The organism is Bradyrhizobium sp., assembly GCF_004799405.1.
Classification (GTDB): Bacteria; Pseudomonadota; Alphaproteobacteria; order Rhizobiales; family Xanthobacteraceae; genus Bradyrhizobium.
In genome coordinates this window covers 57,672-99,677 of the sequence record NZ_SSMW01000121.1, presented here as the reverse complement: position 1 = coordinate 99,677, position 42,006 = coordinate 57,672, and the positions used below count along the sequence as shown (strand labels likewise).

Below are 42,006 nucleotides of genomic sequence, written 5' to 3'. Positions count from 1 at the left end.
GACGAAGCCGCCGACGATATAAAGCAGCGTCGATTTTCCGCAGCCGGAGGGCCCGAGAATGGAAACGAAAGCGCCATCCTCGATCGCCAGCGAGATCTCCGACAGGGCCAGATGGCTTTGACGCCCGGAAGTCTGGAAGATCTGCGAAACCCGGTCGATCTCGATCATGGCGGCAGCGGTCCCGCGCGCCGGCGCGGGCTTTGCCTGAACATCCGGCCGCGATGGCACTACCTTCATTCCCGCTTCTTTTCCCGACATAGCTCCGTCAGGCCCGAACATAGCGGAAACCGGCAGGGCTTGGCGATGCTGTTTCGCAAGGCGGCCAGCGGTCACCGACCGGTATTGGCGGGAAATGGTACGACAAGCCTATCCTTGCGCGAGTGCTCTGGCCCAACTGAAATCATAGTGGGCGCTCATCGCCTTCATCACGATCATCACCGTCAGGACGACGATGATTTGTACCAGCGTTCTGGTCGCGAAAACCCTGCTCAACAGCGCCATGATGCTCCCCGATATGAACGGCCATTCCTGTTCCCGGAATTTCCGGCAAACCAGTTAGACCATCCGGAGCCAATATACAAAGGGTTCATCACCGCTCGTCGAACCATGGCCATTCCGCCGCTCCATCATGCGTGACGGCGCCGCCGGGCGCCTGCCCCACCAGACGCGCATATTTGGCGAGCGCGCCTGCGCGATGCCGCGGCGGCCGCGGCTTCCAGGCCTGCCGCCGCTTTGCGAATTCACTGTCGTCGATCAAGAGGTCCATGCGGCGCGCGCCGGCGTCGATCCGGATGCGGTCGCCGTCGCGCACCAGCGCCAGCGGACCGCCGATGAAGGATTCCGGCGAGACGTAGCCGACGCAAATGCCGCGGGTCGCGCCGGAAAAGCGGCCGTCGGTGATGAGCGCCACCTTCTCACCCATCCCCTGCCCGTAAATCAGCGCGGTGACGCCCAGCATCTCGCGCATGCCGGGACCGCCGACCGGGCCTTCATTGCGGATCACCAATATTTCGCCTTCGGCATAGTTGCGGTTGCGGACGGCATCGACGCAATGTTCCTCGTCCTCGAACACCCGCGCGGTGCCTTCGAACACCAGTTTCTTCAGGCCGGCGACCTTGATGACGGCGCCATCGGGACAAAGATTGCCCTTGAGCACCGCGACCCCGCCATCCGGCATGATCGGCTTGTTGGTGCCGAAAATGATCTCGCCATCGGGCGCATTGGCGCCGCCATATTCCTCCGCAATCGTCCGCCCGGTGATGGTCAGACACGAACCGTCGATGTGACCGCTTTCGACCAGCGCGCGAACGATGACCGCCGTGCCGCCGATATCGTAAACGTCCTTGGCGGTGTACTTGCCGCCCGGACGCAGATTGCCGATCAAAGGCGTGCGGGCAAACACCGCGCCAACATCGTCGATCGTAAAGGCAATACCGGCTTCGTTGGCGAGCGCCGGCAGATGCAGCGCGGCGTTGGTCGAGCCGCCGGTTGCCGCGACGATCGCCGCGCCGTTTTCCAGCGCTTTTCGCGTCACGATTTCACGCGGCAATGGCCCGCCGCGCTCGAGCATCTGCATCACCAGCCGGCCAGCCCGGCGTGCGGCCTGCGCGCGCTCGGCATAGACGCCGGGGATCATCGAGACGTTGGGGATCGTCAGCCCCATCGCCTCCGACACCATCGCCATGGTGTTGGCGGTGAATTGTCCGGCGCAGGCGCCGATGGTCGGCAGGCAGCTACGCTCGATGCCTTCCAGCGTCGCCGCGTCGATTTCGCCGGTCATGAAGCTGCCGACGGCCTCGTAGGAATCCAGCACCGTGAGCGTGCGTCCCTCGAACTTGCCGGGAAGCGCGCTGCCGCCATAGATGAAGATCGACGGCACGTTGCAGCGGATCATGCCCATCATCACGCCGGGCAGCGTCTTGTCGCAGCCGCCGAACCCGATCAGCGCGTCATAGGCAAGGCCGTGGACCACCGCCTCGATTGAATCGGCAATCAGCTCGCGCGACAGCAGCGAGAACTTCATGCCCTCGTGATTCATGCTGATGCCGTCGGAGACCGAGATGGTGGTGAATTCCCGCGGCGTACCGCCGGCCTCGGCGATGCCGGCCTTGGCGGCATCGACCTGGAAATCGTGCGTCATGTTGCAGGGCGTCTGCTCGCCCTTCATGCTGACCACGCCGATCATCGGCCTGGCGAGTGCGGCGTCGTCCAGCCCCATCGCCCGCATGAAGGCGCGATGCGGCGCACGGTCGAGACCATCCGTCGTCACGCGCGATCGCCATTTTTTCATGCTTGTGGTCCCGGCGAACGCCGGGACCCATAATCCCGGGCGTCAGTTGTTGCAGAAGGCGTCAACCACATCGCCTTAACGTTACATCACGCGGTATGGGTCCCGGCTCAAGGCCGGGACGACGGGAAACTGCTACCACTACTGCAGCGGTGCCACGATGGTCGGATGCTTGAACTGCGCGACATCCATCTTGGGCAGCATTCCGGTCTCGGCATAGATGTCGAGCATCTTCTGGATCGCGGGGAAATTCGGCGCAGCACCCGGATCCCTGCCGAAATCATTGTCCTTGAGCAGGTAGGTATCCAGCACCGGGACCGGCGCCTTCAGCACTTCGGAGACGACCTTGAGGGTCTCCTCGCGATTGGCCAGCGCCTTTTTCATGCCGGAGGTGATGTCGCGCACATAGGCCTTGGCCAGTTCCGGATTCTTGTCGACGAATTCGGCGCGGCAGGCTTCCAGGATGTGGACGATGTTCGGCATCGCCTGGTTGAGCGAAAACAGCTTGCGGATGCCGCCCTTGGCTTCGGCGCGCGCGGCGAACGGCTGGTTCATGTTGACCGCATCGACGCGGCCCTGGCGCAAGGCGTCTTCGGAGACCGCAAAGCCGACCTCGACCAGCTTGATGTCCTTTGCCGGGTCGATGCCGTTCTGCTTCAAGAGCATGTTGAGCGGCCCCTGGGTGCCGCCGCCGATCACCGAGATGCCGATGGTCTTGCCCTTGAGGTCGGCGATGGTCTTGATCGGGGAATCGTCCTTGACCGCCCAATAGACCGAGAAGCCGCCCGGCTTTTCGAACACGTGCTGGGCGACGATGTAGGCTTTCAGGTTGCCGCCGACCACGCCGTTCGCCAGCGACAATGGCGCCTGGGTCGCGCAATCGAGCGCGCCCGCGGCCAGCGCCTGCGTCATCGGCGCGGTGCCCTGAAACTGGGTCCATTCGATATTGTAGGTCTTGCCAAGATCGGGAAATTCGGCCGGCCTGCGCATCATCCAGTATTTCGATTCCTCGGCCGGAATGGTCCAGCCGACGCGGATCGTCTGTTGCGCGCAAGACGAACTCACGCCGGCCAAAATCGCGGCCGCGGCCCCCGCCGCCACGATCCAGTTCGAAGATATCCGCATCATCCCTGCTCCACTTTTGCGCTGCCCGAAACGCCGGTACGACATAAACATGCCGATAAGCCTTTCATGGTTCAAACAATGAGGCAAGCCATCGGACGAGGCTCCGGATAGTGCATCCGGCATGGCCCAGGAATGTGCTAAGGCCACGGGGCGAAGCGACTAAAGTAGGAGAAACACAATGGCGGGCGCTGGCGGAGCCGACCGAACGGGCGCGGAGAAGCTCGGCTATCTCGGGCTCGGGATGATGGGATTTCCCATGACCCGGCGCCTGATCAATGCAGGCTATGACGTCACGGTCTGGAACCGGTCTGCCGGCAACGCCATCGCATTGGTCGAGGCTGGCGCGAAACTCGCAGCGCAACCGCGCGAGGTCGCCGCCGCCGCCGACATCATCTTCATGTGCCTCACCGATGCCGCCGCCGTCGAAGAGGTGGCGTTCGGCCCCGACGGCCTCGCCACCGCGGCGGGCCAGGGCAAGCTCGTGGTCGACTTCTCGTCGATCCACCCGGATGCGGCGCGCGCCATCGCCGCGCGGCTGACGACGGCCAACGGGATGGGATGGATCGATGCGCCGGTCTCGGGCGGCACCAAGGGCGCGGAGGAAGGCACGCTGGCGGTGATGGCCGGCGGCGATGCCGCCGATATCGAGAAGGTCAGGCCCTATGTTCTGGCGATGGCGCGCAGGCTCACGCATATGGGCCCGACCGGCGCGGGCCAGACCACCAAGCTCTGCAACCAGGTGATCGTCGGATGCGCCATGGCGGTGCTGGCGGAGGCGGCGCGGCTGGCGGTCAATGCCGGGATCGACGCCAACCGGTTGCCGGAAGCGCTGGCCGGCGGCTTTGCCGATTCGATCCCGCTGCAATTGTTCGTGCCGCGCATGGTGCAGGGCATTCATTCGCCCCCCGCAGGCCATATCGCAACCATGCTGAAGGACCTCGACACCGTGATCGACGTCGCCCGCGACACTTCGAGCCCGGTGCCGATGTCGGCGCTGGCCGCCCAACTGTTCAGATTGGCCAAGGCCGCGCTCGGCGCCGATGCCGACGCGCTCGAAATCTACAAGCTGTCGGCCTCTCAAACCGGTTGAAGCAATTTCACCTGCCGATGATTTCCGCTAGAGTTTCCGCGCCACGAGGGATCATCCGCCATGTACGCGCCCGCCGGTGTCAGACTATCAGCCGACCTTCCCGTGCCGGCGCAAATGAAAGCCTGGGTGCTGGGTAATCCGGACGAGCTTTTCCTGCGCGACAAGCCTGTGCCCGTTCCCGGGCGCGCCGAAGTGCTGGTCCGCATCGACGCGGTCGCGATCTGCGCGACCGACCTTGAGGTCATCCACGGCGGATCGCCGGCGAGCATTCAGGGCGGCCTGCCCTTCAACAAGAACTTCACGCCCGGTCATGAATATATGGGCACGGTCGCAGCGCTGGGACCCGAGGTCGACGAGTTCGGGATCGGCGAGCGCGTCAGCGTGGAGATCCATGCCGGCTGCGGACAGTGCAAGCGATGCCGCCAGGGCATGTACACCTCGTGCCTCAACTACGGAAACGCCGCCAAGGGCCATCGCGCCAACGGGTTCACCACCGACGGCGGCTTTGCCGAATACGCGATCAACCACATCAACACGCTGGCGCGGGTGCCCGCCACCATGGGCGATGCCGAAGCGACGCTGGTCGTCACCGCCGGAACCTCGATGTACGGACTGACCGAACTGGGCGGGCTCGTCGCCGGCGAAAGCGTGGTGGTGATCGGTCCCGGCCCGATCGGGCTGCTCGCGGTGGCCGTCGCCAAGGCGCTGGGCGCAAGCCCCGTCATCCTGACCGGCACCCGCAACAAGCGGCTCGCCATCGGCCGCGAACTGGGCGCGGACCGCGTCATCAACATCGCCGACGAGAACGCGGTCGATGTCGTGAAACAACTCACCGGCGGAATCGGCGCGGATTATGTCGTCGAATGCGCCGGCACCGAGGCCACCGTCAATCAGGCCATCCACATGACCAATCGCGGCGGGAAAATCTGCCTGGCGGCATTCCCGCACGCCCCGGTGACGATCGATCTGGCGCATCTGGTGAAGAACAATATCTACGTCTACGGCATCCGCGGCGAAGGCCGCAGCGCCACCCGCCGCGCGATGGCCCTGATGGCGGAAAAGCGTTTCGACGCCACCAAAATCCACACCCATACTTTCGCGCTGGCCGATCTGCCGACGGCGCTGCGATACGCCCGCGAACGGGTCGACGACGCCATCAAGGTCGTGGTTACCAACCGGCAGGCGGGAATCGCCAGCGCGGCGGCGGAGTAGCGTCAAGGACTACATTCGGTGATGCCGTAGCCCGCGAATTCCCCGGCGATATTCGGATCCATCGATTTCGCTTTGCCCAGATCCAGCGACCCGTCGGTTCCGCTGCGCGCCTTCGCGATGCCGCGTCCGAACAGCGACGATACCGAAAGCGAATTTTTCTCGAGCGCTTCGGAATAGTCCCTGATCGACTCGGCGTTTTTGCCCAGTTTCAGATTGACCAGGCCCCGGCTATCCAGCGCATCGGCCCGTCCCGGATCGAGCCGAAGCGCCTCGTTGCAATCCTTCAGCGCCGGTTGCAAATCGCCGATCGCGGCCAATGTCCAGCAACGGTTGTTGTAGGCCTCGACATCCTTCGGATCGAGCCGGATGGCTGCATTGAAATCCTGCAATGCCAGCCGGTATGCGTGCTTCATCGCATAGATTTGCCCGCGCTTGTAATGCAGCACCTGGTCATTGGGATCGGCCGCGAGCCGGCGGCTCAGTTCCGCGATCACCGGATCCCTGGCCAGATCCTCCGGGCCTGGCGCGCTTGCCGGTTTTGCGGCTTCGCACGCCGGGGTTTTCTCCACCCCCTTGGCGACATCCGGTTTACGGTCGGAGTCGGGATTGAACGAAAACTCAGTCGCCAGCGACGACGAGAACCAGGGCACCTGTTCGCTTTTCGACGCGCTTATGACCCCCGCCTGCGTGTTCCTGAGCGCCTGTTCGGCATTGACGCCGGGAGCGCGAACCTCCCGCAGCAGTTCGGTAACGAAAAGGCTGTGGTCGTTCTGAGTTTCATTGGCCACCGAACCGAGGGCGGTGGAATACAGCACCAGGGTGTTGCCCGGTGTGACCGCCGGGGCCAATCCGGCCGAATAGCGGCGAAAGCGGCGCTCGAACGGATTGCGCCGCGAGGCATTCAGTAGCGCAATCTTGACCAGCGCGCCCCGGTTGTTCATCTCGCCGAGGATGGTCTCCAGGTTAAAGCCATCCCGCAGGACATCGGGTTCCGTCCAGATCTGAGCGTCGACCGGAATCAGGTAACTCTGGCGGCCCGATTGAATGCCGAAGCCGTCGAAGAAAATCAGCGCAACGGACCCTTGCGAAATCTTCCCGTACAGACGATCGAGCGCCTGCTGCATGGCGTCGCCCGTCAGGTTGACGCCGGTCTCCACATCGAAGCCGTCATGCTTGAGTTCGTCGGCGATGTCCTGGGTATCGTTGGCGGCATCGGTCAGGACCAGGTCATTGTCCGGATATCTCGCATTGCCGATTACCAGCGCTACCCTGCCCGGCCCGTCGGCTGCAAACGCGTCAACACCGATCGGGATCGCCATGACACCGGCAAGCAGCAGCGCGCAAAAAACCCGCATGAATTTTCCGTCGGCATTCGGCGTGGCAAAATCAACTGGCAGAGTACCCGACACCGGCAACATATCAATCGAGAATTGTTCACGATCCGGTTGTAGTTCCTAGGCTTTTTGGTTCAATCATTGCTTTAGCCGACGACCGCAATCGCACAGGCGTTGCTACCCGGAAGCCGCCATCCGGCTATGCCTCGAACCGTAGAAAAAATAGATCGCCAGACCGATCGCGAGCCACACCGCCAACCTGATCCAGGTGTCGATCGGCAGGCCGAACATCAGGAATATCGAGGTTGCAGCACCGCACGGCGCGACGATCCAGATCGCAGGCGACCGGAACGGCCTCGCCAATCCGGGTTCGGTGATCCGTAACGCCAGCGTTCCGAGCGAAACGACTGTAAACGCGAACAAAGTCCCGATGCTGACGAGTTCTCCGACCAGTTCGATCGGCAGCAGTCCGGCGAAGACCGCCACCACGACGCCCGTTCCGATCGTGGAGACATAAGGGGTGCGAAAACGGGGATGGATCTTCGCCGCTGCCCGCGGCAGCAGCCCGTCATGCGCCATGGCGCGAAAGATTCGCGGTTGTGCCAGCAGCATCACCAGGATGACCGAGTTCAGTCCGAAGACGATCCCGAGTTTTACGAACGGAGAAAGCCAGCCGACGCCGGCCGCATCGATACCGACCGCAATCGGATCGGGAACGTTGAGCCGGTCGAACGGCACGATCCCGGTCAGCACAAGGCCGACCGCGACATACAGCGCCGCGCAAATCGCCAGCGAACCCAAGATGCCGATCGGCATGTCCCGCATCGGCGTCCTGGCTTCCTGCGCCGTGGTGGAGACGGCGTCGAATCCGATATAGGCAAAAAACACCACGGCCGCGCCGCGAAGCACGCCCGACCAGCCGTAGATGCCGACACCGGCATTGGGAGGCATGAACGCCCCGGCGGGATTGCTCGGCGTAACCCAGTTCGCGGTAGAGAACGCGGGCGCGGCACAGATCAAAAACAGCGCGATGACGATCAGCTTCACGGCCACGATGAAATTGTTGAACCAGGCCGACTCCCGGATGCCGATCACCAGCAGCGTCGTGATGAGGACGATCACCGCGACGGCAGGAATGTTCAGGATGGCTCCGGTCGATGACCAGACATGTTGGGTGGCGTCAAAGCTGAATGGCGGCGAGACGAACCGCGCCGGAAAGACCAGGCCAAAATCCCTGGCGAAACTGACGACATAACCGGACCAGCCGATCGCAACCGCGATGGCGCCGACCGCATATTCCAGGATCAGGTCCCAGCCGATGATCCATGCGATCAACTCGCCCAATGTGGCGTAGGCATAGGTATAGGCGCTGCCGCTGATCGGGACCGTCGATGACATCTCGGCGTAGCACAGGCCGGCAAACGCGGAGGCGACGGCTCCGAGGATAAAAGAGAGCGTGACCGCGGGCCCGGCGTTCGCGGCGGCGGCGTGCCCGGTGAGCACAAATATCCCCGCGCCGATGATGCCGCCGACCCCGAGCCCGACGAGATTGAGCGCGGACAGCGACCGCTTCGGCAAATGGCCGGCCCCGTCGCCCTCGCCTTGGGCTGCCTCATCGGCGAGTTGCGCGGTCGATTTCCGGGCCCAGAGACTTGCCAACAGACCACCCCTTGATGAGTCCCGGGCATTATAGTCGTCAAACAACGGTTTGGATGATCGCTGCAAAAAATATCGGATCAGGATCGCGGGTAATCGCGTCACCCTTGTCCACCGCACCGGCTTGATGCATCCTGTCTTGGAACTGGAAGGCAATCATGACCGCATATTATATCGGCGAACACCGAATCACCAACGCAGCAGTGTTCGAAGAGTATCTTGTCAAGGTCATCCCGATGATCGAGCGCTGTGGCGGACGCTACCTTACCAAAACAGGCACCCACGACGTTCTCGAAGGCGACTGGCGGCCCAATCGCGTGGTCATCGTCGAATTTCCCGACATGGCATCGATCAGACGATGGTACGACGCGCCCGACTACCAGCCGCTGATCGCCCTGCGCCAGACCGCGGCGACCGACGTGATGATTGCGCTCGAAGGTTTGTGAATCGGTGCAGCGGATGTGCGCTAAGACCTCGCAACCCGCCCATCACGCGATCCCGCCGAGATAGAGCCGCTTGACGATGTCGTTGCCTCTCAATTCATCGACCGAGTCGGCCGCGACGACGATTTCACCATGGACGATGATGTAGCCGCGATCGGCGATACGGATCGCCTGATTGAAGTTTTGCTCCGCCATCAGCACTGTCAGGCCGAGATGCGCATTGAGTTCGCCGATCTTGGCGATGGTCTGCGAGACCAAAAGCGGCGACAGGCCGACCGAAGGCTCGTCGATCAGCAACAGCCGCGGCGACGACATCAGCGTGCGGGCGATGGCGAGCATCTGTTGCTGCCCGCCTGACATGGTGCCGGCGATCTGGCCCTGCAGCCCCTTGAGGGCCGGGAACGTCTCGAAGGCGAGCGCCAGGTTGCGATCGATGTTGCGCCGGGCGGCCTTGCGGAAGGCGCCGAGCATCAGGTTTTCCAGCACCGTCAGCTTGGGAAACAGCCGCCGCCCCTCAGGCACCAGCGCCACGCCGAGATCGACGATCGCCTCGGTCGACAGCCTGGCCAGATCGTGCGCCTTCCCGTCGATCGTGAGCAGCATGCTGCCGCGCGTCGGCCGAACCAGGCCCGCGACGCACTTCATCAGCGTGCTCTTGCCGTTGCCGTTGGTGCCAAGCAATGCGACGGTTTCGCCGCCCTCGACATGGAGGGTGACGCCGCGCAGCGCCTTCACAGCGCCGTAACCGGCATCGAGGCCGTCGATGGCGAGGCTAAGTGCCAAGATAGGCCTCCTGCACCCGCTGGTTGGCCATCACTTCGGCCGGCGAGCCGATCGCGATGATCCTGCCGGTTTCGAGACACATCACGCGCTGCGAAAAACGCATCACCGCCTGCATGATGTGCTCGATCATGATGATGGTGATGTCCTGATCCGCAAGGCTCATGAGGAGATCGAGCACCTCATCGACTTCCGAGCTGGAAAGACCGGCCATGGCCTCGTCGGAAATCAGCAGTTTCGGGTGAGTCGCCATCGCGCGGGCGAGTTCCATCTTGCGCAATTCCACCTGGCTGAGCCTGGTGGCCGGCACATTGGCCTTCGACGCAAGCCCCATCCGCGTCAGGATCGACATCATGGTGTCGCGGCGTTGCGCGGCCGAGGCGTGTTGGTCGGTGACAACGGCGAAATCGAGCGCCACCATGAGGTTTTCGGCGACCGTCATGCTTTTGAACGGCCGCGGGATCTGGAAGCTGCGTGCAATGCCGCGGCGCGTGCGCAGATGCGGCGGCAACTGCGTGATGTCCTCGTCACGGAATACCACGGTGCCGGCCTCGGTGCGGAACGCGCCGGAAATGCAGTTGATCAGCGTGGTTTTCCCCGAGCCATTCGGGCCGATCAGGCCGAAGCGCTCTCCCGGACGAATCTCGACGCTGACATTGTCGAGCGCGACAAAGCCGCCGAAGCGTTTTGTGAGCGCGGATATCCGCAACAAGGGCGGCTGGTTTTCCGGGGGCATCATGCTTCGCCCTCGCTGCGATGGCGGCGAACCTTGCGGATCAGGCCGATGATCCCCTGCGGCGCCGCCACCACGAACAGCACCAGCATCACGCCGAGCACCAGCACGTTCACTTCCGACGAGATGGTAACGGTCAGCAATTGTTGCGTCGCGCCGAGCAGGATCGCCCCGATGATCGGGCCGGCCCAATGCGCGGTTCCGCCAATCAGCGACATCGCCAGTACCGACACCGAGTAATTGAGATTGAACGCGGACGACGGGTCGGCATATTGCAGGTACATCGCGGCGGGCGCGCCGGCCGCACACATCAGCGCCCCGGAGATGACGCAGGCCACCAGCTTCAACCGCAACGTAGGCACGCCCGTGCATTCCGCGGCAAGCTCGTCATCCCTAAGCGCCTTCAGACCGTGGCCGATCCATGAATTTTGAATGTAACGCGAGATCGCCACCGCCAGCACCACGAGCAGCGCCTGGACGAAAAACAGCATCTGCACATAATTATCGAACGGCGCCGTCACCATCGGCCGCTGCAACTGAATGCCGGCGGCGCCGCCGACATATCGCCAATTTGTGACCGTCGTTTCGATCACGATAGTCGCCGCTATGGTCGCGATCGAGAAGAAGATGCCCTGCATGCGCAAGGTCAGCAGGCCGAGCACGAATCCCATCAGCGCGCCGATGGCGGCTGCGGTCGCGATCTGCACCGCGAGCGGCGCGCCAAACGCCTTGGCCAGGAACACGGCGGTGTAGACGCCGACGCCGAAAAAAGCGCTGGTGCCGAAATTCACGTAGCCTGCATAACCGCCGAGGATGCTCCAGGCGACGGCGAGTACTACGAACTGCAGGATCACGTAGCCGGCAAAGAACGGATACTGGTTGCCGATGACCTGTGTCATCAGCAGGGCCGCGGCGAGAAACAGCGTCGCGCCGATCCAGAAAAGGATGCCGTTGCGGTTCATGATCGCCTGCCGAACAGGCCCTGCGGCCGGACCGCGAGAACGGCAAGCAGCATGCCGAACGAGACCGCCGGCGCCCAGGACGCGCCGAACAGGGTCAGGACGATGGTTTCGGCGACGCCGAGGATGATGGCGGCGACCAGTGTGCCGGCCATGCTGCCGAGCCCGGCCATCACCACGACGCAGAAGGTGCGCCCGATATAGGAGCGGTCGAGCGTCGGCTCGACGGGAGCGACGATGATCAACAGGGCGCCGGCGATGCCGAGCACGGCGGTTGCAATGCCGAACGCCCATTGCTTGATCCGGATCGGATTGGCGCCCATCAGCCGCAGCGCTTCCTGGTCCTGCGCGACCGCGCGGATCGCGCGCCCCATGAAGGTTCGCGACAGATAGAGCGTCAGCAGGATCGTCAGCGCGGCGGCAACCGCGAACGCGACCAGCAGCCGGAACGGAATCCGCATGTCGCCGATCCGCCAGGCCTTGCCGATATAGGATGCGGTGACCGAGCGCTGGTCCACACCGAACTGCAGAATGAGCAGCACTTCGATGATGAAGGCGACGCCGAAGAAAAACGCGATGCCGCGCACGCCGGCATCGCTGCCGCGCTTTTCGAAGGTCTCGTAATAGATGCGGTAGGCGACCAGACCGAACACAAACAATAGCGGCGTAATCAACAGCCCCGCCAGCAGCGGATCGATCCCGTAATTTTCGTTGAGGAAATACACCCCGTAGGACGCCATCACTAGAAACGCCGGATGCGCGACGTGGGGAACGTCGAGCAGGCCGAACGAGAGCGACAATCCAAGACTGACCGCCGCATAGAAGCAGCCGAGCAGCACGCCGATCGCCACCGCATCGAGCAGCAGGTCAAATGAAAACAAGCGAGAGTCCCCACGTTGAGTTGGTCACCTCGCCCCGCTTGCGGGGAAAGGTCGAATCGCATCTTAAGATGCGATCCGGGTGAGGGGGACTCTCCGCGAATCCGATTGCGTGGAGAGTCCCCCTCACCCCGACCCTCTCCCCGCAAGCGGGGAGAGGCGAAAACGCCGTCTACTTCCGGGCCGCCTCGAACGGAGTGATGAGATCGCCGGATTTCAGTTTCTCCGGGAACAGGATCACCTGCTTTCCCGGGCTGCGGAACTGCTCGATGTTCTTGTCCACGATACCGCGGAATTGGGCCTGCAGCACCGCGTTTTCCTTGCGCTCGCCGTCGGGCCCGAAGCTCATCGGGCCGACGATAGTCTGCATCTCATGCTCATGCAGATATTTTGCGATCGCCTTCTGGTCGAACGACCCAACCGCCTTGACCGCCGCCTCGACAAGCTGACCGCTGGCGTAGCCGAACGGCGCGAGATAGTAGCCCAGCGGATCGACCTTGGCTTCCACCGCGCGCTTTGTATATTTGTCGAAGAACTCCTTGGTCCCCTCATAATACATTTTTGGTTCCGGAAGCCATGAGTTGTAATTGACGACGCCGTTGAGCAGCGAGCCCATATTCTCCATCACCGCACCGAATTGCAGGCCGACCATGCCGCCGCCAAAAACCTTGACGTTGTCGCCGATCCCGATCTCGTTGACGGCGCGCAGGATGCCAGCCGAATCCGGCGGGTACGACGAAACATAAACCACGTCGGGCTTTGCCGCCTTCAGCGCGCGAACGATGCTTGAGAATTCCACCGTACTGGGCGGGTAGGCCTGATCGAAGACGACCGGCATATTGCGCTTCTTTGCGACTTCCCGCGCGATCACCACCAGATTCTGGGCGAATTCCTGGTCGGCTGACAGAAACGCAACACTCTTCGCGCCGGCCTTTTGCGCGATTTCGAGGAACGAATCCGGCCAGCTGTCGGGCGGGCCCCACGGCGCATTGTTGAACCACATGTCGTGCTGGACCTTGCTGTTGACCTGGAACGAGAAGTTCCCCATCAGCAGCAGACCGCGCTGCTTGACCAGCGGCATGATCGGCGCCGTTGGTACGGTCGCGTAAGGCGCGAACAGGAGGTCGACCTTATCGACATCCAGCAGCTTCGAATAGATCGCCGGCGTTTCCGAAGCACTCGACTTGTCGTCATAAACGACCAGTTCGACCTTGCGGCCGAGCAGGCCGCCCTTGGCGTTGACATCGTCGCGCCAGATCTCGATGCCTAGCAGCGAAGCCTTGCCGCCGCCTGCAAGACCGCCGGTCTGCGGCATGCTCATGCCGATCTTGATCGGCGGCTGTTGAGCGTCGACGCGTGAGGCGAGCCCAAGCGTGGTGACGGCGATCGTGCCGCCAAGAAATGTCCTGCGTTTCATCTGATGATCCTCCCCGTATGTTTTGTTTTTCGGCCGCACATTGGATGAACAAGACGGACATCACAACATACTAAATTGCCTTGAACACGTTGCATTCGACTTTATTGCCGTCCTCTTTCAAATTCGTCCCAGCGCCGTCAGGATAACCTGCGGCGTCAACGGAATCTCGGTAATCACGGCCCCGAACGGCCTGAGCGCGTCATTCACGGCGTTCGCGACCGCGGCGGCCGCCCCTGCGGTGCCGGCCTCTCCCGCGCCCTTGGCGCCCAGTTCGGTCTCCGAAGTCGGCGACACCACGTGCCCGACGTCGATATCGGGCATTTCGCCGGACATCGGGACCAGATAGTCAGCCATATTGGCGTTGGTCAATTGACCCCGCTCGTCATAGACGCACTTTTCGAACAGCGCGGCCCCGAGCCCCTGCACCACCCCGCCCCGGATTTGCTCGTCGACCAGTTGCGGATTGATGAGGGTGCCGCAATCCTCGACCACCCAATGTTTGAGCAGCCTGACAATGCCGGTGTCGGGATCGACCTCAAGCCAGGAAGCCTGAACGCCATTGGTGAAGGCGAACGGGTATTCGCGCGGCACGAAATGACGCGTTGCCATCAGCTCGGGCTGGATGCCCGGCGGCAGCGTATCGGGGCGGAAATAGACCACCCGGGCCAGTTCATTCAGCTCGATGCGCGGCGCGCCGTCGCCGGCGTTGACGACCGCATTGCCCGCGAGATCGAGTTCGCCCGGTGACGTCTGCAGGATCGCGGCAGCGACATCCAGGATGTTCCTGCGCAAGATCTTCGCCGCCTGCAACGCCGCCTCGCCGCCGATGCCGGCGCCGCGCGAGGCCCAGGTGCCGCCGCCATAGGGCGTGTTGTCGGTATCGCCAAGGATGACGCGCACGCGCTCCATCGAAACCCCGAGCACGCTGCCGACGATCTGCGCGGTCAGCGATTCCGAGCCCTGCCCCTGCTCGGTGATGCTGGTCTGGCAGATCACCGCGCCTTGCGCGTCCAGCCGCACCGCAACACCGTCCTGCGACGAGATGCGGGCGCCGCCGACGCCGTAGAATGCCGCGCTCGGGTTGGTGACCTCGATGAAACTGGCGATGCCGATGCCGCGATGGATGTTTTTTTTGCGCAACGCCGCCTGCTCGGCGCGCAAGCTCTCATAATCCATCATCGCCATCAGCCTGTTCATGGCGGCGTGGTGCGACAGCAGTTCAAAGCGCAGGCCCGAGGGCGACGCGCAGGGGTAAGCATCATCGGCAATCAGATTACGGCGGCGGATTTTCACCGGATCCATGCCGATTTTTGCCGCCGCAAGATCGACCAGCCCTTCCGTCACCGAGCAGGCGATGGGATGGCCGACGGCGCGGTACTGGCACATGACATTTTTATTCTGGAACACGACGCGGGCCCGCGCGCGGTAGTTCTTCGTCGTATAGGGACCGCCGACGAGATTGACGACCTGGTTGGCTTCGATGGCGCTGGTGCGCGGATACATCGAATAGGGACCGATGCCGGTGAGATCGTCGATCTCGAACGCGGTGATGGTGCCATCGCGCTTGACGCCGATCTTGCCCTTGCAGCGATGATCGCGGGCATGGATATCGGTGTTGAAGCTTTCGACCCGGTCGGCAACGAATTTTATGGGCCGGCGCAACAGCTTTGACAGCGCATAAACCGCCATTTCGTCGGCGTAGATGTGGACCTTGATCCCGAAGGAGCCGCCGACATCCTTGCAGACCACCCGAACTTGCGACTCCCGCAAGCCCAGATGCAGTGCCGCGATATTCTGCACCATGTGCGGCGCTTGCGTACCCTGGTAGATCGTCAGCCGTGCCTCGGCCGCATTCCAGTCGGCCACGACGGCGCGCGGCTCCAGCGTCACGCCGGTGTGCCGGCCGAAGATGAATTCTGCTTCCGCCACTTCGTCGGCATCGGCAAACGCGGCATTGACCGCACCGGCATCGAGGTTCCGCTCGAAGGCGAGGTTGTCGCCGAGTGCCGGATGAATCACCGGGGTCGCAGAATCCAGCGCGGTGCGCATATCCGTCACGGCCTCCAGTTCCTGGTATTCGACCCTGACTGCTTCGGCTGCGTCCTCCGCAACGTCCCGGCTGGTCGCCACAATGGCGGCGACGGCCTCGCCCTGCCAGCAGACGCGATCGATTGCGATGGCGTGCTGTGGCGCTGATTTCAGTCCCTTCAAATGCGTGAGCACGCCAACCCAGGGCGTGATGACTGCAGCAAGTTCCTTGCCTGTCACCACAGCGATGATGCCGGGCATCCGTTTGGCCGCGGCGGCATCGATGCTCACGATTTTGGCATGGGCATGGGGCGAGCGCAGGAACACCACATGCGCCATGCGCGGCAGCTCGATGTCGCTGACATAGAGCCCGCGCCCCTGCATCAGCCGATCGAGATTGGGCCGCGGCACCGTCTTGCCGATATAGGAGTTCGGCCGATCGAGTTCCGAGAGTGCTTGCGGACTGGCAGTGGCGATGGTCATGGCCGACCACCCATGCGGACGCGCGCCGTGGTCTCGATTGCATCGACAATGGCCTGGTAGCCGGTGCAGCGGCAGTAATTGCCGGAGAGATGCTGGCGAATCTGCTCCCGGTCCGGCTCAGGTTGCTGTTTCAGCAAATCCTGTGCCGCCATCAGCATGCCCGGCGTACAGAAGCCGCATTGCAAGGCATTGCGATCGCGGAATGCTGTCTGCAGATCGGCGATCTCGCCGCTGTCGGATAATCCTTCGATGGTTTGAACCGATGCGTTGTGCGTCTGCACCGCCAGCATCAGGCAGGAACGAACGATGTCGCCATCGACGCGCACCGTGCAGGCGCCGCAAACCCCATGCTCGCAACCGACGTGCGTTCCGGTTAGCTGCAGGTGCTCGCGGAGGAAATCCGCAAGATTAAGCCGCGGCAACACCTGCGCGTCGACGCGCTCGCCGTTGACTTCGACCGTAATGGATATCCGGGCGGTCAAGCCGATCCCCCGGCATTGAGATCGGGGCGATCGAGCAGCGCGGACACGCATCGGCCCAGCAGCACTTTTGCCAGATGCCGGCGCATCGAAACGGATGCCTGCTGATCCTGCTGCGGATCGAGTTCCTTGCTCAAGGCGGTCGACGCTTCGGACAATATCGCTGGCGTGACGACAGCGCCGACCAGTCTTGCAGCCGCCTTGGCCAGCGTCGGCCGATCGCCGACAGCAAAGAACGCCAGCCGGAGATCGGCGAAGATTCCGTCTTTCACAATCGCCTGCGCCGCCAGGCCGACGATGGCGTAGTCGCCGTGCCGCCGCGCGAATTCGTCGAAGAAATATCCGGAGCTTTTTCGCGCAACCGGCAGTTCAACCGCGACCAGCAATTCCTGCGCCGACAGCGCCGTCTCATAGATGCCGGTGAAGAAATCTTCCGCCGCCATTCGCCGTTCGCCGGAGGGGCCGCTAATGACGACGGTCGCATTCAAGGCCAGCATGCAGGCCGGCAATTCCGCCGCGGGATCGGCATGCGCGAGGCTGCCGCCGAGGGTGCCGCGGTTGCGGATCGCGGGATGCGCGACATGGGCGACCGCTTCCGCCAGCAACGGCGCATGCGCGGCAATTTCAGGCGATCGCAACAGCTCGGCATGGCGCGTCAGCGCGCCGATCTTGAGGACATCGCCGCTTACCGCAACGCCGCGGAGTTCGGCCAATCCACCGATATCGACGATCAGTTCGGGCGAGATCAGCCGCAGGTTCATCGCCGGCATCAGGCTCTGGCCGCCCGAAAGCACCTTCGCTCCGTCGCCATGCGCCGCCAGCAACGCCAACGCGTCAGCGACGCTGGTTGCGCGGGCGTAAGCGAAAGCCGAGGCTTTCATTGGCGTGACCTCCCCGGCCGGATTCTGATGTATTTTGCTGGAATTAGACGGCGGCGACCCCTAAAGGTCAAGTTTGTTTATCGAGCGATTATTTCTGATGACTCGACTTTCGGACTAGTCATAATAACGGGATCAAAGACGCGGCCGTTCGATGCGCAACGTATCGGCCCCGGGGAGGAGATGGATGAACCTGGGATTCTTTACGATGCCGATCCATCCGCTCGACAAGGACTGGCGGCAATCGCTCCGGGAAGACCGTGAAGCCTTCGTGCTGGCCGACGAACTCGGATTCACCGAAGCCTATGTTGGCGAGCACTCCACCGACAAGGCCGAGAACATCACGTCCTGCATCGCGTTCCTCGCCTGGATTGCGGCGGCCACCAGAAACATCAAGCTCGGCACCGGCACCGTCAACATGCCGAATACCCACCCCGCCGCGGTAGCCGCTTCGCTGGCGATGCTCGATCACATGCTCGACGGCCGCCTGATCTTCGGAATCAGTCCGGGCGGACTTTTGTCGGATGCGGAACTGTTCGGCAATCTCGACGCCAACCGCAATGAAATGTTTCTCGAAGCCATCAACCAGGTGCTGGAAATCTGGGCCGGCGAGCCGCCTTACAATATCGAGGGAAAATACTGGAACATTACGACGCAAAGGACCCTGATCCGGGACATCGGCCAGGGCTTCATTGCGCGCCCGATGCAACGGCCGCATCCGCCGATCGTGGTCACGGCTGTCGCCCCCTTCTCGAAAGGCGTCACAGAGGCCGCAGCGCGCGGCTGGGATCCGATCTCGGCCAACTTCCTGATGCCGGCCTGGGTGAAAAGCCACTGGCCGAAATACGTCGAGGGCTGCGAGCGCGGCGGGCGCGCGGCGGAGCCTGCGAACTGGCGCGTCGCCAAGAGCGTCTTTGTCGCCAAGGACGCCGCAACCGCGAAAGCCTACGCCACCGACCCAGACGGTCCCTACGTCTATTACTATCGCTCGCTGTTCACCAAACTGAAGAAGAACGGCCGCGTCGAACTGTTCAAGACCCGCCGCGACCAGCCCGACGACGAAGTGACGCTGGAAATGATCTGCGACAAACTGATCATCCATGGAACAGCCGACAGCGTTGCGGATCAGGTGCTGGCTTTCCAGGACGAGGTCGGCGCGTTCGGCACGTTGCTCTATGCCGGCAAGGACTGGAAGGATCCCGAGCTTGGACGCCAGTCCATGATCCTGATGGCCGAAAAGGTGATGCCGCGGGTCAACGCCGGTACGGCGAAACAATCAAGCGCTGCGGAATAGTCCGGCGAGGAAATACATCGTGGCCTTTACCGACCGCATTCCCTATCAGGCGCAAGTCGATCGTCCCCGGCTATTGCTGCCGGATGGCAAGCGGCTCGCGGTATGGGTCATCCTCAACGTCGAGGAATGGCGGATCGAGAACGCGATGCCGCGAACCGTGCTGAGCCCGCCGATGGGCCAGCCGCTATTGCCCGATGTGCCGAACTGGTCGTGGCATGAATACGGAATGCGCGCCGGCTTCTGGCGGCAATTCAAGGCGCTGACCGACCGCAACATGCCGGTGACCCTGGCGCTGAATGCCAACGTCTGCAACTCCTACCCCCGGGTCGCGTCCGCGGCTCGGGAGGCCGGCTTCGAATTCATGGGGCACGGATTCGTTCAGGGCCCGATGCACAAGCTCGACAACCAGGCCGACGCCATCAAGCGCTCGATCGAAACCATCGCCAGGTTCACCGGCAAGGCGCCACGGTCATGGGAAAGCCCGGGCTTGACCGAAACCGAGGAGACCATCGATCTGTTGCGCCTCAATGGCGTCGACTATCTGGCGGACTGGGTGATCGACGACCTGCCGCAGGATATCGCGACCCCGCATGGCACCGTGACGACGATTCCCTATTCGGTGGAAACCAACGACATCGTCATTCACGCGCTGCAGCACCTTTCTTCCGAGCAATTCCTCAAACGCTGCACCGATCAGTTCGACCGGCTGTACCTTGAGGGCGCCACCAATGCGCGGATCATGGCGATCTCGATTCACCCCTACATCACCGGAGTCCCTCACCGCATCAAATACCTGGAAGCCTTGCTCGACTACGTCATCGGTCATGACGGCGTCGCGCTGATGACCGCAAGCGAGATCGGCGACTGGTATCGGGCCGCGATGCCGAAGTCCTAACCCCAAAACGGAAAAGGCGCATGATCAGGGCGGCCATCATCGGTCTCGGCTGGTGGGGACAGACCATCCTCAAGAACCTGCTGGACAGCAGGATCGTGAGCCCGATGCTGGCAGTCGATCCCCTGGAGTCGGCGCGATCGGCCGCATCGGCGCTCGGCGTCACGACGGCACCGCGGTTCGAGGACGCGCTGGCCAATCCGGATATCGATGCGGTCATTCTCTGCACGCCACAGGGGCGCCACGCCGAACAAATCGTGGCTGCCGCGCGTTCGGGACGTCATGTGTTCTGCGAGAAGCCTTTGTGCACGACATCGGCCGACGTGGAAGCCGCCATTGCAGCCGTCAGGCAAGCCGGCGTCCAGTTGGGCATCGGGCACGAACGGCGTTTTGAGCCCGCGGTCATCGAGATGCGCAAACGATTTGCGGCAGGCGAATTCGGCAATCCGCTGATGCTGGAAGGCAATTTCAGTCAGGACAAATTTCTGAAATTGCCGCGCGATAACTGGCGCTTGTCCGAAACCGCCAACCCGGCCGGCCCGCTGTCGGCCACCGGCATCCATATGGTCGACCTCTCGATCGCGTTGCTGGGACGGCCGACCTCGGTCTGGGCGCGGCTGGCAAGATTGGGAAGCGATTTTGAGAACGGCGATACGCTGTCGATCACGATGGGTTTCGAGAGCGGCGCCACCGCCATGCTGGGCGCGGTGCTGGCGACGCCGTTCATGGGACGTCTTGCCCTGCTCGGCTCGAAAGGCTGGATGGAAATTCGCGACCGCAGCCACCCGGAAAATTCAACGGGCTGGGATGTCACCAGCCTGCATCGGAACCAAACGCCGGTGACCGCTTTCTATCCGCCGCATCCATCGGTGCGCGATAATCTCGAGGCCTTCGGCCGCGCCGCGCTGGGCCAGGCCCCCTACCCGGTCACGTCAAATGAAATGCTCGCGAACGTCCGAAGCTTCGAGGCGATCCAGCGATCGGTAAAGAGCGGCGCTATCGAGATCATCTGAGCCTCCCCTTACATGAGCATCGCCGATTCAATCGCAATCAAGGAGCGGCATTGGTCAAAAGTCTGTAGATAAACCGAGCTATCTGGGCCATTGCAAAGGCAATCCCGCAACCAAACAGAACTAATCCCTCGGGAGCAATAAATCTCAAGAGATGAAACATGGCGACCTGTGTCGGCAGGTTCGAGCTAATTTCGTTAATACCTGTGGCCAGAAAGCCTATAAACGTTTCCCGAGCGACGACGGACGCAACGAACACAACAATACAAACCAGCGCAGTTAGCAGAGCTGGCTCGGCATAAAGCGTGCGCGCCCAAGAAACAGAGAAGCGCAACAACGAAAACCTGCTGGTTGAAAAAAGCAATGCGATCAAAAAAACCCGGATCAATTCCAATTTTTGCAGACGATACAAACGCTAAAATTATTTGCTTTTCGGCCGGCAGAATCGCCAACGGAAACACGGCCTCGACGAAAGCGCGAGGGAGCACCGTTGGCTGGAAATGGCTAAAGATCGCCAGCAGTGAGCCCGGGAGGCAAATAACAAATGCAAGTGCAAGGGCGTAATATATGCCACGGCTGTTTTTACGATGTTCCTCAGTCACTGACATTTCACCAAAGCGCCCCGCAACATCGCGATCTAAGATCAGAGCTCACTTGCGCCTCCTTGTTAAACAAACTTTGTTATCGACGTTGATCGCCTCCCTTCGAGCATTTGTTGTGGGGATAGGTCATCCTGCCATGTGCGGTACATAGAATTTTAAATTCGTCAGAGCCAGCTAGCGGTTTCATTTTCACGGAAGTGACGCTTATGGCGTTGGCCACGATCCGAAGTCGAGGGAGCGGCGCAACCGATGCGCGGGTTCATCGCAATCTCGATTCACCTGGACGCATCTGGACGCATTCGGATCAATGCGCCAGCGCGACCTGTTCCGAAACCTGCTCGCGCCTCACGTCAATGCGCAAGCTGATGGCAACAATCGCGCCTACCAACGAGCATCCGGCGAGCAGGAGCAGTCCCGCCGTGAAGTCTCCGGTGAGGTCCTTCAGATAACCCATGGCATATGGACCAGCGAAGCCGGACAGATTGCCCAGCGAGTTGATTGCCGCGATTCCGGCGGCGGCCGACGCGCCGGTCAGAAAGCTTGCCGGCAGCGGCCAGAACATCGGTGGCACCGCGGACACGCCGATCTGCGCGAAGCAGAGCAACGCCATAACGACGATGGGATTGGAAACAAGCCCGGAGAGTCCGATCCCGAACGCGGCCATCAGCAGCGCCACGGCGACGTGGCCCTTTCGCTCCATGGTGCGATCGGAGTGCCGGCCCAGCAACACCATACCGACCGCGCCAAAAACGAAAGGCAATGCAGCCAACAGGCCGGTCTGGCTATCGCTCACGCCAAAGTTCTTGATGATGGTCGGCAGAAAGAATGCAACGCCATAGCTCGCCGCATTCAGGCAGAAGTACACCAGAGCGCACAGCAGGATGCGTACGTCGGTAAGTGCCTGAAACAGGGAGAGGTGTTCGACCTTCTCCTTGTTCTTTTTCTCGGTCGCTTGAACATTCTCCAGCCATGCAACCTCTTCGGGTTGCAGCCAGCGAGCCTGGCTCGGAAAGTCGGTCAGATAGAACAATACTGCGAGCCCGACCAGGATCGACGGCAACGCTTCAAGAATGAACAGCCATTGCCAGCCGTCCAGTCCCCAGCCGGTCAGGTTGAGCAACAGACCGGAGATCGGGATCCGACAATGGACGAAATCGGAATTGCCAGCATGAAGAAGCTGATGACGCGCGCGCGGTAGACCGCCGGGAACCACAAGGTCAGATAAAAGATGATGCCGGGGAAGAAGCCCGCCTCGCATCCGCCGAGCAGCAAACGCAGGGTGTAGAAAACCGTTTCATGCGAGGCTCCCGTCGCGTTGGAAATCGACGGGATAAAGGCGAACGCCGCCGAGACGATCCCCCAGGTGATCATGATGCGGGCAATCCATATCCGCGCCCCGACGCGCTCCAGGAAGAGGTTGGAGGGGACCTCAAACAGGAAATACGCAATGAAAAACAGTCCGGCGCCCAGTCCGAAGGCGGCCTCGCTGAAACCGAGCGCCTGGTTCATGTGCAGCTTGGCGAAGCTCACATTGACGCGGTCGAGGTAGGCAACGAAATAGCAAAGGATCAGAAATGGAATCAGTCGCCGCATCACTTTGCCGATAACGCGCTCTTCTACATCGTCCATGGCGCTGCCTCCTTGCAAAGTCTGCCGCCTTTGAAGCGAGCTGGTTTTGCGTAACTATGACGCTCTCCGCTTCAACGCGCAAAGGCATTTTTCAATTACATGATGGGGATGAATTGATGCGCTGCGGCAACCCGTATTTGCTGCTTCGTTGTTGCCCTACGGGTATCGCCGCCATGGGCGAGCCGGTAGAATGCGACCGGTACTGTTCAAATAGCGGTGGATGACCCGCGGTAAACTGCGACCAGTGAAATTGATAAACATTCCCGTGCTGAGAGCAGGAGAAACATCATGCGGGTTGACGGAAACGAACCTCTCGCGCGTCACGCCATCGCCTTTGTCCTTGCCGGCGGGCGCGGTAGCCGGCTGATGGAACTAACCGATCGGCGCGCCAAACCGGCGGTTTATTTTGGCGGCAAGTCGCGCATTATCGATTTCGCGCTGTCGAACGCCATGAACTCCGGCATCCGCCGGATCGCGGTCGCCACGCAATACAAGGCCCATAGCCTCATTCGGCACCTGCAGATGGGCTGGAACTTCTTTCGGCCCGAACGCAACGAGAGTTTTGACATTCTGCCCGCCAGCCAGCGGGTCTCCGAAACCACCTGGTACCTGGGCACGGCGGACGCCGTCTACCAGAATATCGATATCATCGAGGGCTATGGGGCGAGGTTCATCGTGGTTCTGGCAGGCGACCATGTCTACAAGATGGACTATGAATTCATGCTGCAGCAGCACGTCGACCAGGGTGCGGACGTCACCGTCGGCTGTCTCGAAATGCCGCGATCGGAATCGAGCGGCTTTGGCATCATGCACGTCGACGACAAGGATGTGATCCAGAGTTTCCTGGAAAAGCCGGCGGATCCTCCCGCCATGCCGGGCAAACCCGACTACTCGCTGGCCAGCATGGGGATCTATGTATTCGACACTAAATTTCTTTTCGACGAGCTGCAGCGAGACGCCAACGATCCGCATTCGAGCCATGATTTCGGCAAGGACATCATCCCTCATATCGTCAAGCACGGCCGGGCCGTGGCGCATCAGTTCAGCCGTTCCTGCGTCCGGTCCGGCGACGACCCGCGCAGCTACTGGCGGGACGTCGGAACGGTAGACGCCTATTGGGCTTCCAACATCGACCTCACCGATATTCTGCCCGAACTCGATCTTCACGATCGCTCATGGCCGATCTGGACTCACGCCGAAATCACACCCCCGGCGAAATTCGTCCACGATGAAGAGGGCCGCCGCGGCGAGGCGGTCGCATCGCTGGTGTCGGGAGGATGCATCATATCCGGCGCAGCGTTACGTCGTTCCCTGCTTTTCACCGGCGTGCACCTGCATTCCTATTCCAGGGTCGAAAACGCCGTGATCCTGCCCTATGTCGACGTCGGCCGGAATGTTCGACTGGCGAACGTCGTCATCGACCGCGGCGTGCGGATTCCGGAAGGCTTGGTGGTGGGAGAAGATCCCGGTCACGACGCGAAAAGATTTCGCATCACGGAACGAGGCATCTGTCTGATCACGCAGGCGATGATCGACGGCCTCGCGGTATGAGTTCGATTCGCGTTCTTTCGGTGGCTTCGGAACTCTACCCGATCGTCAAGACAGGCGGCCTCGCCGATGTGGTCGGCGCTCTTCCCATCGCTCTAAAGGCGCAAGAAATTGAGACGCGCACCCTCATACCCGGATATCCCGCTGTCACAAGCGCGTTGGAAACGGCTGAAGAAGTTCTTGATCTGTCGAATTTCCATGGCGGGCCGGCTCGCGTCTTGAGCGGATCCTGCGCGGGCATCGAGCTGTTCGTGCTGGACGCCGCGCATCTTTTTGCACGTCCGGGAAATCCCTATTCGTCGCCTGATGGCGCTGACTGGCCGGACAACGCGATCCGTTTCGCCGCCCTGGGGCGGATAGCCGCCGATATCGGTCAAGGATCCATTCCGGCGTTTGCACCTGACATCGTGCACGCGCACGACTGGCAGGCGGGGCTGACCCATGCCTATTTGCATTACAGCGACCGGCCGCGGCCGGGTACGGTGATGACCGTTCATAACCTAGCCTATCAAGGGCAGTTTCCCCGCGAGCTGTTGAACGAAATCGGATTGCCGCCAGACTCTTTCACCGTCGATGGGGTCGAATATTACGGGTCTATCGGATTTTTAAAGGCCGGGCTCCGGTTTGCGGACCGGATCACGACGGTGTCACCGACCTATGCGCTGGAAATCCAGCGGCCCCAGCATGGCATGGGCCTCGACGGCCTGCTGCGCGGCCGAGCGGACATCTTAAGCGGAATCCTCAACGGCATCGATACCTCGGTCTGGAATCCCGCCACAGATCCCCACATCGCGTCATCCTTTGACGCAGACAGATTGGAGAATCGGGCGATCAACAAAGTCGCACTGCAAGAACGATTGGGTCTTCGCGCCGACCCGGAAGCTTTCCTGCTCGGCGTTATCAGCCGAATGTCCTGGCAAAAGGGACTCGACCTCCTGCTGGAGAGCCTGCCCGCGGTATTGAGCGAGCACATACAAATAGCGGTACTGGGAAGTGGAGATCCGGAGCTGCAAAATCGCTACCGGGCGGCTGCAGAAGCCGATCCGGCACAGATCGGCGTGTGGATCGGCTATGACGAGAGTCTTGCACATCTGATCCAGGCAGGCGCGGATGCGCTTGTGGTGCCATCGCGGTTTGAACCGTGCGGCCTTACCCAACTTTGTGCGTTGAGATATGGCGCGGTTCCGATCGTATCGCGCGTTGGTGGACTGGCTGACACGGTGGTTGATGCGGATGAACCAAATATCTTCGGTAACACGGCGACCGGCATAGAATTCGAACCCGTCACGACCCAAACCCTCACCGATGCGCTTCGCCGCGCGCATGCCCTGTTCCGAAACAGAGCCGTTTGGCATCAAATACAGCAGAACGGTATGGCTGTGGATGTGTCGTGGCATCATCGGGCCAGCCAGTATGCCAGCCTGTATCGTCAGCTTGCCAAAGCGCGTCAGGCCGTGTGAGCTCGAATGTTGCAGGAATGCGCGGTCCGTGTCTCTTCCGCTTGCCCGATGTCCGCCAAGCCCCGATAGCGACCGCACCGCGCAGCGAAATGGCGCGACATGCCAGAAGCAGACCCCGAGGTTGCCTTTAAAGGTTGCCAACGTTGGACGCACCGCGGGCTTATGGCTTCCGCGACATGCCGTCGCGTGCTATCGTTGTAGGCGAGAACACATCTGGGGAGAGGAAGTATTGCATGTGCACGGAGTGCCTGCCCTTCGACGCTCTCCATCGCCGGGGCTTCCTGAAAGCATCCGCCGCAATCGCTGCGACGGCGTTGGTCGGTGCCGGCGCGTTCAGCGGCATCGCCCATGCAGCCGCACTGACCAGGGCCCAGCGCGACAAGTTGAGTCCGGACGAGATTTTAGCATTGATGAAAAAGGGCAATAAGCGCTTCTACTCCGGCAAGCGCGAAGACCGCGACGTTCTGGCTCAGCAACGCGCCAGCGCCAAAGGTCAGTATCCGGCTGCGGTGCTGCTTACCTGCATCGATTCGCGAGCTTCGGCGGAGACGATCCTGGACTTGCGCATTGGCGACATCTTCAACAGCCGAGTGGCTGGCAATGTCGAAAATCCCGACATCCTTGGCAGTATGGAATTCGCCTGTAAATTGTCGGGAGCCAAGGTGGTTCTGGTCATGGGCCATACCGCGTGCGGCGCGATTAAGGGCGCAATTGACAACGCCGAGCTCGGCAACCTCACGGGCTTGTTGGCGAAAATCAAGCCCGCGGTAGCGGCGACACCGTACACTGGCGAGAGGACGTCGAAGAATTACGCATTTGTTGACGCCGTCGCCCGGAAGAACGTGGAAATTACAATGGCTGACATTCGCAAGGACAGTCCTGTGCTGGCCGCAATGGAGTCCAATGGCGCCATCAAAATCGCCGGCGCGATGTACAGTCTGGAGACAGGTGTCGTCGATTTCTTTGCCGGGTGATGGCGTCGCGGATGTTCAAGTCAATTGAGCCGCCTGGCTAAAACCGATACGCAACACCCAGCTCGACGATGCTGAGGTTCGACGTGGCGCTCCGACCCGGAAACGTGACAGCACCGGATACGCTCACGGCGGTATTGACGTAGTTGGCTGTCATGAACTTCACGTAGTCGTATTCCAGCTTGGCCGACCAGTGCTCGGCGAAGCCCCATTCCACGCCGGTGCCGACGGTCCATCCGTCTCGGGTCTGGGCGTTGGTGTCATTGTTGGTATTGGCACCTGCGAGATTGAAGGTCGATGAAACTCCGTTAAAGCCCGCCCACGCCCAACCGGCCTTGCCGAAAAACATCCAGTTGTTCGCGGCGTAGCCGAGACGGCCGGTCACCGTGGCAATCCATTTGACCGTTTCGTGCGAAATGTCGGTGAATCCCGTCGGGCCGATGTCCGAAGTAGATCCGGTCAGGTGAGCCCACGAATAGTCGCCATCAATGCCAACGACCAACTGGTTGACCTGATAATTATAACCGGCATAGCCGCCCCCCAGCCAGCCGCTGCCATGGACGGCATTGTGCACAAACCCCGGTGGGAAATTGACCGTTCCATCGGTGGGGTTCAGGCCATTGGTCACATGGTTGGTGAACCAGCCTCCGCCTGCCTGTCCGCCGACATAAAAGCCCGTCCAGCTATAGAGAACCGGCGCATATACCGGCGCCTTGGTCGGCATATCGGCAGCCGCCGCAACCTGGATTGACCCGGCAATGGCGCAAACGGCAGTCAAAACCAGTGAACGACGCATGATATCCCCCCCGAATCGCTTGCGACCCCGCGACAATGCAACAATATTTCCGGCACGCGCAACCGCCGGCCGCCTCAGAAGAAGCCCGGGCTGAGGTCCAACCCATAGGTCAGGCACAGCAGAGTGACCAGGAGGCCAGCCCCGCAAAACAGCGCAATTTGCTTCAGAGTTTCGATTTCATCGACTGATTGTAACGCCCGTGACAATGCCTGTGCGATAGCGGCCATGGCGAACTCCCGTTCGTGTTCGCCGAGCATGCCCGAGGCCGTTGTTCGATGCCTTCAGGACACCTTATTTTTTGCTTACGGAGTTCTTTGTTTTAGTTTGACGAAGCTGTGCCGAAAGACATGATGGACGGACCGTCAGGGTCACGAGGGCTTTGAATTTGCTTTATATTTTTGACGATTTTGTTCTCGATCCGGGCCGGCGGGAGTTACGCTCGGGGGCATCCGCCGTGGCCATGGAGCCCCAGGTCTTCGACCTTTTGGTGCACCTGATTCGTCACCGCGAGCGCGTCGTTAGCCGGGACGAAATGATCGAGTCGATCTGGGGCGGCCGCATCGTTTCCGAATCCGCGCTCAGCACGCGGATCAACGCCGTGCGCAGCGCCATCAGTGACAACGGAACCGAGCAGCGCCTGATTAAAACCCTGCCGCGCAAGGGTGTGCGTTTTGTCGGCGACGTGCGGGAAGAGCAAAAGCTCACCGAGGCGACGTCCGTAAGCCCATTGGAACGTCGCGCCGTGGAAATCATCGACGCACACCGAACCGCTGAAGACCTGCCTGCGTTGGCGCTGCCGGGAACGGCAATGATCGAGGGTTATTCGGAAGCGCTATCGCCGGTCGAGCCTACACCGTCCGGTTCGCGTCATGTTCTTGCTCCACGAGCGACCGTAGCGGCCATTGCGGCCATTTGCGTTTTATCTCTCGGGACCCTGACATGGGGTTACTTGGCGCGATCCGCCGAATCCGGACGCAGAATGAGTATCGAGACAGCCGCAAAGCTGATCCACGTCTCCGAAGAGATTCACATGAACTCCCGGGAAAACTATGAAGCCGCCCGTGCGCTCCGCCAATGGGCGGTCGACCTCGATCGTCATAACGCTGAAGCTCTGGCGGACCTGACTTTTGCAATCGTGACCGGTGTGTTGAACCATTGGTCGGAAAATGAGGTCGCCGACCTTCACGCGGCCGATCTCACGCTGCAAGATGCCCTCTCCATTGCACCGGGTAGCATGAAAGTGCGCGGCGCCCAGTGTCACATCCTGCGTGCGATGCGGCAGTATGAAGCTGCCATCAAGGCATGCAGCGAACTTGCCCAGAGCTTCCCAAAATACGCGTTTCTCCACAAGGAAGTCGGATATGACCGACTGATGATGGGGCAGCCCAACGAGGCTCTCGCCGAATTCCTCGAGGCTGATCGACTAGAGCCGAATTCGCAATTGCGCTGGAGCTGGCAGCAGGGAATCGGTGTGGTCTATCTCATGCAGGGACAGGATCAGAAAGCGATCGAGTGGCTGGCACGCGCCGCGCTTGAGGCGCCGAACGCGGCAAACCCGGTGGCTTATCTGGCCTCGGCCTATGCGCTGGTCGGCCGGGAGCAGGAGGCGCACGAGGCACTCGTCCACTACCGCAAGCTATGGCCGAACACGACTCTGGAAACCTTCAGGCCATCGATCGGAACCGCCGCCTTCAACAGCAAGATGCAACGAGTGCTGGAGGGACTGCGGCTGGCGGGGCTCCCTGAGTGACGCGACGACGCGCAGGAATGATTCAAACTCCCAAATCGGTGCTTCGATGCGCTACAAACTCAGCGCGGCCCGACCCGCCGCCGGCACCGGAGCACGCCCGGTGTCCACCGTGCTGCCGAACACCCGCTCGAACCCGGCCAGAAAAACATCCAGCGCGTCGCTGATCATCTGCTGTTTGTCTTCGAGCACCGGAGATTCGTAGATGTACTTGCGAACCCCGTAATAAAAGATTCCGCTGTGGAACACCCAGGCCATTTCAAGCTCGGACGCGGTCGGCCGGGTGTGTGCCGGAAGTCCCGCCTCATGGCGGCATTCCCGGATGATGCGCGTCAGAATCTTGTCCCTGACCACGCCGACGTACCACCGGTTGATGTCGAGCCCCTTCAGGCCCGAGTAGAGATAGATGCGAAGCCATTTGCGGGTGAAGATCACGGCGGTATAGGCTCGATAGAATTCCTGCAGCCGGTCGCGGATGGGGCGCGAACGGTCGCACAACAGCTTTTCCCAGCCGGTATCGAGCGGCTCGAGATAGACCGTGCGATAGACTTCCTTGATCAGATCGCCCTTGCTCGGAAAGTAGCGATACAATAGCGGCTGGGTGACGCCGAGCCGGCGCGCCAGGTCGCGGGTGCCGCCGCCAAAGCCTTCGTCCGCGAAGAATTCGGTTGCTTTGGCAACGAACTCCTTGCGGCGGTCGTCGGGGGAAAGCCGCTTCTGCTTGGCGTGGATGCGCTTGGGCAGGGCTTTCCGCTTCATGACGAGCCGCCGGTCCCCGAAGTGTCGTCAGGCTTGAGAAACCGGCCGAAGCCGCCGCGCGCAAACAAAAGCGGCTCCTGCCGGTTGTAGGTGTAGGCCTCGACGGCGCCGAGGAAAATGACGTGGTCGCCGCCATAGTAGCGGTTGGCCGCGCGGCACTGGAAACTGGCAATGCTGTTGGCGAGGATGGGCGCGTTGCCGAGGCCCGGCGTCCATTCGACCCCGGCAAATTTATCGCCTGAGGATTTTGCAAATTTTTGTGCGAGCGCCTGCTGCGACGCGCCAAGCACATTGACCGTGAAATGGCTGGCGTTCTGGAAAATACTCAAGCCTTGCGAGAACGTCCCCAGGCTCCACAGCACCAGCGGCGGGTTCAGTGATACCGACGCGAACGAGTTACAGGTCAAGCCATAAGGCTTTCCGCCGGCCGCGGCAGCCGTGATGATGGTGACGCCGGTCGCGTAAGTGCCGAGCGCGTTGCGGAAATCCCGCGGATCGATCGACGAAGTATCGCTGGCCAGTTCGCTGGCCGGATCCTGCTCGGTTGGATGCTTTGATACGTCGGTCATCGTCTCAGAGCGTCAGGTTTTCGGATGGCAGGCCGAGCGCGACCCGGCCGTAATTGGTGCCTGCCGCATCGAAATTGAACGCAAGGTGCGCGTTGATGGCGTGGGCGTCGCGGAACTGCCGCTGCAGCGCGCCCGATGTGGACAGGCCCCGCGCACCGCTCGCCGCGAACAACAGCGACACGGCTTCGGTGCAGAGATTGACCGAATAGGCGCCGTCGCGGCGCAACCTGGTCTTGGCGGCGATATCGGGCACATCGCCGCGCCTGGCATCGGCCATCGCGTTGATGCATGTCGAGCGCATGATCAGGCGGGCCGCATCGATCTTGGCGGAGGCCTCCGCGATCTTGATCTGGGTGCTCTGGAGATCGCTGAGCTTGGCGCGATTGTAGGTCGATGCGCGACGCCGCGCGACATCGACATAATCGTCGAGGCACGCCTGCGCGTTGCCGAGCGCCACGCCCGACAGCACATAGGGAAACAGCGAGAACACCGGCAGCGCGTACAGCGCGTTCGGATTGACGGCGCTGCCCGGCGTCGGGCCGCCAGCGAGATCGTTGACCGCGACCGTCATCGCTTCGGCGACAAAGGCGTCACTGACTTCGACGTCGTTCGATCCGGTACCGCGCAATCCGGAGGCGTTCCAGGTATCCAAGATCTCGTAGTCGCGCCTCGGAAGCAGGAAGATGCGGTATTCGATGCCGTCGGCTTCGTCGTCGGAGAAAACCACGCTGGCCAACATGTTCCATTCGCTGGAATCGACGCCCGACGAGAACGGCCAACTGCCCCGCAGGGTATATCCGCCTTCGACTTTCCGGGCGCGCCCGGCCGGAAAGATGAAGGAGGATGCGATCAGCGCGTTGGCGTCCTTGTTCCAGACCGCGTCCTGGGCGCGCGGATCGAACATGCCGAGCATCCAGTGATGGCTGGCGAGATTGGCGAAATTCCACGCCACCGATGCGTCGCCCTGCCCCAGCGCACTGGCGCAATCGACCAGCGCGACGTAATCGAATTCGGAGCCGCCGACGCGCCTGGGCTGCACCACCCCGAACAGGCCGGCGTCGTGCAGGTCGCGCTCGGTTTCATCGGGCAGCCGCCGCAGCTCTTCGGTCTTGGAAGCGCGCTCTCGCAGGCGTGGAATGAGCGCCCTGGCGCCGGCCACCATCGCCGCATAGGCGCGATCATCCGCATCCGGCCCCAAGGACAGACTTGCGTTTGGCTTCCGGCCAGCATCTGCCATGTGCCGTTCCTCGCGACCAGACCGATTGAAGTGGTCTTGTGAATTGTTTATCGCTTGATCACTAACTATTCAAGGCGCGGTCCCATCCCTGGGCAAGGCGAATTCAACCGGCAGGAGATTTTCATGGACAAGACCGTTGGGATCGTCGGGCTCGGCATCATGGGAAGCGCGATCACCCGTAACCTCATCGAGCGCGGTTGGCGAGTGATCGGCTACGATATCGACGCGGCGAAGCGGGCCGAACTGGCGCAGGCCGGCGTCACCATCGCCGCCGATGTCACCGAGGTCGCGCGCGAGGCAGCCATCATCATGACCAGCCTGCCTACGCCTGCGGCGGTCGAAGCGGTCGCGCAGGCCATCGCCACGTCCGGCCAGCCGCCGCGGATCGTGGTCGAACTCTCGACGCTGACCATCGCCGACAAGCTGCGCTTCGAGGCCACCCTGAAGGAAGCAGGCCACATCGCGCTCGATTGTCCGCTGAGCGGCACCGGCGCGCAGGCGAAAATGCGCGACCTCATCGTCTATGCCAGCGGCGACAGTGCGGCCATTGCGCAATGCTTGGACCTGTTCGGCGATTTCGCCAAACAGAGCGCCGACCTCGGCGCGTTCGGCAACGGCAGCCGGATGAAGTTCGTCGCCAATCATCTGGTGGCGATCCACAACGTCGCCGCCGCCGAGGCGATGGTGCTGGCGGAGCGCGCCGGGCTCGATCCGAAGATGGTGGTCGACATGGTCGGCCCCGGCGCCGGCGGCTCGCGGATGTTTCAGATGCGGGCGCCGATGATGGTCGAGCGCGTCTATGAACCGGCGACCATGAAAGTCTCGACCTGGAAAAAGGACATGGCGATCATCGCCGAGTTCGCCGACGATGTCGGCTGCGCCACGCCGCTGTTCACGCTGACCCAGCCGGTCTACAGCGACGCGATGGCGATGGGACTGGGCGATCAGGACACGGCGGCGGTATTCGAGGTGCTGAAGAAAACCATCGTCACCGCCCCCAAACCCGGCGTTCCCGGGCGGGAATAGCCGCGGCGCGCTGGTGTACTAAATCGATACCGCACTGCGTCATCGGCGCTGTCGAATTTTCCGGCACGCCACGCCCCTGACGTGGTTATCACTTGATCATTTATGGCATCCATCGGATAAACCACCCAATAAAAAACAAACAAGCGCCGGCTTCACTTGCAGTTTCCCCAGAGGAACGAATGACGATATCGCGACGGCAATTTGTCGGCAGCGTTGCCGGTGCGGGTATCGCCAGCATGGCGGCACCCCGTCCGGTCTTTGCCCAGAACGGCGGACCGATCCGCATCGGTATGCTGGCGGCCAAGACCGGCCCGCTGGCGCTCGGCGGCATCGACATGGAAATCGCCCTGGTGATGTACCTAAAGCAGCACGACAGCATGCTCGCGGGCCGCAAGGTCGAGTTGTTCGTCGCCGACACCGCCGGCACCCCGGCCACCGCGCGCACCAAGGCGCAGGAACTGATCGAGCGGGATAACGTCCACTGCATCATCGGCCCGCTCGCCGCCTTCGAGGCGCTGGCGATCGCCGACTATCTCACCGAAAAGGAAATGCCGACCATCGGTGTCGCGGCGGCGGAAGACATGACGCAGCGGCATCCGAGCCCCTGGTTTGTCCGCGCCACCGCGACCTCGGCGCAATGCGCCTACCCGCTTGCGGATTATTCCGCCAAGGAATTGAACTTCAAGAAAATAGTCACCATCGCCGACGACTTTGCCTACGGACATGAAATGTGCGCCGGCTTCCAGCGCGCGTTCGAGGACAATGGCGGCAAGATCATCCAGAAAATCTTCACGCCGCTGGCGACGCCCGATTACGGCAGCTACGTCGCCCAGGTGAAGAGCGCGGATGCCATCTTCCTCGGTACCGCCGGCTCGAACGGTTTCCGCTTCCTTCGTCAGTTCATCGAATACGGCCTCAAGGAAAAAATGGCCGTGATCGGCGGCATGACGGCGCTCGACGAATCCGTGCTTCGCAACATGGGCGATGAAGCGCTGGGGATCCTGACCACGAGCTGGTATTCGGCGGAACTAGATAACCCGCTCAACAAGGCGTTCACCACCGCGTTCCGCGCCCAGACCAAATACGATCCCGGCTATTACGCCGGCGGCGTCTGGGTCTCCTGCCAGGTTCTGGAAGGGGCGTTGAAGGCCATCAACGGCAAAGTCGAAGACAAGAAAGCGCTGATGGCGGCGATCCGCGGCAGCAACGCCGATACCGTGCGCGGCATCGTCAAGTTCGACGAATTCGGCAATGCGGTCGGCAACGTCTACATCCGGAAAGTGACAAGAAGAGATGGACGGCTGGTCAATACCGTCATCAAGACCTATCCGGATGTCAGCCAGTTCTGGACCTATGACAAGGCCGAATTCCTGAAGAATCCGGTCTATTCGCGCGACTATCCGCCGGCGAAAAACCTGGAGCCGTAATTCCCTTCACCCTGCCGGTCGACAACACGCACAACCTTTCGAACAAGATCGGCAGACGATGCAGTTCTGGATCATCCAGGGTCTCAACAGCCTGTCCTTTGGAGGCCTGCTGTTCCTGCTGTCGTCGGGATTCTCGCTGATCTTCGGCCTGATGCGGCTCGCCAACCTGACGCACGGCGCCTTCTTCATGCTGGGGACGTATTTCGGCGCGATCGCGCTGCGCACCTATGACGGCTTGAACCTCTGGGTGACGGCGCTCGGCGCCGGATTTGCCGTGGCTGCGATCGGCGGCCTGTTCGAGCGGCTGGTGCTGACCCGGCTGCGAAGCAATCCGCTGGGCCAGGTTCTCGTCACGCTCGGCATGGCCTTCATCATTTCCGATGCCTGCCTGGTGTTGTGGGGCGGCGATTCGATTCCGGTGCCGACGCCGCAAAACCTGCAGGCGCCGACCAGAGTATTCGGCTTCGTGTTTCCGACCTATCGGCTGGTGCTGGTGGGATGCGCCGTTGCTTCGGCGCTCGCGCTGTATTTCCTGCTGGAGCGGACCCGTCTCGGCGCCATGATCCGCGCCGGCGTCGACGACCGACAGATGGCGCGCGCGGTGGGAATCCCGGTCTCGAACTTGTTCACGGTGGTGTTCTGTCTCGGCGCCGGCATCGCGGGCGCCGGCGGCGTGCTGGGCGGACCGATCCTGTCGGCCTATCCCGGGCTTGATGCCGACATGCTGCCGCTGGCGCTGATCGTCGTTATCCTCGGAGGCATCGGCAGCCTGCTCGGTGCCTTCATCGGCAGCTTCGTCATCGGGCTTATCTATACGTTCGGCACCGCGCTGTTTCCGGAGCTCGCCTACATCATCCTGTTCCTGCCGATGATCGTTGTGCTGGCATTTCGGCCGCAGGGCCTGTTCGGGCGCGTCGGCGCATGAAGTGGATTGCCGCAACCCTGCTTGCCGCGTTGCTTGTGCTGCTGCCGTCCTTCGCCGGCGAATTCTATCTCAATCTCTCCAGCCAGATCCTGATCGCGGTGATCTTCGCGCTCAGCCTCAATCTTTTGGTCGGCTATGGCGGGATGACGTCGCTCGGCCACGCGTCGTTTCTCGGCGTCGCCGCCTATATCTCCGCATTGCTGACCAGCCGGTATGGATGGGGGCATGGACCGGCCGCGATCGTCTCGATTCTGGGCACCACGGTGATGGCGGCGTTGTTCGGCGTCATCGCGCTTCGCGCCACCGGCCTCGGCTTTCTCATGATCACGCTGGCGTTGTCGCAGGTGTTGTGGGGGCTCGCCTACCGGATGTCGGATGTGACCAACGGCGACAATGGCATCCCCGGTCTTACCCGGCCGATGCCGTTCGGCATTCCACTCGACAGCCCGGCGGCGTTCTACTGGTTCGCGCTGATCGTGACGGCGTTCGCCTACCTGATGATGGCGATCTTCGTGTCGTCGTCGTTCGGATCGTCGTTGAAGGGAGTGCGCGACCAGCCGCGCCGGATGGCGGCATTGGGCTTCAATCCCTGGATGATCCGCTGGATCGCCTTCATCTATGCCGGCTTCTGGGGCGGCGTAGCTGGATTGCTCTACGTCTATTACCACAAGTATATCCACCCGGCCTCGCTTTCCACCGCGAGTTCGGCCGAGGCGTTGCTCGGCGTCATTGCCGGAGGGTCGGGCACGCTGGGCGGTCCGGTTGCTGGGGCGGCACTGGTGCTGCTGCTGAAGAACTACGCTTCGGCCTATACCGATCGATGGAACATTCTGCTCGGCCTGGTCTTCCTGTTCATCGTGCTGGTGATGCCGACCGGAATCGTCCCCGGCATCGGCAAGCTCGTGGCGAGATTGCGCGGAGGATCGCGATGATCGCCCCGACATCCGAATATGCTCTCGAAGTCGTCAACCTGAAGAAGGCCTTCGGCGGCCTGGTCGTCACCCAGGACATATCGCTGGCGATCCGGCCCGGCGAGCGCCGCCTGATCATCGGCCCGAACGGTGCCGGCAAGACCACTTTGTTCAACCAGATCAGCGGCGACATGCGGCCGAATTCGGGGCAGATCAAGCTGTCCGGCGCCGACATCACCCGATTGGCGCCCTACCGGCGCGCCCATCTGGGACTGTCGCGAACCTACCAGATCATTACGCTGTTTACGGGCGATACGCTCGAACACAACGTCACGCTCGGACTGCTCGGCTTGCGGCCGTCGCGCTGGCAGATGTGGCGGCCGTTGTCGTTCTACGGCGATCTGGCCAACGAGGCGCGCCGGGTGCTCGATGCGGTCGGGCTGTTGCATCTGGCTGCGCACCCGGTTTCCGATATTGCCTATGGCGAAAAGCGCCGGGTCGAACTCGCGATGGCACTTGCGCAAAAACCGCGCGTGCTGCTGCTGGACGAACCGCTGGCGGGCCTTTCCAACACCGAACGATCCCAGGTGAAGTCGCTGATCGCCTCGATTCCGCGGCAGACCACCGTGATCATGATCGAACATGACATGGATACCGCGCTCGATCTTGCGGAGACCGTGACGCTGCTCAACTACGGCCGCGTCATCGTCGATGGCGACCGCGATGCGGTGATCGCGGACGAGCGAACGCGCGAGGTGTATCTTGGCGTCTGACGCACTCAGCCTGGCCAACGTGCACGCATTCTATGGCGACAGCCATATCCTGCACGGCGTCAGCTTTTCATTGCAGCCGGGCGCGGTGCTGGCGCTGTTGGGGCGCAACGGCGCCGGCAAGACCACCTGCATCTCGACCATCATCGGCTTTCTAAAACCCAGGGATGGCGACATCAGGCTGTTCGGCGAGCCGATCGGAGGGCTCAGCCCCGAACGCATCTCGCGCCTCGGAATTGGTTTGGTGCCGCAGGGACGCCGGATCTTTCCTTCGCTCACAGTGCGGGAAAACCTTACCGTGGCGCGTCAGCGCGAAAGCACGGCCGCCAACCCATGGACGGTAAACCGGATCTACGAAATGTTTCCGCCCTTGCGCGAACGCCATGCACAATTTGCGGGGACGCTGTCCGGCGGCGAACAGCAGATGCTCGCCATCGGCCGCGCCCTGATGGGCAACCCGCGGGTGCTGCTGCTTGACGAACCGTCCGAAGGACTTGCACCCCTGATCGTGGCCGAGGTCGGCCGCGCCATCAGGCGCTTGAAGCAAGAAGGACAATCCATCGTTCTGGTCGAACAAAACATCCAGTTGGCGCTTGATGTCGCCGATCAGGCGGTCATTCTCAATACCGGCCGCTGCGTGTTCGCCGGCAGCGCCGCTGAGGTCTTGAACAACGAGCAATTGGTCGAGCAGAATCTCGGCGTCTTCCATGCCCACTAAACATCTATCCATCCACCCCTTGAATTGAGGTTGTCACATGAAGATCGGCGTATGCGGAACCGGACGAATGGGATCAGCGATTGCACAGCGGTTGATGTCGGTCGGCCATGACGTCGGCGTCTGGAATCGCAATCCGGCAAAAACCAAACCCCTTGTCGACGCCGGCGCAAAGCTGTTCGCGTCCCCCGCCGAGCTTGTGGAGGGTTGCGAAGTCACCGTCGTGATGCTGCTCAACGATGCCGCAACCGAGGCGGTCTACCGCGCACCGAACGGCATCCTCAAAGCGAAACTCGCCGGCAAGCTCGTGATCGACATGAGCACGGTGCGCCCGGACACCATGAAATCGGCGGGTACCGCCGCGCTGCGGGAAGGCGCAGCCTTCGTCGAATGCCCGGTGGGCGGAAGCGTCGCTCCGGCGAAGGAAGGCAAGCTGCTTGGCCTGGTCGGCGGTAGCGAGGCCGATGTGGCGAGGGCGATGCCGATCCTGCAGCAGCTATGCCGCCGCATCGAACATGTCGGCGACCTCGGCTCGGGCTCGACGATGAAACTCGCGGTCAACCTGCCGCTGCTGGTCTACTGGCAGGCGCTTGGCGAGGCCTTGACCATCTGCAAGCCGCTCAATCTTCCAGCCGAGCGGTTGATCGATATCCTGACCGACACGTCGGGCGCACCGACCGCCATGAAAGGACGCGGCCCGGTAATCGCCAGGGTGCTGGGCGGCGCACCGTTGGGGGAAACCGCATTCGGCCTCAATGCCGCGAAAAAGGATCTCGCATGCGCGGTTCAATTCGCGGCTTCGATCGACGCCGAGCTTCCGGTCACCGCGAGCGCGCTGGCCTGCTATGAGGAAGCCGAAGCGGCCGGCCTCGGCGATGCCGATGCAACCGCGGTTTCAACCCGCTGGGGTCAGCGGCCCAAATCCTGAACCACCGAAACGCATGTCCCGAATAGCCACCTCAACAGCAGGGTAATTCCATGATCGACGCCAAGAACCGCTATGGCCGCACCGCCGCCCGCATCCATGACGCCGACGGCCTCGCCCGCCGCCCGTCATCGCCCACGATCGACATTCACGCCCACATCGTCGTCCCGCAGGCGGCCAAGCTGGCGCAGCCGCATATCGACATCAGGCGGATTCCGCTGGCGCATTTTGCCGATGCCGCCAGCAAGGAGATCAATGCGCAACAGGAGAAGGACGTCGCCGAGGTCATGACCACGATCGACAAGCGCTTGACCCACCTCGACAGCATGGGCATCGACATTCAGGTCGTCGCTCCCGCGCCGGGCCAGTGTTACTACTCGATCGACCCCGGGATCGCGGAGACCGCCCATCGCCTCGCCAATGACGGCGTGGTGGAGTTTTGTTCGCGCAAGCCCGACCGTTTCGTCGGGCTCGGCGTCGTTACCCTGCAGGAGCCGGAGCTCGCCGTCCGCGAACTCGACTATGTCATGAACACCCTGAAACTGAAGGGTGTCGAGATCCTGACTAACGTCGCCGGCCAGGAATTGTCCGATCCGAAATTCAGGCCGTTCTTTGCCCGGGCCGAGCAACTCGGCGCCTTCATCATGATGCATCCGAACGGCTTCACCCATGGCGAGCGCCTGACCCACTTCTATTTCAACAACGTGCTTGGCAATCCGCTGGAGACGACGCTGGCGTTGCACAACCTGATCTTTTCGGGAACGCTGGCGCGCTTTCCCGATTTGAAATTGATGGCGGTGCACGGCGGCGGCTATCTGCCCGGCTATTCCGGGCGGATAGATCACGCCTGGGGCGCGCGGCGCGATTCCCACGGCGAGCTGCCGCTGCCGCCGACGACCTACCTGCGGCAGGTCTATCTCGACACGGTGGTATTCACCTATCACCAGCTCGCTTATCTGATCGACGTGTTCGGCCCCGACCGTATCGTGATGGGCACCGACTACCCGTTCGACATGGCCGAATATAATCCGATCGGGCATATCGCGGGCGTGCAGGGGATGGACGAAGCGACGCTGGCCCAGATCGCCGGCGGCAACGCGGCCAGGGTGCTGGGCCTCGATGTCTAGACTCCTTATGGCGCCGGCTCGACGGTGAACAGCCCGTCCTCCTTCATGACGGCATCCCAGCGTCCACGCGGGTCGAGATCCTTGTTCATGGGCCCGAGCCTGGCCAAATCGGCCGTCGGGATCGTGTATTTGAAACCCGGCCCGCCCGCCCGTGCGTGGACGAATGACGATGACCGCCAAAGCGCCGTCCGGGGCTTTCTCCGGCGCGATGGTCAGACTGCGCTGGCCGACAGACGCATAGGTGGCAATCGCAATGCCATCGGCGAAGCACGCACAGGGTGACTTGTCGCTGTCGTAATAGGTGACCGCAAGCTCGCGCGGCTGCGACTTCAGCCGTGCGGTGGCGTCCAGCCCGATCTTGATGCCGAGCGGGATGAAGGCGCCGAAAGCGCCATGGACCCGGGCGCCGAGCGTAATCCATTCGTCGGGCGTCTCGGCCAGCGCCGGGGATGCCACCAGGACAAGGAGGGCAAAAGCGATATATTTTTTCATCGGGCAGGCCTAAAATCACATCTTGTGGACGGGATTGATGGTCATCCCTGTGCGTTACGGCAGCGTAGTAACAATCCCGGCCGATGGAAAGAAACGCCGGCGCTGCCAACGGGATTGAAAAGGCTATACGCGTGCTGCCAAATCCATTCGACGATCGGCCATCCCGTATCGCGACCAAGGTTGCGATAACCTATGGCTTGCTGGTGGCGGCGAACATCGCGGCCTGGGTTTGGGCATTGATTGCTTTTGCGGACGCGCCGGCGTTACTCGGGACGGCCCTGCTGGCCTACATGTTCGGGCTTCGGCACGCCTTCGATGCCGACCATATCGCGGCCATCGACAACGTCGTTCGCAAGCTCATTCAGGACGGAAAGTCACCCTACTCGGCAGGCTTCTTCTTTTCGCTCGGACATTCCACCATCGTCGTTCTCGCCTCCATTGCCATCGCCGTTGCGACGGTGGCCATGCAGAGCAGGCTTGAAGCATTTCATGTGGTCGGCGGCGCGATCGGAACGGCTTCATCCGCGGTGTTTTTGCTGGTCATCGGCATCGCCAATCTCTTCATCCTGAGAAGCATATGGTCGGTTTTCGTTCGCGCCCGCCGCGGCGAGCGGATCGTCGATGAAGACCTCGATGTACTTTTGGCCGGGCGAGGCCTGCTGGCGCAAATCTTCCGTTCCGTGTTTCGCGCGGTATCGCGATCCTGGCACATGTACCCGATCGGTTTTCTTTTCGGCCTCGGCTTCGATACCGCGACAGAGATCGGCTTGCTCGGCATCTCGGCCACCCAGGCCGCGCAGGGCATTTCATTCTGGAGCATCCTGGTCTTCCCTGCCCTGTTCACCGCCGGCATGTCGCTGATGGACACCACCGACAGCGCGTTGATGACCGGGGCTTACGGCTGGGCCTTCGTGAATCCGGTCCGAAAGCTCTGGTACAACCTCACGATCACAGCCGCGTCGGTTGCGGTAGCTCTGTTCATTGGCGGCGTGGAAGTTCTCGGCCTGATCGCCGGCAAGCTTGGGCTCGCAGGCGGGTTCTGGGGCTTGATTGCCGGCCTCAACGACAACCTTGCGAATTTCGGCTTCGCCGTTGTCGGCATTTTTATCGCGAGCTGGATTATTTCTGCCGTGGTGTACCGGGCCAATGGCTACGACGGCACCCAGGCCGTGCAGCCGTAATTTGTCCTGCGAACGCAGGGACGACATTGAGAGTGCAGGGACGACGCTGAAAGACTCAAACCAACCGGTTCGCTGTCTTGTATTCCGGCTGCTCGAACGGATGCGAGGTCGCGAAAGCCGGCATTGCGAAGCAACGCTCGGCCAGACGCGAAACCACGGGATAGGCGCCGAGTTCAAGCTTGAGGTAATGCGCGCCCACCACCTGGCCGGC

The 42,006-nt window shown here is 61.9% G+C and carries 42 protein-coding genes and 1 pseudogene (1 of these 43 cut by a window edge); 19 read left to right on the top strand and 24 right to left on the bottom strand.

Annotation, left to right across the window (positions count from 1 at the left end; genetic code table 11):
• The 4 genes from E7813_RS19095 to E7813_RS19080 form a co-directional block, all read right to left on the bottom strand.
• Positions 1–168: ATP-binding cassette domain-containing protein (locus E7813_RS19095; protein ID WP_291576520.1), on the bottom strand; the 168-nt coding region annotated here is incomplete at its 3' end.
• Between the two features lie 198 nt (positions 169–366).
• Positions 367–501 (bottom strand): hypothetical protein, encoded by a 135-nt coding sequence (locus tag E7813_RS19090; protein WP_291576514.1) that lies wholly within the window; start codon positions 499–501, stop codon positions 367–369.
• A gap of 88 nt (positions 502–589) precedes the next feature.
• Entirely contained in the window at positions 590–2,290 is a 1,701-nt protein-coding gene (gene ilvD, locus E7813_RS19085; RefSeq protein WP_291576512.1) for a dihydroxy-acid dehydratase, read from the bottom strand.
• Positions 2,291–2,428: 138 nt separating this feature from the next.
• Positions 2,429–3,415, bottom strand: a complete 987-nt coding sequence (locus tag E7813_RS19080; protein WP_291576510.1) for an ABC transporter substrate-binding protein — start codon at positions 3,413–3,415, stop codon at positions 2,429–2,431.
• A gap of 175 nt (positions 3,416–3,590) precedes the next feature.
• Here E7813_RS19080 and E7813_RS19075 point away from each other — a divergent pair, with 175 nt between their 5' ends.
• Positions 3,591–4,502: an NAD(P)-dependent oxidoreductase gene (locus tag E7813_RS19075; protein ID WP_291576508.1), complete on the top strand. Its 912-nt coding sequence runs from the start codon at positions 3,591–3,593 to the stop codon at positions 4,500–4,502.
• 60 nt (positions 4,503–4,562) lie between these two features.
• Entirely contained in the window at positions 4,563–5,714 is a 1,152-nt protein-coding gene (locus E7813_RS19070; protein WP_291576506.1) for a zinc-binding dehydrogenase, read from the top strand.
• Positions 5,715–5,716: 2 nt separating this feature from the next.
• Here E7813_RS19070 and E7813_RS19065 read toward each other — a convergent pair whose 3' ends face one another.
• A complete protein-coding gene (locus tag E7813_RS19065; protein WP_291576518.1) occupies positions 5,717–7,033 on the bottom strand; it encodes a caspase family protein in 1,317 nt (438 codons plus the stop codon).
• 192 nt (positions 7,034–7,225) lie between these two features.
• On the bottom strand, positions 7,226–8,707 hold the full coding sequence (locus E7813_RS19060) for an amino acid permease (RefSeq protein WP_291576505.1): 1,482 nt from the start codon (positions 8,705–8,707) through the stop codon (positions 7,226–7,228).
• 155 nt (positions 8,708–8,862) lie between these two features.
• Between E7813_RS19060 and E7813_RS19055 the strand changes: the two genes are divergently transcribed.
• Positions 8,863–9,150, top strand: a complete 288-nt coding sequence (locus E7813_RS19055; protein WP_291576503.1) for a DUF1330 domain-containing protein — start codon at positions 8,863–8,865, stop codon at positions 9,148–9,150.
• A gap of 42 nt (positions 9,151–9,192) precedes the next feature.
• Here the strand turns inward: E7813_RS19055 and E7813_RS19050 are convergent, their stop codons facing one another.
• From E7813_RS19050 to E7813_RS19015, 8 genes are all read right to left on the bottom strand, one after another.
• Positions 9,193–9,930, bottom strand: a complete 738-nt coding sequence (locus E7813_RS19050; protein ID WP_291576501.1) for an ABC transporter ATP-binding protein — start codon at positions 9,928–9,930, stop codon at positions 9,193–9,195.
• Positions 9,920–10,666: an ABC transporter ATP-binding protein gene (locus E7813_RS19045; RefSeq protein WP_291576498.1), complete on the bottom strand. Its 747-nt coding sequence runs from the start codon at positions 10,664–10,666 to the stop codon at positions 9,920–9,922. Before E7813_RS19045 ends, E7813_RS19050 begins: the two co-directional genes overlap by 11 nt.
• On the bottom strand, positions 10,663–11,622 hold the full coding sequence (locus E7813_RS19040; RefSeq protein WP_291576496.1) for a branched-chain amino acid ABC transporter permease: 960 nt from the start codon (positions 11,620–11,622) through the stop codon (positions 10,663–10,665). The genes E7813_RS19045 and E7813_RS19040 overlap by 4 nt, the downstream gene beginning before the upstream one ends.
• Positions 11,619–12,500 carry a branched-chain amino acid ABC transporter permease gene (locus tag E7813_RS19035; RefSeq protein WP_291576495.1) on the bottom strand — a complete coding sequence of 294 codons (882 nt, stop codon included), beginning with the start codon at positions 12,498–12,500 and terminating at the stop codon, positions 11,619–11,621. Before E7813_RS19035 ends, E7813_RS19040 begins: the two co-directional genes overlap by 4 nt.
• Before the next feature lie 169 nt (positions 12,501–12,669).
• Positions 12,670–13,914: an amino acid ABC transporter substrate-binding protein gene (locus E7813_RS19030; RefSeq protein ID WP_291576493.1), complete on the bottom strand. Its 1,245-nt coding sequence runs from the start codon at positions 13,912–13,914 to the stop codon at positions 12,670–12,672.
• A gap of 117 nt (positions 13,915–14,031) precedes the next feature.
• A complete protein-coding gene (locus E7813_RS19025; protein ID WP_291576491.1) occupies positions 14,032–16,425 on the bottom strand; it encodes a xanthine dehydrogenase family protein molybdopterin-binding subunit in 2,394 nt (797 codons plus the stop codon).
• The gene (locus E7813_RS19020) at positions 16,422–16,907 is read right to left on the bottom strand and encodes a (2Fe-2S)-binding protein (protein ID WP_291576489.1); all 486 of its coding nucleotides are present in this window, start codon (positions 16,905–16,907) and stop codon (positions 16,422–16,424) included. Before E7813_RS19020 ends, E7813_RS19025 begins: the two co-directional genes overlap by 4 nt.
• Positions 16,904–17,785 carry a xanthine dehydrogenase family protein subunit M gene (locus tag E7813_RS19015; RefSeq protein WP_291576488.1) on the bottom strand — a complete coding sequence of 294 codons (882 nt, stop codon included), beginning with the start codon at positions 17,783–17,785 and terminating at the stop codon, positions 16,904–16,906. Before E7813_RS19015 ends, E7813_RS19020 begins: the two co-directional genes overlap by 4 nt.
• A 184-nt stretch (positions 17,786–17,969) precedes the next feature.
• On the opposite strand from E7813_RS19015, the gene E7813_RS19010 reads away from it, so the two are divergent.
• The 3 genes from E7813_RS19010 to E7813_RS19000 are packed head-to-tail and all read left to right on the top strand — an operon-like array spanning position 17,970 to position 20,981.
• Entirely contained in the window at positions 17,970–19,076 is a 1,107-nt protein-coding gene (locus tag E7813_RS19010; RefSeq protein ID WP_291576486.1) for an LLM class flavin-dependent oxidoreductase, read from the top strand.
• A 19-nt stretch (positions 19,077–19,095) separates the two neighbouring features.
• The gene (locus E7813_RS19005; protein WP_291576484.1) at positions 19,096–19,971 is read left to right on the top strand and encodes a polysaccharide deacetylase family protein; all 876 of its coding nucleotides are present in this window, start codon (positions 19,096–19,098) and stop codon (positions 19,969–19,971) included.
• Between the two features lie 20 nt (positions 19,972–19,991).
• Positions 19,992–20,981, top strand: a complete 990-nt coding sequence (locus E7813_RS19000) for a Gfo/Idh/MocA family oxidoreductase (RefSeq protein WP_291576482.1) — start codon at positions 19,992–19,994, stop codon at positions 20,979–20,981.
• A gap of 37 nt (positions 20,982–21,018) precedes the next feature.
• Here E7813_RS19000 and E7813_RS18995 read toward each other — a convergent pair whose 3' ends face one another.
• The 3 genes from E7813_RS18995 to E7813_RS26200 form a co-directional block, all read right to left on the bottom strand.
• Entirely contained in the window at positions 21,019–21,390 is a 372-nt protein-coding gene (locus E7813_RS18995) for a hypothetical protein (RefSeq protein ID WP_291576480.1), read from the bottom strand.
• Between the two features lie 494 nt (positions 21,391–21,884).
• Positions 21,885–22,700 carry an MFS transporter gene (locus E7813_RS26205; RefSeq protein WP_363331190.1) on the bottom strand — a complete coding sequence of 272 codons (816 nt, stop codon included), beginning with the start codon at positions 22,698–22,700 and terminating at the stop codon, positions 21,885–21,887.
• Positions 22,688–23,209, bottom strand: coding sequence for an MFS transporter (locus E7813_RS26200; protein WP_363331189.1), 522 nt, complete (start codon positions 23,207–23,209; stop codon positions 22,688–22,690). Before E7813_RS26200 ends, E7813_RS26205 begins: the two co-directional genes overlap by 13 nt.
• 288 nt (positions 23,210–23,497) lie before the next feature.
• Between E7813_RS26200 and glgC the strand changes: the two genes are divergently transcribed.
• The 3 genes from glgC (at position 23,498) to E7813_RS18975 (ending at position 27,191) form a co-directional block, all read left to right on the top strand.
• Entirely contained in the window at positions 23,498–24,760 is a 1,263-nt protein-coding gene (glgC, locus tag E7813_RS18985) for a glucose-1-phosphate adenylyltransferase (protein WP_291576478.1), read from the top strand.
• Positions 24,757–26,217 (top strand): glycogen synthase GlgA, encoded by a 1,461-nt coding sequence (gene glgA, locus E7813_RS18980; protein ID WP_291576475.1) that lies wholly within the window; start codon positions 24,757–24,759, stop codon positions 26,215–26,217. The genes glgC and glgA overlap by 4 nt, the downstream gene beginning before the upstream one ends.
• 233 nt (positions 26,218–26,450) lie before the next feature.
• Entirely contained in the window at positions 26,451–27,191 is a 741-nt protein-coding gene (locus tag E7813_RS18975; RefSeq protein ID WP_291576474.1) for a carbonic anhydrase family protein, read from the top strand.
• 37 nt (positions 27,192–27,228) lie between these two features.
• Here the strand turns inward: E7813_RS18975 and E7813_RS18970 are convergent, their stop codons facing one another.
• Positions 27,229–27,984 carry an outer membrane beta-barrel protein gene (locus E7813_RS18970; protein ID WP_291576472.1) on the bottom strand — a complete coding sequence of 252 codons (756 nt, stop codon included), beginning with the start codon at positions 27,982–27,984 and terminating at the stop codon, positions 27,229–27,231.
• Between the two features lie 74 nt (positions 27,985–28,058).
• On the bottom strand, positions 28,059–28,211 hold the full coding sequence (locus E7813_RS18965) for a hypothetical protein (protein ID WP_291576471.1): 153 nt from the start codon (positions 28,209–28,211) through the stop codon (positions 28,059–28,061).
• 152 nt (positions 28,212–28,363) lie between these two features.
• Here E7813_RS18965 and E7813_RS18960 point away from each other — a divergent pair, with 152 nt between their 5' ends.
• On the top strand, positions 28,364–29,734 hold the full coding sequence (locus E7813_RS18960; protein ID WP_291576469.1) for a winged helix-turn-helix domain-containing protein: 1,371 nt from the start codon (positions 28,364–28,366) through the stop codon (positions 29,732–29,734).
• 51 nt (positions 29,735–29,785) lie between these two features.
• Here E7813_RS18960 and E7813_RS18955 read toward each other — a convergent pair whose 3' ends face one another.
• Genes E7813_RS18955 through E7813_RS18945 form a run of 3 tightly spaced genes read right to left on the bottom strand, consistent with a single transcriptional unit; the run spans position 29,786 to position 32,296 of the window.
• The gene (locus tag E7813_RS18955; protein WP_291576467.1) at positions 29,786–30,490 is read right to left on the bottom strand and encodes a TetR/AcrR family transcriptional regulator; all 705 of its coding nucleotides are present in this window, start codon (positions 30,488–30,490) and stop codon (positions 29,786–29,788) included.
• Positions 30,487–31,059, bottom strand: a complete 573-nt coding sequence (locus E7813_RS18950) for a flavin reductase family protein (protein ID WP_291576465.1) — start codon at positions 31,057–31,059, stop codon at positions 30,487–30,489. The genes E7813_RS18955 and E7813_RS18950 overlap by 4 nt, the downstream gene beginning before the upstream one ends.
• A gap of 4 nt (positions 31,060–31,063) precedes the next feature.
• Positions 31,064–32,296 (bottom strand): acyl-CoA dehydrogenase family protein, encoded by a 1,233-nt coding sequence (locus E7813_RS18945; protein ID WP_291576463.1) that lies wholly within the window; start codon positions 32,294–32,296, stop codon positions 31,064–31,066.
• Positions 32,297–32,419: 123 nt separating this feature from the next.
• Here E7813_RS18945 and E7813_RS18940 point away from each other — a divergent pair, with 123 nt between their 5' ends.
• From E7813_RS18940 to E7813_RS18905, 8 genes are all read left to right on the top strand, one after another.
• The gene (locus E7813_RS18940) at positions 32,420–33,322 is read left to right on the top strand and encodes an NAD(P)-dependent oxidoreductase (RefSeq protein WP_291576461.1); all 903 of its coding nucleotides are present in this window, start codon (positions 32,420–32,422) and stop codon (positions 33,320–33,322) included.
• 179 nt (positions 33,323–33,501) lie between these two features.
• Positions 33,502–34,749 (top strand): ABC transporter substrate-binding protein, encoded by a 1,248-nt coding sequence (locus E7813_RS18935; RefSeq protein ID WP_291576459.1) that lies wholly within the window; start codon positions 33,502–33,504, stop codon positions 34,747–34,749.
• A 58-nt stretch (positions 34,750–34,807) separates the two neighbouring features.
• Complete coding sequence (locus E7813_RS18930) at positions 34,808–35,674, top strand: branched-chain amino acid ABC transporter permease (protein WP_291576458.1); 867 nt, start codon at positions 34,808–34,810, stop codon at positions 35,672–35,674.
• The gene (locus E7813_RS18925) at positions 35,671–36,606 is read left to right on the top strand and encodes a branched-chain amino acid ABC transporter permease (RefSeq protein WP_291576456.1); all 936 of its coding nucleotides are present in this window, start codon (positions 35,671–35,673) and stop codon (positions 36,604–36,606) included. Before E7813_RS18930 ends, E7813_RS18925 begins: the two co-directional genes overlap by 4 nt.
• A complete protein-coding gene (locus E7813_RS18920; protein WP_291576454.1) occupies positions 36,603–37,358 on the top strand; it encodes an ABC transporter ATP-binding protein in 756 nt (251 codons plus the stop codon). Before E7813_RS18925 ends, E7813_RS18920 begins: the two co-directional genes overlap by 4 nt.
• On the top strand, positions 37,348–38,073 hold the full coding sequence (locus E7813_RS18915) for an ABC transporter ATP-binding protein (protein WP_291576452.1): 726 nt from the start codon (positions 37,348–37,350) through the stop codon (positions 38,071–38,073). The genes E7813_RS18920 and E7813_RS18915 overlap by 11 nt, the downstream gene beginning before the upstream one ends.
• 37 nt (positions 38,074–38,110) lie before the next feature.
• Complete coding sequence (locus E7813_RS18910) at positions 38,111–38,998, top strand: NAD(P)-dependent oxidoreductase (RefSeq protein ID WP_291576449.1); 888 nt, start codon at positions 38,111–38,113, stop codon at positions 38,996–38,998.
• Positions 38,999–39,048: 50 nt separating this feature from the next.
• Complete coding sequence (locus tag E7813_RS18905; protein ID WP_291576447.1) at positions 39,049–40,122, top strand: amidohydrolase family protein; 1,074 nt, start codon at positions 39,049–39,051, stop codon at positions 40,120–40,122.
• Between the two features lie 159 nt (positions 40,123–40,281).
• On the opposite strand, the pseudogene E7813_RS26195 reads toward E7813_RS18905, so the two are convergent.
• Positions 40,282–40,614 (bottom strand): annotated as a pseudogene (locus tag E7813_RS26195) (FmdE family protein); the annotation flags it as partial.
• A gap of 131 nt (positions 40,615–40,745) precedes the next feature.
• Here E7813_RS26195 and E7813_RS18900 point away from each other — a divergent pair.
• Complete coding sequence (locus E7813_RS18900) at positions 40,746–41,795, top strand: HoxN/HupN/NixA family nickel/cobalt transporter (protein WP_291576446.1); 1,050 nt, start codon at positions 40,746–40,748, stop codon at positions 41,793–41,795.
• A gap of 55 nt (positions 41,796–41,850) precedes the next feature.
• Here E7813_RS18900 and maiA read toward each other — a convergent pair whose 3' ends face one another.
• Positions 41,851–42,006, bottom strand: the end of a protein-coding gene (maiA, locus tag E7813_RS18895) for a maleylacetoacetate isomerase (protein WP_291576444.1). Its footprint extends 504 nt past the window's final position; only the last 156 of its 660 coding nucleotides appear in the window; the start codon falls outside the window, past its right edge; its stop codon occupies positions 41,851–41,853.

Coding starts and splice junctions, on each gene's coding strand:
- E7813_RS19030 (WP_291576493.1), bottom strand. CDS start 13,914: ATGAAACGCAGGACATTTCTTGGCGGCACGATCGCCGTCACCACGCTT.
- E7813_RS19070 (WP_291576506.1), top strand. CDS start 4,563: ATGTACGCGCCCGCCGGTGTCAGACTATCAGCCGACCTTCCCGTGCCG.
- E7813_RS18930 (WP_291576458.1), top strand. CDS start 34,808: ATGCAGTTCTGGATCATCCAGGGTCTCAACAGCCTGTCCTTTGGAGGC.
- E7813_RS18970 (WP_291576472.1), bottom strand. CDS start 27,984: ATGCGTCGTTCACTGGTTTTGACTGCCGTTTGCGCCATTGCCGGGTCA.
- E7813_RS19075 (WP_291576508.1), top strand. CDS start 3,591: ATGGCGGGCGCTGGCGGAGCCGACCGAACGGGCGCGGAGAAGCTCGGC.
- E7813_RS19040 (WP_291576496.1), bottom strand. CDS start 11,622: ATGAACCGCAACGGCATCCTTTTCTGGATCGGCGCGACGCTGTTTCTC.
- E7813_RS19090 (WP_291576514.1), bottom strand. CDS start 501: ATGGCGCTGTTGAGCAGGGTTTTCGCGACCAGAACGCTGGTACAAATC.
- E7813_RS18945 (WP_291576463.1), bottom strand. CDS start 32,296: ATGGCAGATGCTGGCCGGAAGCCAAACGCAAGTCTGTCCTTGGGGCCG.
- E7813_RS18910 (WP_291576449.1), top strand. CDS start 38,111: ATGAAGATCGGCGTATGCGGAACCGGACGAATGGGATCAGCGATTGCA.
- E7813_RS18905 (WP_291576447.1), top strand. CDS start 39,049: ATGATCGACGCCAAGAACCGCTATGGCCGCACCGCCGCCCGCATCCAT.
- glgC (WP_291576478.1), top strand. CDS start 23,498: ATGCGGGTTGACGGAAACGAACCTCTCGCGCGTCACGCCATCGCCTTT.
- E7813_RS18920 (WP_291576454.1), top strand. CDS start 36,603: ATGATCGCCCCGACATCCGAATATGCTCTCGAAGTCGTCAACCTGAAG.
- E7813_RS19025 (WP_291576491.1), bottom strand. CDS start 16,425: ATGACCATCGCCACTGCCAGTCCGCAAGCACTCTCGGAACTCGATCGG.
- E7813_RS18965 (WP_291576471.1), bottom strand. CDS start 28,211: ATGGCCGCTATCGCACAGGCATTGTCACGGGCGTTACAATCAGTCGAT.
- E7813_RS19045 (WP_291576498.1), bottom strand. CDS start 10,666: ATGATGCCCCCGGAAAACCAGCCGCCCTTGTTGCGGATATCCGCGCTC.
- E7813_RS18955 (WP_291576467.1), bottom strand. CDS start 30,490: ATGAAGCGGAAAGCCCTGCCCAAGCGCATCCACGCCAAGCAGAAGCGG.
- ilvD (WP_291576512.1), bottom strand. CDS start 2,290: ATGAAAAAATGGCGATCGCGCGTGACGACGGATGGTCTCGACCGTGCG.
- E7813_RS19055 (WP_291576503.1), top strand. CDS start 8,863: ATGACCGCATATTATATCGGCGAACACCGAATCACCAACGCAGCAGTG.
- E7813_RS19010 (WP_291576486.1), top strand. CDS start 17,970: ATGAACCTGGGATTCTTTACGATGCCGATCCATCCGCTCGACAAGGAC.
- E7813_RS19015 (WP_291576488.1), bottom strand. CDS start 17,785: ATGAAAGCCTCGGCTTTCGCTTACGCCCGCGCAACCAGCGTCGCTGAC.
- glgA (WP_291576475.1), top strand. CDS start 24,757: ATGAGTTCGATTCGCGTTCTTTCGGTGGCTTCGGAACTCTACCCGATC.
- E7813_RS19000 (WP_291576482.1), top strand. CDS start 19,992: ATGATCAGGGCGGCCATCATCGGTCTCGGCTGGTGGGGACAGACCATC.
- E7813_RS18925 (WP_291576456.1), top strand. CDS start 35,671: ATGAAGTGGATTGCCGCAACCCTGCTTGCCGCGTTGCTTGTGCTGCTG.
- E7813_RS18940 (WP_291576461.1), top strand. CDS start 32,420: ATGGACAAGACCGTTGGGATCGTCGGGCTCGGCATCATGGGAAGCGCG.
- E7813_RS18975 (WP_291576474.1), top strand. CDS start 26,451: ATGTGCACGGAGTGCCTGCCCTTCGACGCTCTCCATCGCCGGGGCTTC.
- E7813_RS18950 (WP_291576465.1), bottom strand. CDS start 31,059: ATGACCGACGTATCAAAGCATCCAACCGAGCAGGATCCGGCCAGCGAA.
- E7813_RS26200 (WP_363331189.1), bottom strand. CDS start 23,209: ATGGACGATGTAGAAGAGCGCGTTATCGGCAAAGTGATGCGGCGACTG.
- E7813_RS19065 (WP_291576518.1), bottom strand. CDS start 7,033: ATGGCGATCCCGATCGGTGTTGACGCGTTTGCAGCCGACGGGCCGGGC.
- E7813_RS18935 (WP_291576459.1), top strand. CDS start 33,502: ATGACGATATCGCGACGGCAATTTGTCGGCAGCGTTGCCGGTGCGGGT.
- E7813_RS19080 (WP_291576510.1), bottom strand. CDS start 3,415: ATGATGCGGATATCTTCGAACTGGATCGTGGCGGCGGGGGCCGCGGCC.